The organism is Vitiosangium sp. GDMCC 1.1324, from assembly GCF_003044305.1.
In the GTDB taxonomy this organism is placed as follows: domain Bacteria; phylum Myxococcota; class Myxococcia; order Myxococcales; family Myxococcaceae; genus Archangium.
In genome coordinates, this window is the sequence record NZ_PZOX01000013.1 from 57069 (window position 1) to 114739 (window position 57671).

General features: G+C 68.8%; 46 protein-coding genes (2 of these 46 cut by a window edge). 29 read left to right on the forward strand and 17 right to left on the reverse strand.

The window, feature by feature from the left end; genetic code table 11:
• The 6 genes from DAT35_RS32360 to DAT35_RS32385 form a co-directional block, all read left to right on the forward strand.
• Window positions 1-521, forward strand: partial view of a phage tail protein gene (locus DAT35_RS32360; protein ID WP_108072299.1) — the 3' portion only. 13 nt of this gene lie to the left of the window's left edge; 521 of the gene's 534 nt are visible here — the last part of the coding sequence; its start codon lies beyond the left edge, outside the window; its stop codon occupies window positions 519-521.
• A 23-nt stretch (window positions 522-544) separates the two neighbouring features.
• Window positions 545-1276 carry a phage baseplate protein gene (locus DAT35_RS32365; protein ID WP_108072301.1) on the forward strand — a complete coding sequence of 244 codons (732 nt, stop codon included), beginning with the start codon at window positions 545-547 and terminating at the stop codon, window positions 1274-1276.
• Between the two features lie 4183 nt (window positions 1277-5459).
• Complete coding sequence (locus DAT35_RS32370; RefSeq protein WP_158501984.1) at window positions 5460-5978, forward strand: hypothetical protein; 519 nt, start codon at window positions 5460-5462, stop codon at window positions 5976-5978.
• On the forward strand, window positions 5975-6595 hold the full coding sequence (locus DAT35_RS32375) for a DUF4255 domain-containing protein (RefSeq protein ID WP_108072305.1): 621 nt from the start codon (window positions 5975-5977) through the stop codon (window positions 6593-6595). The genes DAT35_RS32370 and DAT35_RS32375 overlap by 4 nt, the downstream gene beginning before the upstream one ends.
• Window positions 6595-8613, forward strand: a complete 2019-nt coding sequence (locus tag DAT35_RS32380; protein WP_108072307.1) for an ATP-binding protein — start codon at window positions 6595-6597, stop codon at window positions 8611-8613. The genes DAT35_RS32375 and DAT35_RS32380 overlap by 1 nt, the downstream gene beginning before the upstream one ends.
• Window positions 8604-8885: a hypothetical protein gene (locus DAT35_RS32385; RefSeq protein WP_108072309.1), complete on the forward strand. Its 282-nt coding sequence runs from the start codon at window positions 8604-8606 to the stop codon at window positions 8883-8885. The genes DAT35_RS32380 and DAT35_RS32385 overlap by 10 nt, the downstream gene beginning before the upstream one ends.
• Before the next feature lie 35 nt (window positions 8886-8920).
• Here DAT35_RS32385 and DAT35_RS32390 read toward each other — a convergent pair whose 3' ends face one another.
• The 3 genes from DAT35_RS32390 to DAT35_RS61145 form a co-directional block, all read right to left on the reverse strand.
• Window positions 8921-9544: a pentapeptide repeat-containing protein gene (locus tag DAT35_RS32390; protein ID WP_108072311.1), complete on the reverse strand. Its 624-nt coding sequence runs from the start codon at window positions 9542-9544 to the stop codon at window positions 8921-8923.
• Window positions 9545-9646: 102 nt separating this feature from the next.
• Complete coding sequence (locus DAT35_RS32395) at window positions 9647-10270, reverse strand: hypothetical protein (RefSeq protein ID WP_108072313.1); 624 nt, start codon at window positions 10268-10270, stop codon at window positions 9647-9649.
• 10 nt (window positions 10271-10280) lie between these two features.
• Window positions 10281-11825 (reverse strand): hypothetical protein, encoded by a 1545-nt coding sequence (locus DAT35_RS61145; protein ID WP_233261858.1) that lies wholly within the window; start codon window positions 11823-11825, stop codon window positions 10281-10283.
• A gap of 223 nt (window positions 11826-12048) precedes the next feature.
• Here DAT35_RS61145 and DAT35_RS32405 point away from each other — a divergent pair, with 223 nt between their 5' ends.
• The 9 genes from DAT35_RS32405 to DAT35_RS32445 are packed head-to-tail and all read left to right on the forward strand — an operon-like array spanning window position 12049 to window position 28696.
• A complete protein-coding gene (locus DAT35_RS32405) occupies window positions 12049-12702 on the forward strand; it encodes a hypothetical protein (protein ID WP_108072315.1) in 654 nt (217 codons plus the stop codon).
• Window positions 12703-12717: 15 nt separating this feature from the next.
• A complete protein-coding gene (locus DAT35_RS32410; protein WP_108072317.1) occupies window positions 12718-13017 on the forward strand; it encodes a hypothetical protein in 300 nt (99 codons plus the stop codon).
• Entirely contained in the window at window positions 13014-14159 is a 1146-nt protein-coding gene (locus DAT35_RS32415) for a hypothetical protein (RefSeq protein ID WP_108072319.1), read from the forward strand. The genes DAT35_RS32410 and DAT35_RS32415 overlap by 4 nt, the downstream gene beginning before the upstream one ends.
• Window positions 14156-15073: a phage baseplate assembly protein V gene (locus tag DAT35_RS32420; RefSeq protein WP_108072322.1), complete on the forward strand. Its 918-nt coding sequence runs from the start codon at window positions 14156-14158 to the stop codon at window positions 15071-15073. The genes DAT35_RS32415 and DAT35_RS32420 overlap by 4 nt, the downstream gene beginning before the upstream one ends.
• Window positions 15070-15444 (forward strand): GPW/gp25 family protein, encoded by a 375-nt coding sequence (locus DAT35_RS32425; protein WP_108072324.1) that lies wholly within the window; start codon window positions 15070-15072, stop codon window positions 15442-15444. The genes DAT35_RS32420 and DAT35_RS32425 overlap by 4 nt, the downstream gene beginning before the upstream one ends.
• A complete protein-coding gene (locus DAT35_RS32430; protein ID WP_108072326.1) occupies window positions 15441-17840 on the forward strand; it encodes a putative baseplate assembly protein in 2400 nt (799 codons plus the stop codon). The genes DAT35_RS32425 and DAT35_RS32430 overlap by 4 nt, the downstream gene beginning before the upstream one ends.
• A complete protein-coding gene (locus tag DAT35_RS32435) occupies window positions 17837-21697 on the forward strand; it encodes a baseplate J/gp47 family protein (RefSeq protein ID WP_108072328.1) in 3861 nt (1286 codons plus the stop codon). The genes DAT35_RS32430 and DAT35_RS32435 overlap by 4 nt, the downstream gene beginning before the upstream one ends.
• Window positions 21694-24429: a hypothetical protein gene (locus tag DAT35_RS32440; RefSeq protein ID WP_108072330.1), complete on the forward strand. Its 2736-nt coding sequence runs from the start codon at window positions 21694-21696 to the stop codon at window positions 24427-24429. The genes DAT35_RS32435 and DAT35_RS32440 overlap by 4 nt, the downstream gene beginning before the upstream one ends.
• A 10-nt stretch (window positions 24430-24439) precedes the next feature.
• Window positions 24440-28696, forward strand: coding sequence for a DUF6519 domain-containing protein (locus tag DAT35_RS32445; RefSeq protein WP_108072332.1), 4257 nt, complete (start codon window positions 24440-24442; stop codon window positions 28694-28696).
• A gap of 135 nt (window positions 28697-28831) precedes the next feature.
• Here DAT35_RS32445 and DAT35_RS32450 read toward each other — a convergent pair whose 3' ends face one another.
• Window positions 28832-29287, reverse strand: a complete 456-nt coding sequence (locus DAT35_RS32450; RefSeq protein WP_108072337.1) for a MarR family winged helix-turn-helix transcriptional regulator — start codon at window positions 29285-29287, stop codon at window positions 28832-28834.
• Window positions 29288-29415: 128 nt separating this feature from the next.
• Between DAT35_RS32450 and DAT35_RS32455 the strand changes: the two genes are divergently transcribed.
• From DAT35_RS32455 to DAT35_RS32485, 7 genes are all read left to right on the forward strand, one after another.
• On the forward strand, window positions 29416-30291 hold the full coding sequence (locus tag DAT35_RS32455; protein WP_108072340.1) for an NAD(P)H-binding protein: 876 nt from the start codon (window positions 29416-29418) through the stop codon (window positions 30289-30291).
• A 405-nt stretch (window positions 30292-30696) separates the two neighbouring features.
• Entirely contained in the window at window positions 30697-31602 is a 906-nt protein-coding gene (locus DAT35_RS32460) for a hypothetical protein (RefSeq protein ID WP_108072344.1), read from the forward strand.
• Between the two features lie 48 nt (window positions 31603-31650).
• A complete protein-coding gene (locus tag DAT35_RS32465) occupies window positions 31651-31992 on the forward strand; it encodes a hypothetical protein (RefSeq protein ID WP_108072347.1) in 342 nt (113 codons plus the stop codon).
• Between the two features lie 779 nt (window positions 31993-32771).
• The gene (locus DAT35_RS32470) at window positions 32772-33119 is read left to right on the forward strand and encodes a hypothetical protein (protein WP_146209981.1); all 348 of its coding nucleotides are present in this window, start codon (window positions 32772-32774) and stop codon (window positions 33117-33119) included.
• Window positions 33120-33653: 534 nt separating this feature from the next.
• Complete coding sequence (locus DAT35_RS32475; protein WP_108072353.1) at window positions 33654-34118, forward strand: Imm26 family immunity protein; 465 nt, start codon at window positions 33654-33656, stop codon at window positions 34116-34118.
• Between the two features lie 23 nt (window positions 34119-34141).
• A complete protein-coding gene (locus DAT35_RS32480) occupies window positions 34142-34597 on the forward strand; it encodes an Imm26 family immunity protein (protein ID WP_108072356.1) in 456 nt (151 codons plus the stop codon).
• A 246-nt stretch (window positions 34598-34843) separates the two neighbouring features.
• Window positions 34844-37459: an ATP-binding protein gene (locus DAT35_RS32485; RefSeq protein WP_108072360.1), complete on the forward strand. Its 2616-nt coding sequence runs from the start codon at window positions 34844-34846 to the stop codon at window positions 37457-37459.
• Between the two features lie 18 nt (window positions 37460-37477).
• On the opposite strand, the gene DAT35_RS32490 is transcribed toward DAT35_RS32485, so the two are convergent.
• Window positions 37478-39358, reverse strand: a complete 1881-nt coding sequence (locus DAT35_RS32490; RefSeq protein WP_108072362.1) for a LodA/GoxA family CTQ-dependent oxidase — start codon at window positions 39356-39358, stop codon at window positions 37478-37480.
• Window positions 39359-39374: 16 nt separating this feature from the next.
• Entirely contained in the window at window positions 39375-41219 is a 1845-nt protein-coding gene (locus DAT35_RS32495) for a hypothetical protein (RefSeq protein WP_158501985.1), read from the reverse strand.
• Between the two features lie 548 nt (window positions 41220-41767).
• On the opposite strand from DAT35_RS32495, the gene DAT35_RS58370 reads away from it, so the two are divergent.
• Window positions 41768-42307 carry a hypothetical protein gene (locus DAT35_RS58370; RefSeq protein ID WP_146209983.1) on the forward strand — a complete coding sequence of 180 codons (540 nt, stop codon included), beginning with the start codon at window positions 41768-41770 and terminating at the stop codon, window positions 42305-42307.
• A 119-nt stretch (window positions 42308-42426) separates the two neighbouring features.
• On the opposite strand, the gene DAT35_RS32500 is transcribed toward DAT35_RS58370, so the two are convergent.
• The 6 genes from DAT35_RS32500 to DAT35_RS32530 form a co-directional block, all read right to left on the reverse strand.
• On the reverse strand, window positions 42427-42708 hold the full coding sequence (locus DAT35_RS32500; RefSeq protein WP_108072366.1) for a hypothetical protein: 282 nt from the start codon (window positions 42706-42708) through the stop codon (window positions 42427-42429).
• A gap of 176 nt (window positions 42709-42884) precedes the next feature.
• On the reverse strand, window positions 42885-44486 hold the full coding sequence (locus DAT35_RS32505) for a kelch repeat-containing protein (protein WP_108072368.1): 1602 nt from the start codon (window positions 44484-44486) through the stop codon (window positions 42885-42887).
• A gap of 340 nt (window positions 44487-44826) precedes the next feature.
• The gene (locus DAT35_RS32515) at window positions 44827-46281 is read right to left on the reverse strand and encodes a S9 family peptidase (protein ID WP_108072370.1); all 1455 of its coding nucleotides are present in this window, start codon (window positions 46279-46281) and stop codon (window positions 44827-44829) included.
• Window positions 46282-46379: 98 nt separating this feature from the next.
• Window positions 46380-47021 (reverse strand): YIP1 family protein, encoded by a 642-nt coding sequence (locus tag DAT35_RS32520; protein ID WP_108072372.1) that lies wholly within the window; start codon window positions 47019-47021, stop codon window positions 46380-46382.
• A complete protein-coding gene (locus DAT35_RS32525) occupies window positions 47018-47383 on the reverse strand; it encodes a DUF2089 domain-containing protein (protein ID WP_146209984.1) in 366 nt (121 codons plus the stop codon). The genes DAT35_RS32520 and DAT35_RS32525 overlap by 4 nt, the downstream gene beginning before the upstream one ends.
• Window positions 47384-47502: 119 nt before the next feature.
• Complete coding sequence (locus DAT35_RS32530) at window positions 47503-48039, reverse strand: GNAT family N-acetyltransferase (protein ID WP_108072376.1); 537 nt, start codon at window positions 48037-48039, stop codon at window positions 47503-47505.
• A 124-nt stretch (window positions 48040-48163) separates the two neighbouring features.
• Here DAT35_RS32530 and DAT35_RS32535 point away from each other — a divergent pair, with 124 nt between their 5' ends.
• A complete protein-coding gene (locus tag DAT35_RS32535; RefSeq protein WP_108072378.1) occupies window positions 48164-48538 on the forward strand; it encodes a hypothetical protein in 375 nt (124 codons plus the stop codon).
• Between the two features lie 63 nt (window positions 48539-48601).
• On the opposite strand, the gene DAT35_RS32540 is transcribed toward DAT35_RS32535, so the two are convergent.
• Genes DAT35_RS32540 through DAT35_RS32550 form a run of 3 tightly spaced genes read right to left on the reverse strand, consistent with a single transcriptional unit; the run spans window position 48602 to window position 51370 of the window.
• On the reverse strand, window positions 48602-49186 hold the full coding sequence (locus DAT35_RS32540) for an SRPBCC family protein (RefSeq protein ID WP_108072380.1): 585 nt from the start codon (window positions 49184-49186) through the stop codon (window positions 48602-48604).
• Window positions 49187-49207: 21 nt separating this feature from the next.
• Window positions 49208-50083, reverse strand: coding sequence for a biotin-dependent carboxyltransferase family protein (locus DAT35_RS32545; protein ID WP_108072382.1), 876 nt, complete (start codon window positions 50081-50083; stop codon window positions 49208-49210).
• Window positions 50084-51370, reverse strand: coding sequence for a LamB/YcsF family protein (locus tag DAT35_RS32550; protein WP_108072384.1), 1287 nt, complete (start codon window positions 51368-51370; stop codon window positions 50084-50086).
• 197 nt (window positions 51371-51567) lie between these two features.
• Here DAT35_RS32550 and DAT35_RS32555 point away from each other — a divergent pair, with 197 nt between their 5' ends.
• Window positions 51568-52179, forward strand: a complete 612-nt coding sequence (locus tag DAT35_RS32555; RefSeq protein ID WP_146209985.1) for a hypothetical protein — start codon at window positions 51568-51570, stop codon at window positions 52177-52179.
• 58 nt (window positions 52180-52237) lie between these two features.
• On the opposite strand, the gene DAT35_RS32560 is transcribed toward DAT35_RS32555, so the two are convergent.
• Window positions 52238-52852: a glutathione S-transferase family protein gene (locus DAT35_RS32560; RefSeq protein ID WP_158501987.1), complete on the reverse strand. Its 615-nt coding sequence runs from the start codon at window positions 52850-52852 to the stop codon at window positions 52238-52240.
• A gap of 121 nt (window positions 52853-52973) precedes the next feature.
• A complete protein-coding gene (locus DAT35_RS32565; RefSeq protein ID WP_146209986.1) occupies window positions 52974-54332 on the reverse strand; it encodes a hypothetical protein in 1359 nt (452 codons plus the stop codon).
• Window positions 54333-54363: 31 nt separating this feature from the next.
• Between DAT35_RS32565 and DAT35_RS32570 the strand changes: the two genes are divergently transcribed.
• The 4 genes from DAT35_RS32570 to DAT35_RS32585 form a co-directional block, all read left to right on the forward strand.
• A complete protein-coding gene (locus DAT35_RS32570) occupies window positions 54364-55260 on the forward strand; it encodes a hypothetical protein (RefSeq protein ID WP_108072391.1) in 897 nt (298 codons plus the stop codon).
• Window positions 55261-55353: 93 nt separating this feature from the next.
• Window positions 55354-56175: a type VI immunity family protein gene (locus tag DAT35_RS32575; protein WP_369946240.1), complete on the forward strand. Its 822-nt coding sequence runs from the start codon at window positions 55354-55356 to the stop codon at window positions 56173-56175.
• 126 nt (window positions 56176-56301) lie between these two features.
• Window positions 56302-57582, forward strand: a complete 1281-nt coding sequence (locus DAT35_RS32580; protein WP_108072396.1) for an AmpG family muropeptide MFS transporter — start codon at window positions 56302-56304, stop codon at window positions 57580-57582.
• Between the two features lie 67 nt (window positions 57583-57649).
• Window positions 57650-57671, forward strand: partial view of a hypothetical protein gene (locus DAT35_RS32585; protein ID WP_146209987.1) — the 5' portion only. 1031 nt of this gene lie beyond the right edge of the window; only the first 22 of its 1053 coding nucleotides appear in the window; the start codon lies at window positions 57650-57652; its stop codon lies off the right edge, out of view.

The following is a 57671-nucleotide window of genomic DNA, read 5'->3' on the forward strand; positions in this document are numbered from 1 at the left end:
CCAAGAACCCCAAGCGCGTCGACCCCTACAAGAACTACAAGTTCATCGTCTCCTGGGACGGCAAGGCTGTTGCCGGTGTCTCCAAGGTCAGCCCCCTCAAGCGCACCACCGAAGTGGTGAAGCACCGCGCTGGCAGCGACCCTTCCACCACTCGCAAGTCCATTGGCCAGACCGACTGGGATGCCATTACGCTCGAGCGCGGCGTCACCCATGACACCGCCTTCGAGCAGTGGGCCAATAAAGTCTGGGACTACGCCAACTCCTCTTCCCTCGGCCAGGAGGTTTCTCTCTCCGACTTCCGCAAGGACATCACCATCGACCTCTACAACGAGGCCGGTCAGAAGGTGATTTCCTACAAGTGCTACCGCTGCTGGCCCTCTGAGTTCGTCGCTCTCCCGGAGCTCGACGGCATGGGCAACGCCGTCGCCATTCAATCCCTCGTCCTCCAGACCGAGGGCTGGGAGCGCGACCAGAGCGTCCAGGAGCCCTCCGAGCCCTCCTTCAACGACCCCAACCAGTAACCGTGTCACCCCGAGCGTGAGCAATGCGGCAGCTCAACGCCCATGACGTCGTACGCATCTGCGAATGGGGCCGGGACAAGCACCCGTTGGATCGGGCGCTCGTCCTGCTCCGCGCCGCTTCTCCCAGTGTGGAGCCGATGGCCCTGGCCCGGCTCCCCATCGGCCGCCGCGACGCGCTGCTCCTCGAGCTGCGCTCGCGCACCTTCGGCCCCAAGCTCGAGGTGCTCGTCCCCTGCCCCAAGTGTGGCGAGCGGCTCGAGATGGAGCTCACCGCCGAGGAGCTCCGCGTTCCCCTTCCTGGAGACCCTCGTGGACTCCTGGAGCTGGAGGGCTGGGCGCTCGACTACCGGCTGCCCGACAGCAATGACCTGGCCGCGCTCGCCCACCTGAAGGACCCTCGCGTGGCTCGCGCCCGCCTCCTCCAGCGCTGCGTCCGCGAGGCCCGCTCAGACGGCCAGCCCACCTCCATCACCTCCGTCCCCGAGCACGTGCTCTCCGCCCTCGCCGCCCGCATGGCCGAGGAGGACCCCCAGGCCGACATCACCTTCCGCCTCGACTGTCCCGGCTGCGGCCACTCCTGGCGCGCCGCCTTCGACATCCTCTCCTTCTTCTGGACCGAGCTGGAGACCCAGGCCCGCCAACTCCAGCGCGAGGTGCATGAGCTCGCCCGGGTGTACGGGTGGACCGAGTCCACCATCCTCTCGATGAGCGCCGTCTCCCGGCAGCGCTACCTGGAGCTCGTCAGCAGTGGATGACTTCCTCTCGCGCCTGGCCGAGCGCGCCACCGGCACCGTCGCCCTCCTCCGGCCCGCCCTCCGCTCCCTCTTCGCCGGCACCCGCTCCCTCTTCGCCGAGCGCATCGACGACCCGCTCGCCCCTCGTCCCGATGCGCCTCCTCCCTCCCCCTTCGAGGATGAGCCGCTGCTCGTCAGCCTTCCCTCTGGCGCGGACTCCGCCTGGGGCGCCCTGCTCGGCAACGTGCTGCGCGCCGGGGCCCTCGAGGCCACGGGTGTTCCTTCCTCCAGTCAGGAGACCGATTTCGACGGCTCGGACCCGCTGGCGGACCCGTTCCTCGATCCGTTCGCCACGCCCACCTCGGCGCCCGAGCCTCCGAGGGACGCCCCGACCCGCCCGGCTTCCACTCCGGCTCCGTCCTCCTCGCCTACTGGGGCAACTGAGTCCGCGCCTCCGTCTTCCGAGGGCCGGAGCTCCTCCGAGGTGAGCCCGGCTCCTCCGCCGCTCGTCCCTCCCGTTCAGGGTGCCTCCGCGCCAGAGCCCTCCGCTGCGTCCGAACCGCTCGATGCGCGGACACGCACGTCCGAGGACACGGTCCTTTCACCGCTCACCTCGCCAGCCCGCACGCTCGAGCTGGAAGCTCCGCCGCTCGTGGCTCCCGCCTTCGATGATCCGGTGCAGCGGGACGCGCCTCCGGCACCGAGCGCGCCACTCGCCGCTCCCGCCCCCACTCACGCGCAACCGGCCCCTCCGTCTATCGGCACTCCAGCACCCCCTCTCGAGCACCCCGCTCCCCTGCCTCTCGTTGCTCCCGCTCCCGTGGGCTCCGTGCACCGTGAAGCCGTCTCCTCGGAGCAGGGTGAGTCCATCGCTGCTCGCGCGCCCGTGCCTGGGGGAGATGCTCCGGCGCTCGCGGCTCCCGCGCTGGCCACCGCGGCTCCGTCCTCCTCGCCCTCTCGGATGGGAGAGCCCGCTTCGCCGGCCTCGGCTCGAAGCCCGGAGATGAACGCGGGTCCTCTGCCCCTCGCCGCTCCCGCACCGCTCGCCTCCGTGCAGCAGCTCCCCACTGACTCGGCGCAGAGCACTTCCGAACAGCGTGAATCCCTCACCACTCGGGCTCGTACGTCCGAGGACACAGTTCCTCCACCACTCCTCTCGCGGGCTCGCCCAGTCGAACCTGAAGTCCCGCCGCTCGTGTCTCCTGCTCCGGACGCTCCGGTGCAGCGGGTAGCCGTTCCTCGGGATCAACTCGAGCCGCTCGACACCCAGGCCCCCGCTCACTCGCAACCGATTCCTTCACCCATTGCGACTCCCTCGATCGAGCAGCCCACACCCCTGCCGCTCGTTGTTCCCGCTCCGGCTGCTTCATTGCACGCCGAATCCGTGTCCTTGGAGCAGGGTGGTTCGATAGAGAAGCCCGCTTCCGCGCCGCTCGTTGCTCCTGCTTCGGACCCCCCGGTGCAGCGGAAAGCAGCTTCCTCGGAGCCACTCGGGCCGATCGCGACTCAGACGCCTCCTCTCGCGCAACCTTCGCCCGCCGCCTCCGCGGCTCGCTCGTCCGAGCATCCGGTTCCGCTGCCCCTCGTCACTCCCGCTCCAGTTGTCTCCGCGCAGCAGCCCTCCGCCACTGCTGAGCAGCTCGCCACGCCGCCCCTGACGTCCGCACTGCCGAGTCCTCCACCGGTCACCTCACGGGCTCGCATGCACGAGCCGGAGTCTCCGCCGCCCGCTGCTGCCGCTCCGGTTGCTCCGCCACGGCAGCCCTCCGCTCCTTCGGAGCGGCTCGAGCTTCGCGCCACGCAGGTTCCCGCTCACGCGCAACCGGATCCTTCACCTGTCGCTACGGATGCTCGCACGCTCGAGCACCCGGAGCCTCTGCCCCTCGTCGCTCCCGCTCCGATTGCCGCGCGCCATGGGCTCATCTCATCCGAGCAGCCCGAGTCGCTCGCCGCGCCCACGCCTGGGCTCGCGGGAGAGGGCCAGACGTTCACGACTCGTACACCATCCGCCACGCCTCGGGTCCCCGAGCCCGTCCCAACGGTCGAGCCCCATCCTCCGTCCGCGCTGAATCGCGACTCGCAGGCCAACACGGCCCCTCTCCCGCTGGTAGCTCCCGCCCAGGCTGCCTCCGCGCAGCAGACCTCCGCCGCTTCCGAGCAGCGTGAACTGCTCACGACGCACGCTTCCACGCCCGAGTCCCTGGCTCCCTCAGTGCACACCATGCGGGCCCACACGCACGAGCCCACGCCTCGGCTGCTCGTTGCTCCTGCTCCGGTTTTCCCAGCGCAGCACTCCTCCGCGCAGCCGGAGGAGCATGGGCCGCTCGCCGCGCTGGGCCCTACTCCCGAGCAACCGGCTCCTTCGCACGTCGCCCCTGCGTACCGCTCGCTCGAGCACCCGGCTCCGCTTCCCCTCGTTGCCCCTGCTCCGGTTGCTTCCTCGCATGCCGAATCCGCCTCTTCGGTGCAGAGCGAAGCATTCACCGCTCCTGCGCCTCCTCAGGCGCAACCAACTCCTTCGCCCAGTTCCTCCACGGCTCGCACGTTCGAGCATCCGGCTCCGCTGCCCCTCGTCGCCCCCGCTCCGGTTGATTCCTCGCGCGCCGAGTCCGTCTCTTCAGAGCAGGGCGAATCACTCGCCACTCCTGCATCTACTCGCGCACAACCGGCTCCTTCGCCCGTCGCCGCTGCGGCTCACACGTTCGAGCACCCGGCTCCGTTGCCTCTCGTTGCCCCCGCTCCGGTTGCTCCCTCGCGTGCCGAGTCCGTCTCTTCGGAGCAGGGCGAATCCCTCACCGCTTCCGCTTCCACCCGCACACAGCCAGAGCCCTCTCCCGAGCACCCGACTCCGCTGCCCCTCGTTGTCCCCGCTCCGGTTTCCTCCGCCCTGCGCGAATCTGTCTCCTCGGAGCAGAGCCAATCACTCGCAACTCGCGCGCCAACGCTCGTGGGTCCGGCACTCCCGGACCACTCATCTTCCGCCACACCTCGGACTCCCGCGTCCACGCAACCGATCGAGCCCGCTCCCGCACTGCTCGTCGCTTCTGCTTCGGTCTTCCCCGTGCAGCGGAACTCCGCTCCCTCGGAGGCACTCGAACCGCTCGCCACGCAGTCCGCCATCCACGCGCAATCTGTCACCTCCACGACTCGCGCTCTCGAGCACCCGGCCCCACTGCCCCTCATCGTCCCGGCTCCGGATTCCTCCGCGCACCTCGAATCCGTTGCTCCCGTGCAGGGCGGGCCGCTCGCCGCGCCGGCTCCCACGTCCGCACAGGCCCAGCGTCCCACCGCGTCGAGGGGTCACACTCACGCGTCCTCGCCCCAGCCGCCCGATGCTCCCACTCCGGCCGCCCCGGCCCGACGAGCCTCCGCCCCCTCGGAACAAGGCGAGTCTCCCGCGGGTCCGGCGACAACCCACGCGCAGCCGGCGCCTTCCTCCACTACCGCTCTAGCGTCCTCGCTCGGGCATCCGGCTGCGCTGCCCCTCATCTCTCCCGCAGCAGCCGCTCCCTCCGCTTCGGCACCCACTCACGCGCAACCGGCGTCTTCACCCGCTACCGTTCCGGCGTCCTCGCTTGAGCACCCGACTCCGCGCCCCCTCATCTCTCCCGCAGTGGCCGCTCCCTTCGCTTTGGCACCCACTCACGCGCAACTGGTGCCTTCACCCGGCACCCTTTCAGCGCCCTCACCCGAGCACCCGGCTCCGCTGCCTCTCATCTCTCCCGCGACCGCCGCGCCCTCCGTTCCGGCCTCCGCTCACGCGCCATCGGCGCCTTCATCTGGCATCCTTCCAGCGCCCTCACCTGAGCACTCGGCTCCGCTGCCTCTCATCTCTCCCGCGACCGCCGCGCCCTCCGTTGCCGTCCCCACTCATGCGCAACTAGCGCCTTCATCTGCTACCGCGCCGGCGTCTTCGCTCGAGCACCCGGTTCCGCTGCCCCTCATCTCTCCCGCGACCTCCGCCTCTTCGCATCGGGAATCCCTCCGCTCGGGGCTGAGCGAGCTCCCTTCCACCGAGACTCGTGCTCTCGAGCACTCCGCTACGAAGCTCGCCGCGTCCGCTCGCACATCCGCGCCCGACGAGGCACTTCCGCCTCCCATTCCGCCCGCGGCGATGTCTCCCGCGTCCCAGCCAACCCGCTCCGCGCGGAGCACTCCTTCCGCCACGTCGGCTCGCGCTCCCACCCTCCCGGTGACGGGAACCGTGCTCCCCGCCACCACCCCGCCTGCCCTCCCGGTGACGGGGACCGTGCTCCCCGCCGCCACCCCGTCTGCCCTCCGCGAGCGCTCCGGGAATCCCTCCGCGCCAGCTCACCCCGCCGAGCGCTCGGCTCATGGCCCGGAGACTCCACGGCGGCACGCCTCCGCGCCGGGCCTCGTCTCCGACGTCCAGGAGGCAGCCCTGCCGCTCGCGGCACCCGCTCGCGCCTCCATGTCGCGAGCCCACGAAGCCCGCCCGGTGGACCCTTCTCCCCTCATCCCCACGCTGGCTCCCTCTCCTCGCGAGCCACCGTGGCCCTCCGCCTCTCGTGAGCAGGAGCGCGCCGAGTCCCCTCCCGTCGTCCACGTCTCCATCGGCCGGCTCGAGCTGCGCCCCGCGCTCGATCCCTTCCCGCCCTTTGCGTCCTCCTCGCCGTCCGCCGCCGCCCCGGCTCCCGCTCCCTCGCGGCCCAGGGCCAGCCTCGGCCTCAACGACTACCTGGCCTCGCGCAAACCCAGATGAGCAACCACCTCGCCATCGCCACCGTCACCGCCGCGCTCAAGAACCTCGTGAGCCGCTACGCCCTCGAGGCCGTCCCCGGCGCCCACGTCACCACCGTGCCCCTGCGCTCGCTCGGCTCCGAGGGCCTCACCCGTGGCGTCAACATCTTCCTCTTCATGGCCTCGCCCAATCAGGCCTTCCGCAACGACCACGTCCCCACCCGCAGCCCCCAGGGCACCCTCATCGCCGTGCCCCGCGTCGCCCTCACCCTCCACTACCTCTTCACCTTCTACGGCGACGAGGTCCGGCTCGAGCCGCAGTTGCTGCTCGGCAGCGTCGTCACCACCTTCCAGCGGCAGCCCGTCTTGACGCCCTCCCTCATCAGGGAAACCATCCACTCCACCCCCCTGCCCGACCTGTCCGGCTCCAACCTGGACAAGCAGGAGCCCCACGTCCAGGTCACCCCCTACGCCCTCAACCTCGACGCCCTCCACAAGATGTGGTCCTCCCTCTACCAGGTCCCCTACTCGCTCTCGGTCGCGTATGAGTGCGCGCCGGTGCTCGTCGACGCCGACGTCGTCCCCACGCCCCCTCCGCCCGTCAAGCAGGTGGCCCCCAACACCACCCCCAAGCCCTGATGAGCTGGGAGACGCACAACCAGGCCTTCCTCGGCGCCAGCCTGCGCCGCCTGCGGCTCCTCCTGGAGCGGCACGCCGAGCCCTCGCTTCCCCAGGTGGAGGAGCCTCCCGCCGTGGACGCGGAAGGCTGGCCCCCCTGGCCCGAGGACGCCGGGGCTCCTCCCGCCCTGCGCGCGCTCTGTGAGACGTTCGGCCTCGGCCCCTTCGAGCGCGACGTGCTCCTGCTGTGCGCCGGCATGGAGCTGGACGCGCGCTTCCCCTCGCTGTGCGCCCGCGCCCAGGGAGAGGCGCAGCGCCCCTGGCCCACGTTCTCGCTCGCGCTCGCCGCGCTCCCCGGCGCCCACTGGGACGCGCTCGCGCCCCACGGCGCCCTGCGCTACTGGAACCTCGTCACTCCCGGCACCGGCCCCACGCTCGCCCAGGCCCCGCTGCGCGCCGACGAGCGCATCTGGCAATACCTCGTGGGCATCGACGCGCTCGACGAGCGGCTCGTCCGCTACGTGCAGGACGTGTCCGTCTCCGACACCCTGGTGCCCTCGCACGAGGCGCTCGCCCGGCAGGTGGCCGCCACGCTCGCCGCCGCCTCGCGCGAGCGCGAGCTGCCCGTCCTCCAGCTGTGCGGCAAGAGCCGGCTGGACCAGGCCGCCATCGCCGCACGCGCCGCGGAGCTGCTCGAGTACGAGGTCCAACGTCTGCCCGCCGAGGGACTCCCCAGCTCGCGCGAGGAGGTGGAGCGGCTGGCCCGGCTGTGGAACCGCGAGGCACGGCTCGGCACCCAGGCGCTGCTGCTGGACTGCCATGACCTCGAGTCCGGGGACACCGAGCGCGCCGCCGCCGTGGCCCGCCTGGTGGCCACCGTGCAAGGCCCGGTAATGCTCGCCGCGCCCGAGCGCCGCCCCACCGGCGCCCGCCGCACCGCCCTCTTCGACATCCCCCTGCCCCGCCCGCTCGAGCAGCGAGAGCTCTGGCTCGACGCGCTCACCCGCCGCCTGCCCGCCGAGTCCGTGAAGGACTGGGAGCTGCCCGAGGCCTCGCGGACCCTGGTGGGCCAGTTCGACCTGGACCGGACCTCCATCGAGTCCGCCGTCACCCAGGCGCTCGGCCAGCTGCTGCTGGCGGAGAAGCCCGGCCCCTCACAGGCGCGCGAGGCCCTGTGGAACAGTGCCCGAGCCCAGTCGCGCAGCCGCCTGGAGACGCTCGCCCAGCGCCTGGAGGTGCGCGCCACCTGGGAGGACCTGCGGCTGTCCGACGCCCAGTTCCAGCAACTCTCCGAGGTGGAGATGCACGTGCGCCGCCGGCTGCTGGTGCACGAGGACTGGGGATTCTCGTCCGGGGGCTGGCGAGGCACCGGCACCACGGTGCTCTTCTCCGGCCCCAGTGGCACGGGCAAGACGCTGGCCGCCGAGGTGCTCGCCCACCGTCTGGGATTGGACCTGTACCGCATCGACTTGAGTGGCGTGGTGAGCAAGTACATTGGCGAGACGGAGAAGAACCTGCGCAAGGTGTTCGACGCGGCCGAGTCCGGCGGCGCCGTGCTGCTGTTCGACGAGGCGGATGCCCTCTTCGGCAAGCGCAGCGAGGTGAAGGACAGCCACGACCGCTACGCCAACCTCGAGGTGAGCTATCTGTTGCAGCGGATGGAGTCCTTCCACGGGCTGGCCATCCTCACCACCAACCTCAAGGCGGGGCTGGACGCGGCCTTCGTGCGGCGGCTGCGCTTCATCGTGGACTTCAGCTTCCCGGACCGGAAGCAGCGCGAGGCCCTCTGGCGCCGCGCGTTCCCGGCTGGCACGCCCACGCATGGGATGGACCCGGCGCGACTGGCGGCGCTCAACGTGTCCGGCGCGGTCATCCGAAGCATCGCCCTGCACGCGGCCTTCCTCGCCGCCGAGGACGCCTCGCGGGGAGAGACACCGCCCGGAGTGAGGCCCCGCCACGTGCTCGCCGCCGCCCGCCGCGAGTTCGAGAAGCTCCAGCAACCCTTCCCGCACCTCAAGGAGTTCGAGGGATGGGAGTGAGAGCGCCGCGGCTGCATCTGGAGATTGGAACGCTCGTGCTGCCCGAGGGGCTCGTCCCCCACCCCGAGGCCTTCCGCGAGGCCCTCGCGGCCCAGCTCACCCGGTTGTTCACGGAGCGCGGGCTGGAGGGGATGGGGTTCGGTCCCGAGTCCACGCTGAGGCTGGAGTCCGCGACGCTCTCCCTGCCTGCCGGGCTCGGCACCGAGGCCGCCGCGGCTCATGTCGCCGAGCAACTCCTCTCACAGCTCACGGGCGGGCCGGAGTTGAAGTAGCGGCACGAGACTGGTCGTGCTGATCGCGACGCTCCTCAGTAGACAATACAGTCGAATTTCTCGATGACAGCCTTGAGCGCTTCAGCGGTGGTCCCACTTCTCTTGGCAAAATCCGGAGCAAACCAGGTCAGTGCAACTGTAGAAGGCGGATATCTGGCGAGGTCCTCAATCACAACGGGACCAATGCTCCCGGGCCATTCCACGGTGGCCAACTCGCGGCTTCTACCGACGGGGTCCAAGAAGGTGAAGCAGGGCCACTTGGGAAACCGCAGGGTACGAACATCGCAACCGTGGAAGCGGCAGCCATCGAGGCGGGCTTCGGTAAAATCGCAGTCCTCGATGGAACCGTGCTCCCATCCCTCCGAATAGCCGGGCCAGCGGCCGAAATCGCATCCTGACAGGCGCCCCTTGAACCGACACCCCTTGAGGGAGGCGAACACCCATTGTTGATGGTTTTTCAACTCCTGCTTCACCTCGAAGGTGCAGTCGATGAAACGTACTGCGTCGAAGAACAGGTTCCTGGCGGACACCTTCAGCACGAGGGTGCAGTTGCGCAGTGTCAGGTTATGGCCCAGGAAATAGAGCGACTTCTTGTCCGTCAGTTCCAGCCGCTCGTTTTCGATTTCCTTGTCCTCGTAGAAGACCTTGGTGAAGAACATCCGCCGCCCTTTCAGAAGGTGAGCATCCGGAAGAACTCGCCTGCCATCCGCCTGCCATGCCGCGCCAGGTTCGACTCCGTTCCCGAGAGAATCTCGTCCGTGTCAGTAGAGGATGCAGTCGAATTTCTCGATGACAGCCCTGAGTGCATCAGCGGTGGTCTCATGCCGCTTGGCCATGGCGGGGGCGAATAACGTCACGGCCACGGTGGACGGTGGCTCGGTGTGCAGATTCTCCACGGTGACATCGCCAAAACTGCCCGGCCACTTGACGGAGCGTAGCGCAGGGGCACTACGGATGGGGTCGAGGATGGTGAAGCAAGGCCACTGGGGAAACTTGAGGGTGCGCGGATCACAGCCGTGGAAGCGACAGCCGTCCAGGCGGGCCTCGGTGAAATCGCAATCCTCGATGGCCGCGTGCTCCCACGCCCCCGGGTAGCTGGGCCAGCGGCCAAAATCGCACCCATACAGGCGTCCCTTGAACCGGCAGCCCTTCAGGGAGGCGAATACCCATTGCTGATAGTTTTTCAGCTCCTGCTTCACCTCGAAGGTGCAGTCGATGAAACGGACTTCGCGGATGAGCAGGTTCCTGGCGGGCACCTTCAGGACGAGGGTGCAGTTCCTCAGCGTCAGGTTACGACCCAGGAAATAGAGCGAGCCCTTGTCCGTCAGCTCCAACCGCTCGTTTTTGATTTCCCTGTCCTCGTAGAAGACCTTGGTGAAAAGCATCGCCGCCCTTTCAGAAGGTGAGCATCCGGAAGAACTCGCCCGCCATGCGCCTGCCATGCCTCGCCAGGTTCGACTCCGTTCCGGAGAGAATCTCGTACTTGCGGCCCGTCGCCGGGTCAATCACATCGATGCCCTTATTCAGGTTGAAGTCGTAGAGATGGTCGAACTGGTTTTTCACCTTGACTTGCACATAGCGACCCCGGGCCTCGCGTTCCAACAGCCGTGCCAGCCAGTACTCACCTTTTTTCAGAGCCTTGTTGATGGCGTCTCTCTCAGCGAAGGAAAGGTGCTCTGGCCCCCATTCATTGGCGGCCCGGGTGACCGCTTCCTGGAGCATGTCCCCCACCTTGTCCTCCCCGGGGATGTCCTGGAGTGACTTGCCACGTGGCAGGTGCCAGCGTTCCCCATTGGCGAGTTCCACTTGCTGGTTGCCACCCCGGTGGCGCATGACGGTGGCAGGCCAGCCGCCCCGAGGGGCCGCACCCGGTCCTCCGCCCGCGCCCTTCTTGAGCATCACCACCGAGAGCGAACCCTGCGGAGAAGCCACCACCGTCTCCACCGCCGACACCGCCCGGGCGAGCGCGCGCTCCTGGGTCAGCACAGTCTCCGCCGCTACTTCGGGCGCCAGGGCCACGGCCCCGCCCTGCGCCTCCCACTGCGCCCCCGCCAGGCTGTACCCCGGCAATGACTTCACCCGTGCCGCTACTTCGCCCAGCGTGCGGCCCGCCAACGCGCTCACCGCCAGAATCAGCGCCCTCGCCGCGTCCGTCCCCAGCACCTTGGCGAAGTCGGCTCCCGCCTCGCGCAGTTCCTCGAAGGTGGTGGCCTCGTGCGCCCGAGTCGCAAGCCTCGCCCACCCGTCCATCAGCCCCCACAGCGTGTCCACGCCCAGCCATGCCACCAGAATCACTGTCACCGCTCCGGCCAGTGCCTTCGTGGTCGGCTCCGGCACCAGCCATGACGCGAGATACAAGCTCACGGCCCACACGCACATGGTGACCAGCGCGCGTGGGTTCACCTCCCGCCCCAGCGCCTCGCGCGTCTCGTCCAGCACCGAGCCCATCGCCAGCGCGAGCGCCAGCGTGCGTCTGTCATCCGCGCGCAGATAGGGCCCGTCGTCGAACAGGCCCAGGCAATCTCCTCCGCCCTGCCTCTCGCACAGCCCCAGGTACTTGCCTCGCAACGCGGCCTCCGCCTCGGGCGTCAGTGGACTCTTGTCCTCCACGGGCACCAGCGTGAGGACACGGTCCCGGGACACCTCGGCCAGCCACTCCCCCTCCAACTCCATCGGGGCCTTCAGCAACTCGTGGGCCGCCTCCTTCGGCGTCCCCTTCACCCGCATGTCACGGGCCAGCCGCGCGATGGCTCGCTGGAATTCTCCCTTATCGATGTGCACGGGCCGGGTGGAGACCGTCCCCGGTTCGAGCTCCACCACGTCGTACAGCCTGGTGCCGGGACTGGCTCCCGGCTCCGAGCCTTGGGGCACCAAGCGATTCGTACTGGCGCAGGCCATCAACAACACCAACAACAAGGTCCCTACTTGACGCAGTGCCATGGCTCACCTTCCGGCAGCGAGGTCAACCCGTCAGGGTAGAGGAACCTCTCGCGCTCGGGGAACGATGCACGCGGTTGCTCCTCCGCCCCTTGTTCCGAGGTCAAGCCCCAGCGCCCTCTCATCCGGGCCCCTCGCTTCCCATGGCAAGGGACTGGACACCCAGGCCCGCCCCGCGCACGCTCCCACCCGGCTCCTCGTCGTGCACCCCCGCCGGAGGTCGTCCATGAGTCTCGACGTCTATCGCAAGACGCTGATGGGCTCGCTCGTCATCATCCCCCCCACCGGAGGCAGTCGGCACGTCGTCGTCTTCCAGCTCAACCCCGCCTCGCTGCGCCGCCGTCTCCAGCCCCAGCTCGCCGGTGGTGACAGGGAAGGCCGCAGCGGTCCCATCCAGTTCGCCGCCGCCCCCACCGAGACCATCGACGTGGAGCTGGAGATCGACGCCACGCTCCAGCTTCCCTCCACTCCCGGTCAGCCCGCCGCCTCGGACATCCGCCCGCAGCTGGCCGCGCTCGAGTCGCTGCTCTACCCCAGCTCCCTCCAGGTCCAGACGCAGCAGGCGCTGCTCCAGAGCGGGACGCTCGAGATTGGTCCCTACCTCTCCCCCACCGTCGTCTTCACCTGGGGCAGCTCGCGCGCCGTGCCCGTCAAGGTGGTGGGCTACAGCGTCACCGAGGAAGCCTTCCTCCCATCGCTCGCTCCCGTCCGCGCCCGCGTCTCGTTGAGCATGCAGGTGCTCAGCTACTCGGACGTCATGCCGCAGGACCCCGCCTGGTCCCTCTTCATGGCCTACCAGTCCACCAAGGAGCAGCAGGCCTCCAGTGGCTACTCCTCCGCGAGCCAGGACGTGCTCGGCGTCAACCCCACCACCCTCTGAGCCGGAGTCCTCGCCGTGTTCAGCCCCACCAGCCGCTACGCCTCCATCCCCGACGCCACGTACACCTCGCCCGACGGCACCGTCATCTCCTACAAGCAGCGGCGCTTCCCCTCCGTGCCTCGCGGCACCCCGGTGGGGCTCACGACGGTGCGCCCCGGCGAGCGCCTGGATGTGCTCACCGCCCGCACGCTCAGGGACCCCCTCCAGTTCTGGCGGCTGTGTGACCTCAACGCGGTCATGGACCCCTTCGAGCTGGTGGACGAGCCCGGCCGCAAGGTGCTGGTGCCTCTGGCAGTCGTGCCCGAGACGCGATGAGCTTCACCACGCCCAAGCTGACGCTGATGGTGGGTCGCATGGTGGCCGCTCCGGCGCCCGCCTCGCTGATGTCCGCCCTGCGCCGCGCCCAGGTGACGAATACCGACTCGGGCCCTTCGGGCTTCCAGCTCGAGTTCCAGGTGACCCGTGGCTCCAGCCCGCTCGACTACAGCGTGATGACGCAGGGCCTGCTGGCGCCCTTCAACCGCATCGTGTTGATGGTCACCCTCTCCACCTTGCCCACCGTCATCATGGACGGCCTCATCACCCGCATCGAGCTGCACCCGCGCCAGGGCAACCAGCCGGACATGATGGTCGTCACGGGCGAGGACATCAGCGTCGCCATGGACCTGATGGAGAAGACGATGCCCTTCCCGGCGATGAGCGATTGGATGATCGCCGACCTCATCATGGCTGAGTACGCGGCCTACGGCATCATCCCCATGGCCCTGCCCACGGCGGTGAGCCTGAGCATGATGCCGTTGGACTACACCATCCAGCAGGGGGGAATGACGGACCGGGCCTTCCTCAACAAGCTGGCCAGGCGCAATGGCTATGTCTTTCAAATCATCCCCGGCCCCGCGCCCATGACCAACACCGGGTACTTCGGCCCGCCCCGGCGTCTGGGCGTGCCGCAGGCGGCGCTCACCATCAACGAGCTGCCCCTGAGCAATGTGAACGCGCTGAGCTTCTCCTATGACGCGCTGGCGCCCACCACGGTGACGGGGCTCGTCCAGGACACGCTGGAGACGGACATGGACATCCCCATCGAGGCCCTGCTGCCCGTGCGCGTGCCACCCCTGGCCGCCATGCCCGCTATCCTCGCCAACGTGCCCAACATCCGGGTGACGCTGCTCGACCCCGAGGGCATGGACCCCATGCAGGCCGAGGTGGTGGCCCAGTCGATGGTGGACCGCTCCACCGACAACGTGATGACGGCCTCGGGCGAGCTGGACGTGCTCCGCTATGGCTCCGTGCTGAGCGCGCCCGGACTGGTGGGAGTCCGCGGCGCGGGCTACGGCCACGATGGGCTGTACTACGTGCAGCAGGTCACCCACGACATCAAGCCCGAGTCCTACACGCAGCAGTTCACCCTCACGCGCGAGGGCTGGGGCAGCACGGTTCCCGGGGTACTTCCATGATGGGTCCGGCAAGTCAGGACAGGCGCTATTACGGCAAGTACCGCGGCAAGGTGTTGGAGAACATCGACCCGATGGAGCTGGGCCGCATCCTGGTGGAGGTGCCGGCGCTCGTGGGGCTGGAGTCGAGTTGGGCGCTGCCGTGCGTGCCGTACGCGGGCATGCAGGTGGGCTTCGTGATGATTCCGCCCATTGGCGCCAATGTCTGGGTGGAGTTCGAGGGAGGGGACCCCACCCACCCCATCTGGGCCGGGTGCTTCTGGGGCGAGGCCGAGAAGCCCGTGCTCGCCGAGACGCCCTACCAGAAGGTCATCAAGACGGACTCCTTCACCCTGCTCATCAATGACATCCCCGGCGCGGGGGAGATGATGTTGGAGTTCGGGCCTCCCGCGGTGGAGGTCCCCGTCATCATCACCATCGACGCCGCGGGCATCCAGATAGAGACCGCCGAGGCGCTGGTGTCGATGAGCCCGGAGGAGATCACCGCCACCCTGCCGCCCACCGCCGTCACCATCACCGAGGCAAGCGTCACCGTGGAGACGGAGGGCGTCGTCACCGTCACCGCCGAGGACGTCAACGTCACCGCCAACGTGGACGTCACCGGCCCCGTGGAGGTGACAGGCGACGTGGAGATCACCGGCGCCGTGGAGGTGACGGGCGACGTGGAGATCACCGGCGCCGTGGAGGTGACGGGCGACGTGGAGATCGCCGGCGCCGTGGAGGTGACGGGCAACGTGGAGATCGCTGGCGCGGTGGAGATTGAAGGCAACGTGGACGTGGTGGGCGCCGTGGAGATTGAAGGAGACACCGCGGTGGTCGGCGCGTTCGAGGTGGTGGGAGACCAGGCGGTGGCGGGCGCGGTGGAAGTCGCGGGTCCGCTGGTGGCCGCCACGCTGACCGGAGTGCCCATTCCATGAAGCGGCTCGTCAACCGGGTCGACGTGGCGTTCCCCTATGCCGTGGACGTGCGCGGCCAGACGGCCACCGCGGCCAGCTACGACGCGCACGTGCGCCACCTCATCGAGCAGGTGCTCTTCACCTCGCCCGGCGAGCGCGTCAACCACCCGGACTTCGGCAGCGGGCTGTTGCAGCTCGTCTTCGCCCCCGCGAGCGATGAGCTGCTCGCCTCCACCCGGCTGCTGCTGCAGAGCAACCTGCAGCGCTGGCTCGCGGACGTCATCACCGTGGAGGCGCTGGACGTGACGCTCCAGGAGTCCACCGTGAGCGTCGTGCTGCGCTACGTCGTGCTGGCCACCGGACAGCGTCGGCAGGACCGGTTCACCCGATGAAGCCCGGCGTTCCGCTCGAGCTGCTGCGTGCCTCGCCCTCGCGCTCCGACCGCAAGCGCGCCGTGGCCTCCAGGGCCGGTCACCATGGCCTGGACTGGGTCGAGGTGCGCCAGGTACGGGGCCTCGACTGGGTGCTGCGTCTGCACTTCATCCGCCACTCGGCCGAGGCGGGCGGCTCCGACATTCCCCCGGGACTGGAGCCGCTCCACCTGCGCGTGCTCGACGAGGACGGACAGCCCGTGCCCGCGACGGCGCGTGCCCTCGAGCCCGTCGACGCGCACTCGGTGGAGGCCCTCCTCGTCCTGGAGCGGGGCTCGTCGGCCGTGCTGACGCACCGCCCCCTCACGCTCGTCCTCGAGGGGCTCGACTCGGTGGACCCCGTCTTCCGCCAGGCCCCCTTCCAGCTCACCCTGGAGCACGACGAGCCCGCGCCCTCCGCTCCGGCCCCGGGCCCTCGAGACACCGCGGCGCTCGCACCCGCCTCCTACCAGGCCAAGGACTACGAAAGCTTCTCCCGGCTGCTGCTGGACCGGATGCGTCTCACCGTCCCCGCCTGGCAGGAGCGGCACGTGGCGGACGTCGGGGTAATGCTCGTGGAGCTGCTGTCCCACGTGGGCGACACCCTCAGCTACTACCAGGACGCCGTGGCCGCCGAGGCCTACCTGGGCACCGCCCGGCGCCGGGCCTCGCTGCGCCGCCATGCCCGGCTGCTCGACTACACCGTGCACGAGGGCTGCACCCCTCGCGTCTGGGTGCACGTAGCGCTGCCCGAGACGCAGCTCGAGCTGGAGCTGCCCGCGGGAACTCTCTTCGTCACCGAGCCTCCCGCCGCTCCCCGGAGCGCCTGGGACGTGCACCCGCCTCAGCACCACTCGTGCTTCGAGAGCCTCGACCCCGCCCGGCTGTACGTGGAGCACAACGCCTTCCACCCCTACACCTGGGGCGCCCGCGTCGCCGAGCTGCCCCAGGGCACCGCCTCCGTCACCCTGCGCGGGCACTACCCGCGGCTGCGCGCCGGAGACGTCCTCCTGCTCGAGGAGCTGCGCTCCTCCACCACCGGGCTCCGGGAGGACGCGGACCCCGAGCACCGGCACGCCGTGCGGCTGAACGCGAAACCCGTGCTCGATGAGGACCCGCTCGACTCCACGCCCCTCACCCACGTCTCCTGGTTCCCCGAGGACGCCCTGCCCTTCGCCCTCTCCGCGGGCACCACACCCGATGGGCTGAACCTGATGCAGGTGCTCGGCAACGTGGTGCTCGCCGACCACGGGGCGACGCAGCCGGAGGTGGAGGCGGTGGTGCAGGCCGACGGCACCGCGCACGTGGACCTGGGCAACCTGCGCGTGGTGAGCTCCGAGCGCTACACCGCGCCCGTCCTGCGCACCCGCCCCGCCTCGGAGATGCTCACCCAGCAGCCTCGGCGCGCGCTCCCCTGGGTGCAGGTGCTCGAGCGGCGCCCGGGCCGAGACGTGGAGTGGAGCATCCGGCACGAGCTGCTCTCCAGCGGCCGCCACGAGCGCCACTTCGTCGCCGAGGTGAATGACGGCGACGAGCTGGTGCTGCGCTTCGGCGATGGCCACTACGGACGGCGCCTGCCTCCCGGGACGCGGCTGCGGGTGAGGTACCGCACCGGCATCGAGCTGATGGCCAACGTGGGAGCGGATCGGCTCGTGCGGATGGACGCGCGCTTCGCCCCGTTCGTGGAGTCGGTGCGCAACCCCCTGCCGGCCCAGGGAGGCGTGACCCCCGAGGACGCCGAGCGCGTACGCCGAGACGCCCCCCTGTCCTTCCGCACCCAGGAGCGCTGCGTCACCGACGAGGACTATGTGACGCTCGCCCGGCGCGTGCCCGGTGTGCGCGCGGCGGCCCTGCACCTCGCGTGGAACGGAAGCTGGCACGTCGCCCGGGTGCATGTGCTGCCCCAGGATGGCCGCACTCCCACTCCGCGCCTGCTGGAGCGCGTCCGGCGCTACCTCGCCCACCACCGCCTCACCGGCATCGAGGTGGAGACGCGGCCTCCGGAGTTCGTCCCGCTCGACATCGCCCTGGAGGTGGGTGTGAAGCCCGGCCACTCGTCCGGCTCCGTGCGGCGCACGCTGGAGCAGGAATTGGGCGGCGGCACGCTGGAGGACGGACGCCCCGCCTTCTTCCACCCGAGCGCCTTCAGCTTCGGCCAGCCGGTGTACCTGGCCCCGCTCATCGCCCGCGCGGCCTCGGTGCACGGCGTGGCCTGGGTGAAGGCCTTCCGCTTCGAGCGCTGGGGCCAGGACGAGTCCAGTGAGCTGGAGAGCGGCCGCATCCTCCCGGGCCCCACCGAGGTCGTCCAGGTGGAGGGCAGGCCCGGCCGGCCCGACCTGGGGCTCGTCGACATCCACGTGACTGGAGGTGGCCGATGACGGACCGGCCCTACAACCCGCCCGGCCGCGCCCAGTTGGAGGGACGGCTGGGGACGCGGGCCACGTTCCTGGAGCGCATGCGGCAGCGGCTCGCGCGGGTGAGCGCCAGCGCCCACTTCGGCGACTCCGAAGACGGCTCCGAAGACGGCTCCGACCTCCCGGTGCACGGAATACCCCTGACTCAGGTGCCGGTGCCGCCTCCGCCCAAGGGCTCGGGGGAGGAGCCCCTGCTGGTGCCGAGCAACGACTTCACCCACGGGCTGCTCGACGGGTGGGCCACGCTCGCCGACATCCTCTGTTTCTACCAGGAGCGCATCCTCAACGAGGGCTACCTGCGCACCGCCACCGAGGACTTCTCGGTGCGGGAGCTGGTGGAGACGCTGGGTGTGCAGCCGCAACCCCCGGTGTCGGCCCGGGTGGACCTGTGCTTCACCGTGTCCGACAAGCCCGGCGCGCCGGAGTCGCTGACGCTGCCCAGGGGGCTGGCCGTGCAGAGCATCCCCGGCCCGGAGGAAAAGCCCCAGATTTTCGAGACCTCCGCCCCGCTGTTGGTGCGCGCCGAGTGGAATGAGCTGAAGCCGTGGCAACCCTCCGCGCCCCAGAGCCCCGCTCCACTGCGCGCCGACGCCCACGCCGTGCTGCTCGAGAAGGGCACCCAGGACGTGCGCCCCGGGGACCTGCTGCTGTTGCGGACGAAGCGCTCCGATGGCTCCGTCTGGGCGGCCCTCAAGACGGTGCGGCGCGTGGGCCGCTCGCGCCGCCGCGGGTGCTCGCTGCTGGCCTGGGACGAGCCGCTCGACGCGACGCTCGGGACACAGCTGCTCTCCGACGTGGAGGTGTGGACCACCCGCACTCCCGAGCCCCTCCTCGGCACCGGCGCGAAGCCCTGGGCCGAGCTGCCCTTGAAGGACCGCCTGCGCCTGGGCACGCCGTGGGGCGGAGTGCAGCGCATGGACGCGCCCTGGAGCACGTGGAAGAACGTCCAGCGCGGACTGCCGGAGGGCACGGTGCTGTGCCTGGGCGCGCACGAGGGAAACCTCCTCGCGAGCGTGGAGGACAAGGGCCTGCTGCGCTCCAAGGACGCGGGCGAGACGTGGGAGACTCTCGCCCTGCCCACCGCGCACGTGGACGTGCTCTGCCTCGGGCATGACAGCCAGGGCCGGTTGATGGCCGGCACGCGCAGGCACGGCGTCATCCGCAGCGCGGACGGCGGCGGCTCGTGGGAGCTGCTCAAAGGCCAGGTGGTGGTGGAGATGTCGCTGGTCGGCCGCAACCCGCGCAAGGACCTGCGCCTGCCTCCCTCGCCCGTGCGCTCCGTGGCCGCCTTCGTGTCCGGCGAGGACAACTCCGCCGCCGCCTTCCTCGTCGCGGGCACGGACGAGGGCGTCTTCTCCTGGGAGGAGGCAACCGCCACCTGGCGCCCCTTCAACGAGGGCCTGCCCATGGGCAAGGCGGACGACTCGCGCGTGCCCGTCTCCGTGTGGGCCGTGGTGACGGATGCCACGCGCGCCACCTTCCTCATCGCCACCAGCCACGGCGTCTTCACCACCAAACGGCTGGGCGACAAGTGGGAGCGCAAGGACCCGGGCCGGGCCGGACAGGCCTCCGTGGCGGCGCTCGTGGACGAGCAGGGCCGGCTCTTCGTCGCGCTGGAGGACGGCGCGCTGTACCGCTCCACCGACAACGGGAAGACATACGCGACGGTGACGCCCTCGGGAGCCCTCGTGCGCTCGCTGTCGCTCGGCGTCCCGGCTCGCGGCAGCCCCGCGCCCCTGCTGGCCGCCACCTCGCGGGGCATCTTCGTCTCCCATGACGGCGGCACCTCCTGGGTACAGCCGCCCGCGCTGGACCCCGTGGAGTCCACCGCCGTCGTCGAGCTCGCGCCCTTCCAGCTCGTCGCCGCCACGCCGCTGCTGGGCGTGAAGGAGCGGCAGTGGCCGGGCTGGAGCCTGGAGCCGGGTCAGTTGGATGTGTCTCGCGTGCTGCCGCGCCTCTCGGCGGACCAGCCGCTGGTGCTGGACCAGGCGGCCGGGGACGGGACACCCGCGCGCCGAGCCTTCCTCTCCATCACCGGAGTGGAGACGGTGCAGGTGAAGGACTTCGAGCTGCGAGGGCTCGTCTCGCGAGTGCACGTGACGCCCGAGGCGGTGGTAACGGACTTCGACCGGGGCCAGGCCCGAGTCCACGCCGTGGGCCTCCGCCTGAAGCTGCTGTCCTCACAGGTGCGCGACAACCGCCCCCTGGAGGCCGGCACGCCGGACGCGGTGCTGGACGCGGACACCTCCTTCGAGGCGCTGGTGCGCGAGCCCCAGGACGCGCCGTCCGACTCGGGGGACAGGCTCCTGGTGGACGGAGCCATCCCGGACCCGACCGGGCGCCTGGTGCTGGTGGAAGGGCGGCGGATGCGCGTCCGGATGCCCATGCCATTCGCGGGAACCGATCTGCCGGAGCTCGTGTCGGAGGACGGGCTGGAGCGTCAGGCCCTGAAGGCCGGCGAGGTGCTGGAAGTCATGGCCCGGCCGAACCTCACGCGCCTGGACGCGCAGGGCCGGGTGACGTGGCTGCTGTGCACCGAGCGCGGCTTCACCGGCACGGCGGCCTTCAAGCCCGGAGCGCTCCAACTGCTGCCCTCGTCGGATGACGGAGAGACCGCCGTGGAGCGCCGCCAGGTGGCGAGCATCACCGGCGAGTCCGGCGCCACCCTGCTGATATGGGACAAGGCGCTGGAGGGGCTGATGGATCCGGCCACGCTCATCGTCCACGCCAACGTGGCCGAGGGCACCCACGGCGGCACCATTCCGCTCACCGAGGTGCTGGGCAGCGGCAATGCCACGCAGAGCTTCCAGTCGTTCCGCCTCAAGCGCTCGCCGCTGGCGTGGGTGGCCACGGCGGACGGGCCCGAGCCCCAAATCGAGGTACGGGTGGACCAGCGGCGCTGGCACCGGGTGGAGGACTGGAGCGGGCAGGGCCCGGACAGCTACGTCTACGTGCTGAGGCAGGAGGCGGACGGCAGGACGTCGGTCGTCTTCGGGGATGGCCTGCGAGGGGCGAGGCTGCCCACGGGCCAGGAGAACGTCACCGCGCTCTACCGGGTGGGAAGCGGGCCGGAGGGCAACGTGGGGGCGCGCCGCATCCGCATGCTGCGCAACCGCCCGCTGGGGCTCGACAGCGTGGACAACCCCCTGGCCGCGAGCGGGGGCAGCGCCACCGAGCCCTCCTCCTCGCTGCGCACGAGCGCGCCCCTCCGGGTGCGCACGCTGGACCGAATCGTCTCGCCGCGCGACTTCGAGGACTTCGTGCGCACGTACCCGGGCGTGGCGCGAGTCCGGGCGCGGCAGGTGTGGAACGGCCACGAGCACGTCCTCTTCCTCACGGTGGCCACGGACGAGGAAGCCTCACAGCACCAGCTCCTGCCGGGCTCGGCGCTCGACGTGGCCCTGCGCCAGGCCCTGGAGCAGTTCCGCCCGTCCACCCATACGGTGGACCTCGGCTCCTACGTGCCCCGCCACTTCGAGCTGGCGGTGACGCTGACGGTGGACCCGGACTTCGAGCCCGGGCCGGTAAAGGACGCCGCCCAGCAGGTGCTCGGGGACGCATACGCCTTCGAGCGTCGCGAGCTGGCGCAGTCGGTGGCGGCCTCGGACATCCTCCGCGAGCTGAGCGCCGTGAAGGGCGTGCTCAACGCGCGCATCACCACCCTGCGCCCCTTCGGCTCCACCGACACCCGCCCCGCGCCCGCGCTGCTGCCGGCCGGTGACATCCACTGGGATGCGCAACTGGGACGCGTGGAGCCCGCGGAGATGCTGCTGCTCGATGTGAAGACGGGGCTCACCCTCACCACGGAGACAGGCCCGTGAGTACCTCCGGCCCCCAGCGGCTCTACGAGCTGCTCCCCCTCATCCACCGCGCGCTCGACGAGGCGCAGGGCGGCCCGCTGCGCGTGGTGCTCGGCGTCATCGGCGAGGAGTACGACCGGCTGCGCGCGGACATCGGCCAGCTCTACGACGACTGGTTCATCGAGACGTGCGAGGAGCAGTTGGTGCCCTACATCGGCGAGCTGGTGGGGGTGCCGGTGGAGGAGAACACCGGGGCGCCGGCGTGGCTGCTGCGAGCCCGGGTGGCCAACGCGCTCCGCCACCGCCGCCGCAAGGGGCTGCCGTCCACGCTGGAGCAGGTCATCTGGGAGACGTGCGGGTGGAACGCGGTGGTGCTCGAGGCCTTCCAGCACCTGGCGGCGACCCAGCACGTGGAGTACGTGCACCTGGAGCACGGGCGAGCGGTGGACGTGCGCCGGGGAGCGGCGTCGCTGCTGGCCCAGGGCGTGCCGCGCACCGGACACCTGGCGGACGTGCGGGGCGGAGCGGACACCATGGGCCCGCGAGGCCTCTTCAACACCTTCCACGTGGGCCTGCTGCTCAGCCGCATGCAGGTGTACCCGGTGGAGCGCTCCGAGCCCGCCCGCGTGGCCGAGGGCCATTACACCTTCCACGCGCTCGGCCTGGACACGCGCCTCTTCACCCAACGGCGGCGCGAGGAGTGGCCCGATCTGCCGCCCTCGCAGGAGATGCCGCTGCCCCTCACGCCCGGACGGCTGGAGGCGGAGCTCACGCTGGCGCGCGAGCGGCTGACGCGGCCCGGGGACCTCACGCCCGCCGAGCGCCTGAAGCCCCTGGCCGAGCCCCCCTTCACGGTGGAGTGGAACGACACCCCCATGCCCCTGGCGGACATGGAGTCGCGAGGCCTGGAGCACTGGCAGCGCCCGGGCCCGTCGCTGGTGGGCCTGCGCTCGGGCCGCCCGAGGGTGGAGGCACTCGCGCACCACATGAAGCTGGAGGCGTGGATGGGCGGCGAGGGCCCCCACCTGATGCACCTGCGCGTCCACGACACCGAATCCCTGCCCGCGCTCGCCACCGCCCTGGAGGAAGCCCTGCGCCGGGCCAGCACTCAGCCCGCCTTCGCGCAGGCCCGCGTCCTCCTCTGGGACGAGCACCTGCTGGTGGTGCCGGGAGTGCCGCTCGGAGGCCACCACCCGGTGCGCTTCGCCCCCGCACCGGAGGACCCGGAGAGCGCGCACGCACTGGGACTGACGCCCGAACATGCCCGGCGCATCGCGATGCTCCTCTCGCACGAGCTGCCTCCCGCCACGGGCGAATCCACCCAGGGCCGGCTGCGGCTGAGGCTGGGCGACGGCGAGCCCGTGACACTCGCCGTGCCGCTGGAGGAGTCGCCGGAGGAGATGGCGCGGGCGCTGAGACATCAGCTCAAGAACCACGAGGGCTGGCACGCCCTGGCGCACGAAGCCGTGCTGCTGGTGCTCGCCGAGGCGCCCCAGGCCTCGCAATACCTGCGCGCGGAGGAGGACCCCGAGGACCCCGTCACGGCGAGGAGGCTGGGCCTGAGCCCGCGAGTGGCGGTGGACGTGAGGAGGGGGCGGCTGGCGTTCTCGCTCGGGGAGGAGACCGAGGGGAGGAAGCTCCGGGTGGGCTGGGCCTTTGGCCGGGCCGAGGACCTGGGAGCGGGGCCCTACCTCCGGGAGACGCCGGACACGGAGGACTCGGAGGACGAGGACGAACCCACGTGGCGGGCCGAGGTCTGCGCGGACGCGCCAAGCGCCTGGGTGAGCGAGCCAGGGACGACGCGCTTCCGAGACCTGGCCGAAGCGCTGGCGGCGTGGGAGCGGCAGGACACTTCCGACACCAGCACGCCTGGCACGGGCACGCGGGGACACATCCTCCTTCTCGACAGCTCCACCTATACGCCCGGCGCGGACGCGGCCTCCTTCCAGGTGCGCGTGGAGAAGGGAAGCCACCTGAGGGTGGAGGCGGCCGACGGCGAGCTGCCCACGCTCGACGGAGCGTTGGTGGCGTACGGCACCGGGGAGGAGGCGCGGCTCATCCTGGACGGGCTGCAACTGCGAGGCCTGGAAGCGAGAGGCACCCTGCGACTGACCGTCTCACACGCGACGGTGCTCGGCCCCCTGCACGCCCCGCGAGACACCTCCGGGGCCTACCTGCAGGTGGAGCTGCGCGGCAGCCTGGCCGGCCCGGTGCGCCTGCCCGCGGACAGCACCCGCCTCGAGGTCTCCGACTGCATCCTGCGAGGGGACGAGGGACACCCGGCCGTGGCCGGCGAGCACGCCCACGCGCCCGGTCCCGCCACGTGGATGACACGCACCACGGTGCTCGACACCGTGAATGTGGAGTCCCTGCCTCTGGCCGAGGACTGCCTCTTCGCCCGGAACGTGGAGGTGCACCACGTGCAGGGCAGCCTGCTACGCACATGTGCGCTGCCGTGGGCGTCGAGACACCTGCCCCGGCACCGCTGTCTGCTCTTCTCCGCGCCGCTGGAAGCAGCCGAGGAAGCGGCCATCGCCTCCGGCCCCGAGTTCGTGTCACGCTCTCCGGGTGAGCCCGGTTACGCGCGGCTCGCGGACACCAGTCCCAGGGAACTGAGGACGGGTGCTCGGGACGGGGGGGAGTTCGGCGTGTACCAACCGCTCCAGGAGGAGCGGAGACTCGCCGCGCTCAGGGGAGTGCTCGAGGAATACCTGCCCGCCGGACTGAGCGCCGGCGTCTTCTTCATCGACTGAGCCCAATCACATGACGAGCGACTACTCCCGCTCCACCTTCAATCCCCGGAAGCACTACAGCGGTGTCCGAATGCAGCAGGGCCGCGTGCAGCTGGACGCGGACTGGAACGAGCAGGTGGACATCGCCGCGCACCAGTTGCGCCAGCGCACGAAGGACCTGCTGGGCCCGAACGGGGCGCCGGTGGACGAAGCGGGCTTCGCGCTGGAGGTGGTGGAGGGGCGGCTGCACATCGGGGCGGGCCGGTACTACGTGAACGGGGTGCTGTGCGAGAACGAGGCGCGAGTGGCGCTGGACGCACAGCCGGACGACCCGGGGCAGCCACAGCCGGAAGAACCCGGAGTGTACCTGGCGCTGCTGGACCTCTGGGAGCGGACGCTGGGGGCGAACGAGGACCCGAGCATCCGCGAGGTAGCACTGGGAGGGCCGGACACGGCGGTGCGCACGAAGACGGTGTGGCAGGTGCGCACGCTGCGAGTGGACGGAGACCCGGACGCGCCGGACCGGGGCCGGGAGGACCGGGCCTGGAAGCACTACCTGTCGAGGCACGCGCACGGGGGCGGGCTGAAGGCGTGGCGGGAGAAGGACGAGGCCACGGAGCTGCCGGGCAACCAGCTCTACCGGGTGGAGGTGCACGACGAGGGGGAACGGGCGGGGATGCCGGAAGAGGCGCACGGAGCCTGGCCCCGGCCGAGGGTGGAGAGTGCCGCGGACGACCGTCAACTGCTGCGCCTGCACGAGGAAGAGCCGTGGGACGCGAGGCTGTGGCGCGAGGGGCGCCCGGTGGAGGTGCTGACGGAGAACGGGCGGCACCTGACGCGGCTGCTGTCGGTGGACGCGGAGACGAAGGAACTGCGGCTGGCGGCGCCGGTGCCCGAGGAGCAGGGCGAACCGAGACGAATCAAACCCATCGCGGGCTACAAGTGGTCGCGCAACAACGGCATCGACGCGCTGCCGGTGGCGCTGGTGCGGAGGGAAGAACAGCACGTGGTGGTGCGGCTGGCCTCGCCGGTGGGAACGCGAGGGGTGGAGCTGCGAGTAGGGGACGTGGTGGAGGCGGTGGACGAGCGCACGGTGCTGCGGGGAGAGCCCGCGCCTTTGCGCCGAGTGGTGCGCATCTCACAGGACCGGCGGGAGGTGACGCTGGACGGGGACGTGCCCACGAACTTCGCTGCCACGCCGGAGAAGACGAAGCCGCTGCTGCGGAGGTGGGACCGGACGCCGGCCACGCGCGAGCCGGGGAGCCTGCCGGTGGTGGACGGCAAGCTGGAGCTGGAGCACGGCGTCCACGTGGAGTTCACGGGACTGGGGGGCTACCGGGCGGGGGACAGCTGGCTGATTCCGGCGAGGACGCGGACGGGGACAGTGGAGTGGCCCACGGACGAGCACGGCCAGCCGCGAGCACAGCACCCCCACGAGGGAAACCACCACTACACGCTGCTGGCGGTGGTGCGGGTGGAGGCCGAGGGGGTGGTGCGGGTGGAGGATCGCCGGGTGCTCTTCGCGCCGCTGACGCGAGCGGGCCAGGGCCCGGGCCATGAAGGGCCCACGACGCTGCGAGGGAACCTGCACGTCATCGGCTCGGCGATCATCGACGGGACGCTGGATGCGGGAAGCATCCAGGGCCAGCTGGCGCACGAGACGGTGGGCACGCACCAGCTGAAGGAGAAGGCCGTCACCTCGCGAAAACTGGCGGACGCGAGCGTGCACCCGGTGCACCTGGCGCCCGAGGTGGGGCTGGTGCCGGTGGGCTTCTCCATCCTGGGAGAGTCGCCACAACCTCCCGCGGGCTACGAGTCCAGCCACCTCTCGGTGGAGGTGTTCAACCACCGGGCGCGGTGGGTGACGAGGACGCCGGTGCCGGTGGGAGCGACGGCGCGGGTGGTGCTGGTCACACTGGAGGGAGTGCCGCACGCGCTGCTGGACGGCGGGCAGGTGCTGAGGCTGGAGGAGAAGGACGCGACGTGGAAGCAGGTGACGCAGCTGCCGGTGCCGCAGACGGGCTTCGGAGCGGCGGTGCTGGAAGGCCGCCTGCATGTCATCGGAGGCAAGGACGAGAACGGCCGTCCACTGGCGCACCACGTGGCGTGGGACGCGAAGGCGGACCGGTGGACGACGCTGAGCCCGATGCCGACGGCGCGAACCGAGCCGGGGGTGGTGAGCGCGGACGGCTGGCTCTTCGTACTGGGAGGACTCGAGTGCTGGCCGCTGCCGTGGTGGACGGGCGAGTCGAAACTGCCGAGGCCCGCGCTGCTCAGCCGGCTGCAGCACAGCAGCGCCGAGGCGGCCGTCTACGACACCAGGAAGGACACATGGCTGCAGGCGAGCGACCTGACGTCGCGCCGCAGCCGCTTCGGAGTGGCGGTGGTGCGCGGACGCATCCACGTGGTGGGAGGCGAGCGCAAACGCCTGCTGCTGCCGGCGAGGCCGGTGGCGAAGCACGAGCAATTCGACCCCAACCACAACCGCTGGTCCTCGCTGGCACCATTGAGGAGGGAGAGGGCGGAGGCGGCGGTGGCGGCGGTGGACGAGCGCCTCTACGTGGTGGGAGGCAAGGACGGAGACGACTTGCTGGCGGACGTGGAGCGCTACAGCTTCACGAGTGACGCGTGGCTGCCGCAGGAGGAGCTGGCGACGCCGGTGAAGGGAGCCGGGGCGACGGTGGCGGGAGGAGAGCTGCTCGTCACGGGAGGAACGGGCCCGACGGGGCCGCTGGCCACGAGCCAGGGGTTGGAGGTGGCGTCACTGCTGTACGTGCACCGCAAGCGGGCCGCGAGGGCCGCCGAGCAGCCAGCACAACCCACCCAGCCCACATCCCAGCCAGGGACCACGTCCACGACGGAGCCCACGTCCACGACGGGGTCCACGCCCACGACGGAGCCCACCACCCAGCCGGTGCCCATGCCGGTGCCGCCGATCGCGGCGAGGACGAACGAGCACCGCCCGCGCTTCCGCCCGCCGCGCTTCGAGCCGGCGCCGACGGTGGCACAGCGCGTGGTGAAGCTGGCCCTGCCGGTGGCGGGGCTGGCGGCGATCCTCGTCGCGGTGGGCGCGCTGTGGCCCAAGTCTTCGCAACCCTCGCAGCCGTCCCAGCCGACCCAACCGCAGAAGCCGCCCTCCCCCGCCGAGGCGGTGATGGGGCTGGACGTCTCGCATTACCAGGGCCAGGTGGACTGGAGCGCGGTGCTGAAGGAGGGGGCGGTGGACTTCGCCTTCGTGAAGGCGACGGAGGGGCTCGGGTTGGTGGATCCGCAGTTCACGCACAACCGGACCACGCTGGAGGGCACGCCGCTGAGATGGAGCGCCTACCACTACTACCGGCCGGAGCACTCGGCGAAGGAGCAGGCGGAGTTCTTCCTGAACACGGTGGGAGTGGACAAGCTGAAGAACCACCGGTTGCCGCCGGTGCTGGACGTGGAGGAATGGTCGGAGGTGAGCACGCAGGGGCTCATCAACGGAGTGCAGACGTGGCTGGACACGGTGGAGGCGGCCATTGGCCGCAAGCCCATCGTGTACACGTACCACGAGTTCTGGACGAAGCACCTCAACCGGGGCTTCCAGAGCTATCCGCTGTGGCTCAGTGGACCGCTCGACGAGGCGGTGGAGTGGTCGTTCTGGCAGGTGGGTGACCAGGGAAAGGTGGCGGGAGTCACGGGCTGCGTGGACCAGGACATGTTCCGGGGCACGGTGGAGGAACTGGACGCGTTCGTGACGACGGGGGCCGTGCCTGCGACGGCCATGCATCCGCCCATGACGAGCGCCCAATGCACGGTGCCCGCGGCCGACGCGGGGACGCACGACGCGGGGACGCATGACGCGGGCAGGCCCGATGCGGGCAAACCCGACGCGGGCAAGCCCTCGAGCAAGCCGGATGCGGGGACACGGGATGCGGGGACACCGGATGCGGGGACGCCCGACACGGGAGAGTCCGGGCCGAGGGAGTTCCAAACGTGGATGAAGCCAAACCCCGCGCGGAGGCGCTCGGGCCCATCACTGGTCATCCCGCCGTTGGCGACGCGAGTGGGCGTGTGGGGAAACACGACGGTGCGGTGCACCCTCCAGAAAACGGGGACGTTGAAGGACTGCATCATCATCCAGCCGCTGGGGCCGTCGTCGCAGCAGGTGTACAGGGAAGTGGACGAGGCGGTGCTCGACATGCTGAACGCCAGCAAATACGAGCCCGAGACGGCCAACGGAGAGGTCGTGGATGTGTATTACGACTTCAAGCTCTCCATCGACGCACGGTCGGGAACCTGGAGCATCCTCTAGTGGAGTCCCCACGAAGTTTTTGGACGCCCATTCCCCCACTTCGGCGGTCACTTCCGCGCCGCCGCGAGTCAGGGCTCGGTGGGCCTCCACTCACGTGGCCGCCCTGCCGCTTCATCACCGTCAGGCTCGGGAGCCTCAGGGGATGTCCGAGTCGACGGAGTCGATAGGCCCGCTCAGCAGGGCGCTCGCCGACCGGTGGATCTTTGCCAGCGCGCTCATGAGGTGTTCACGCTCGGCCTCGGTGAGGTCCGCGGTAATCTTCTCCTCGATGAGCCGTCGTTCCGCCTCGATGGGCTCCTGCAGTGCCCGCCCCGCGTCGGTGAGCCAGAGCCGGACGAGACGGTTGTCCTGATCGTCGCGGCGCCGGGTGAGGAGCCCGGTCGCGGCCATCCGCGTAGCCATCTTGACGACGGTGGGCGTGGTGACGTTCAGCGTGGAGGCGATCTCTCCGGGCGTTCTACCGTCTCGTTCCCACAACACCGCGAGCAGGTGGTTCTGCCCGAGGTGCAACCCGTGGCGCCGCATGGCCGCGTCGACCAGGGCCCGGAGCACCTTCGTGGTCTTGCTGTGCAGGTCCAGGAACTTGGGCATCGCGGCCTCTCAGTGTGCTGCAAAATCGGCCACTTGGGCCGCCGAAAGATCGATTGACGGCTAATCATTTGCCGGCTAGTAGTTATCCCACCCCAATCACTAGACGGCTAACGATTGGAGGGAGCCCCATGAAACTGGTCACCGGAGCCACCGGAAACATCGGCCGCGAGCTCGCCCACGAGCTCGACAAGAGGGACGCCAGGTTCCGCGTCCTCGTCCGCAACCTCGAGCGCGCCGCGGGACTGCCCGAACGGGCCGAGCGCGTCATCGGAGACCTGGGCGCTCCCGGGACGCTGACGGCCGCCTTCGACGGCGTCGACAAGCTGTTCCTGCTCACGCCAGGTATCGGCACCGACTTCACCGCCCACGCCGTCGCCGCCGCCAAGGCCGCCGGGGTGCGCCACATCGTGCACCTGTCCTCTTTCAACGTCCTTGGCGACCCGATGCCCGCCATGGGCCGCTGGCACCACGAGCGCGAGGAAATCATCCGCGCCTCCGGCATCCCCGCCACGTTCCTGCGGCCCGGCGGATTCATGACCAATGCCCTCGACTGGGTGTCCACCATCCGCGATGGAGGTTTCGTCCTCGACCCGGTCGGCCCGGGCCGCTACGCGCCGATCGACCCCGCGGACATCGCCGCCGTCGCCGCCCTCGCCCTGCTCGAGGACGGCCACCAAGGCAAGGAGTACGTCCTCACCGGCGACGAGGCGTTCACCGTCACCGAGCTGGTCCGGCTCATCGCTGAGACGATCGGCCACGACATCGAGGTCCGCGAGGCAACCACACAGGCGGAGGCCGTCGGGTCCCGGTTCCCCAACGGTGCGCCCAAGGCGCTCGCCGACGCCATCACGGAGGGCTTCACGCGCATGCGCGCCGACACCGTCGGGTTGCGTACCGACACCGTGGAGCGGCTGCTCGGACGCAAGCCACGGACTTTCGCGGACTGGTGCGAGCGCAACGCCAACGCATTCCAGCGGCCAGCACCCCCTGACCGGGCGCATTGAGCTGGCATTGACGCCCAGGGTCCGGGCCCGATGACAACAGTCACCACCTTGGCCTGGGGCCTGGTGACAGCAGTCACCATTTTGCCTGTCAAAGGGGCGGCCCCCAGAGGGAGCGCGGTCGCCCCCAGGCCTGGCACATCCGGTGCAATCAGGGTTCGCAGGCACCCTCCTCCGGAAGCTCACATGTTCAAAGCCAGGTTTCCATCCTTCAAGTCTCCGTCCGTATCGACGCGCTCGCCTTCCGCCGATAGCCCTCAGCGGCCCGGAGCGTCCGCACCTCCCGTGCAGAGCAGGACCCCGACGGCACCTTCGCGGAGTCCCCACCTCCAGGATTCCTTTGGCCAGCAGCCCCGGGCATTGCCGAGAGGGGTCCCGAGCCCCGCCAATCCGTCCTTGTGGTCCAGGATGTCTCCAGGGAACCTGTTCACATCCCCCACGAAGCAGCAGATCAAGCAGGATGTCACCACCCTGCACAACACGCCGGGTGGCTTCCCCGCCTCCAACTCCCTCTACCACGCCACCTCGTCGGCCGCGTGGGATGGAATGAGCAAGACGGGAGGACTGGCTCCCCCCACGATGCTCAACCAGCAGGGCATCGTGCGCAAGACGGGCGAGGGAGACCAGTACAGCGCGCAGGCGGGCGAGAAGAACTTCATCAGCTTTGGCCAGGGAGCACAGGGCCTGGGCACGTCCCGCGCCTATTTCCAGCAGACGGCGAACTCGGCCAGCTACAGCCCCCACCTCTACTCGGATACTCAGCTCAAGACCGAGATCGATCAGTCGAAGAAGCTGCTCGCCAACTGGAACGCCCCCGAGGGCAAGGCGTATGGCGACCTGGTGGACAGGCCTCGAGTGGAGGCGCGCCTGCGGCATCTGGAGGCGGAACAGAGCCTGCGCACGAACCTGCCCGGGCGGGAGACGCCCTACCCCATGATGTTCGACTTCAATGGCGACAAGTTGAGCGCAAAGCCCATGGGCATGGGGCCGGGAGAGGTCGCCGTGCACGGTCCCGCCATGTTCCAGGACAACCTCCAGCGAGTGTTCGTCCCGGCGAACAAGGTCTCGGACATGCAGTCCCGCCTGAACACGACGTTGGGCGCCAACCACCCGGTGCAGGTGCTCTCCTTCGAGGGCCAGACGAAGTTCCTCGAGCAGCAGCGGCAGTCCCTGGGACGCACGTCCAACAATCCGGCCCACCTCGCCCTGCGGGCGGATGAGACCGTCTCGAGCAACCTCAACGCCAATGAGGTCAAGCGCAACTATTTCTACAACATGGCCGGGAACGACATGGGCGTGCCGACCATTTCGTAGTGCCCCCCGCTGCACGCCTTCCTCTTTCCTTCGCTAGGAGACTTCTCCATGTCCACCCTTCTCGCCATTCCCAAAGCCAGTGAATCCTACCCCCGGGGCGCGCCCTCGGAGATCAGCGTGGCGCCAGGCGGCACGCTCGAGGTGAAGTGCGACGACGACGTCCTCTATGACTGGGTGACGACCCTGCTGGCCGAGCGCCTGTTCGTGCAGGGCCTGGGGTTTGGCAGGTTGAAGCGCGACGCCAGGGGCCAGCTCACCCGGGACCCGGAAACGCACAAGTTCCAGGTCGAGGGCTACGTGGACCTGGCCCAACCCGCTCGGGAAATCCTCGGGGCCATCCGAGACAACCTGGAGGCGACCGAGCAGTTCGAGCTGTCTTGGAAGGATTGACCGCACGGCCTGTCCGTCCAATGTGTGCGGCGGACAGGCCGTTCCCCAAACAGGTGCGGAGAAGGCGAGCATGGCGTCCCAGGCAGCGGCCAGCAAGGAGCCGATGCAGGAGCGGACGCCGCGAGTGGACCAGGTAGAGCTGCTGAAGAGAACGTTCGACTTCAGTTCCCTGGGCTTCGACATCCCCTGAGGGATGAACTCCATGCAGTTCCTCGCCCCGGTACTGGCGCGTTCGCTGTCCCTTGGTTGACTCGGCCGCACGGCCTCCCTGTAATCCCGCGTGGGCTCCTCGCGAGCGGAGCCCATGCCAGGAGGTGCTGGGTGCCACGAGGGGTAGCTCTGCTGACATGCATGTTGCTTGTGGGATGTAGCAGCGCCCCCCGGAACGTTCGCCCTACCACTGGACAGACAAGGTACTGCGTCTACGCCCCGAGCAGCGACTTTGAGCAGGCAGAACAAGGTGGAGCATCCGCCGCCGTGCCTGCGCCGGGGGCGTGTGTCTGCTGGAGATGAATCGCTTCTCCGCCGGCCCGGCGTGCGCCTCATGGGGTACCCGTCAGCGGTCCTCACCTCCCGCTCTGCTCCTGCACGCTACCCCCAACAGGGCTCCTGTCCTTCCTATACGTACGAGTAGCATGAATCCACACCCCGCCACGGCTTGTTGATCTCCCTCTCGACACGAGCACGACGGCGGCGTATCAACACACACTCTCACCGTCGGCTCCGGCGAAAAAGATTTGCCGGGACGTGCTCCAGACGATGGGGTTCATCTCGTTGGCATGAACTTCGAAAAGATTGGCGACGGAATTCAGGTCCTTGAACATCCTCGCGGGGGATTTGTGCTTCGAGTGCGCACTGAGGCGATGCTCGAGCTGATGCCCGTGTTTGAGGCGGAACAGTCTTACAGCAACGGTCCAGCGTGGGGCGCTCTGATAGAGTACATCATTTCAAGCGACCCGCGAATGTCGAACTACGAGATGGACGCTGAAGGTCTCGCGTGGAGCGAAACTCGCAATCCACTGGACCGACTCCGCTCAATCCTGCTTGAGGCAGCCGTGGACCCGCAGAAGCTCCGGAGACTCATCCGAGACGGCCGCGCTGCTGGATTCGGCTCTGGCGATCTCTAACAAAGAGACCGGGACACAGTGCTCCCGCCCAAACGAAGTCACGCGGGGAATGGTCCAGACGATGGGGTCCACCTCATAGAGTCGAGCCCTCTGTGGATAGGAGCAATGCCATGAGGTACTGCGTGTCATGCAAGGTGGCTCTCCTGCTCTGCATGTTTCTTGTGGGGTGTAGTGGCGCTACCCAGAGCGTCCGTCACGCCACGGACCAGCAAGATCGCTGTGTTTATGTCCCGCGCCGTTACTTTGCGCCGGGGGCGCTGGCTGAAGCGCTTCACTCAGCTCGCAGTGGCCTGAAAGTAGTGCCCGTGGCGGCAACGCTGGGGGCCTCGCCTGCGGCGCCGCTGGCTCCATCCTCGTCAGCTCCGCTTGAGGGGCTTTCTGGCGAGGGCTTGGGTGATGGCATACCCCGTGGCGTGCTCCGGGTCGTGCAATGCCATCCGCGGTGTGGCGAAAGACAATCCGTGGGGCAGGCGGTTTCACGACGCCGCCACGGGGCGCTGGGGTCAGCGTTATCCTTACACGGGACATTAGGAAATGAAGAAAAAAGCATATATATATAAACCGGGGATGTTTCTGAGATTTCGCCTCGCCGACGGTTCCTTCGGCTATGGGAGGATGCTTGAGCCTCCAATTGATGCCTTCTACGAGTACAGGACAGAAAGGCCTGACGCGGATCTTGACCGGATCGCATCCAAGCCCATCCTCTTCAAGATAGGTGTCCGCCATTTGGACTTGGATTCGTGGGAGATCATCGGGTGGAGAGAGCTTGAGGAGCCGCTGACTCAACCGATTGTCGCATTCAGGCAGGACATATTGGACTTTCGTCGCTGCACGCTCTTCGACTCGGCCGGTAATTCGAGGAGTGCCGAGCCCCACGAGTGTATCGGGCTGGAGCGAATGGCTGTTTGGGAGCAGCATGCAGTCGAGGAACGCCTGCTCGACACTTTCATGGGGCGGCCCAATGACACGGTGGAGCACCTGAAAGTACGCCTGAAATAGGCGGGGCATTCGAAATGACGCGAATGCCGAGATTTTGTAAGCCAGGGACGTTCTTGAGAATTCCCCTCGTCGACGGTTCCTTCGGCTACGGGAGGGTTCTTGAGCTTCCATTTGATGCCTTCTACGAGTACAGGACCGAGAGTCCTGATTCAGACCTTGATCGGATTGCATCCAAGCCCATCCTTTTCAGGATTGCTGTCCGTCACTTGGAGCCGAACTCGTGGGAGAGCATCGGGCGGAGAGAGATTGAAGAACGTCTGACTCAACCCATCATTCAATTCCACATGGAGGTGGGACCGTTCCGCCGCTGCACGATCTTCGACAGCATTGGCAATGAAAGAGAGGCGTCCCCCCAAGAATGCATTGGGCTTGAGCCATCGGCTGTTTGGGAGTCTCACGGTGTCGAGGAACGTCTGCTCGATGCCTTCATGGGGCGGCCCAACGACAGTTTAGTGCGCATGTGGAAGGAATTGGAGTAGCAGAGTGCCTCGCGACAATCTCCTCGAGTGAAGGAGCTGACACGTCAAGCGGAGCCATCGACACAGTCCCGTGCGAACGCGGGGAATCTCGGTGTAGCTGCGGAGCATCAACCGCACCGTCCCCTCCGCCACGGAAGACTCCGATGACCCCCCTTGCGGAGGGGAGGAGCAGGGGTCTGCTTGAATCGGGGCACAGGACGGGCGGGCGGAGTGTTATCCCCTGGAGAGGAATTCTCTCCCGTGCCGATGCGCGAACGCCCAGTCGCGGATTCTTCCCCGGCCTGGTTGCCTGAGGCCAGGATTGGTCTGTCGTATCCGTTGCAAGCCAGGCTGGAAGACAGGCCCTCGCGCCTCTGGCTCGTCGCCGTCTCTCCCATCGGCCGCTATGGGCTCGCCGTCCTGAGCACGCTGGCGGCGGCGGTCGTCCAGTCCATCCTCGAAAGCCACATCTACCCCACTCCCTTCCTCATGTTCTTCGGGGCGGTGATGCTGTCGGGCTGGTGGGGTGGTTGGGGACCTGCCCTGCTCTCCATCGCGATATCGTCGGCGGGTTCCGCCTTCATCTCCCTGCCTCCCATCGGGTCGCTCGAGGTCCGGCATGGCAACGTGTTGTCTCTCGCCATCTTCGTCGTGATCTGCCTGTGTGTGACCCGGTTGAACGTCATGCTGCGGCGGACGAGCGCCGAGCGGGCCGCTCTCCTGCAGCGTGAGCGAGCGGCACGGAGAGCGGCAGAGGCGGAACGGGCTCGCCTGCATGACCTGTTCATGCATGCGCCCGCGTTCATCTCCCTGTTCCAGGGCCCGGACCACGTCTTCATCCTGTCCAACCCCCCGAACAGCGTGGCCCTGGGCCATCGCGAATTGCTGGGCAGACCCTTCCGCGAGGCCGTTCCCGAAGCGGAGCGCCAGGGGCTCGTTGCTCTCCTCGATCGCGTCTACACCACCGGTGAGGCCGTCGTCGCCAACGAGTTTCCCTTGACGCTCACCCAGGCAGATGGCTCGGAACGAGCGTTCTTCTTCAACATCGTCTACCAGCCCACCCGGGACACCACTGGGAAGATAGACGGCATCGTCACGTTCGGTTTCGACGTCACGGACCTCGTTCATGCACGTGAGCAGCAGGCGGCGCTGGCCGCCGAGCTCAAGCGAGGAGAGGAGCGTTACCGCGCCTTCGTCAGCCAGAGCACCGAGGGCATCTTCCGCGCCGAGATGGCTCGACCCCTCCCCATCCACCTGCCTCGGGACCAGCAGGTCGAGCGCCTGCTCCACTCGGCGTCCATCGCGGAGAGCAACGATGCCATGGCGCGGATGTACGGCTTCACCCGCGCCGAGGAGCTCACGGGCACCGGACTGGAGCGGCTGCTCGTGCGCGAGGCGGCGTGCAACACCGAGCTCCTGCGGGCCTTCGTCCAGAGTGGATATCGGCTGGAAAACGCGGAGTCCCAGCAGCTCGACCGCCATGGCCATCCCAAGCTGTTCCTCCACAACCTCGTCGGCATCGTCGAGGCGAAGCGCCTCATCAGTATCTGGGGCACCCAGCGAGACGTGACGGAGCAGCGGCGTACCGAGGAGGAGCTCAAACACACGGAGGCGAACGCGCGCTTCCTCGCCGAGGCGAGCGCCATGCTGGTTTCTTCCCTGGACGACGAAGAGGCCACCCTGCGGAACGTGGCGCGGCTCGCCGTCCCCACGCTCGCGGACTGGACCCTGGTGGACGTGGCCCGAGCGGATGGAACGTTCAAGCGGATGGAGGTGGCCTTCGCGGCTCCCGAGGACGCCGAAGTCGCTCGGGAGTTGCGGCGCTTCGGGCTTGCGCCGGAAGGCAACCCGGAGCACCCGGCCACCCGCGCGCTGCTCCGCAGGGAGCCAGTCCTCATCGAGAACCTCACCCCCGAAATCATCCGGACGCGCGCCCACTCCGAGGAGCACGCGTGGGTGATGCTCGCGACCCATGCCCACTCCCTCCTCTCCGTGCCCCTGGTGGCGAGGGAGCGTGTCTTCGGGGTGATCAGCTTCCTGAGGTCCCGCCCCGGACAACACTACACGGCGACGGAACTTTCCCTCCTGGAGGAGCTCGCGCGCCGCATCGCGCTCTCTTTGGAGAACGCGAGGCTCTACCAGGAGGCCCGGGCGGCCATCCACCTGCGAGACGAGTTCCTCTCCGTCGCCAGCCATGAGCTGAAGACGCCTCTCACTCCGCTGAACCTGAAGCTGCAGATGCTCGCGCGTGAGGCGCGGCGGCAGCCGGAGTCGCCCTGCCGGCGCATCGTGGAGGACTACGTCGCCATCGGCTCGAAGCAGGTGAAGAAGCTGTCCGAGCTGGTGAGTGACCTGCTCGACGTGTCCCGGATCGCCGGGGGACGGCTCCGGGTGGAGTTCGAGGAGGTGGACCTGGGCCCACTCATCCGGGAGGTCGTCGCACGCCATGAACCCGAGGCGGCGCGGGTGGGTTCATCCCTCGTGCTCGAGGCCGAGGAGTCCCTGGTGGGATGCTGGGACCGGCTCCGTCTGGAGCAGGTCATCACCAACCTCGTCGACAACGCCATCAAGTACGGAGCGGGGACGCCCGTCCACGTCCACCTGTATGCGAACGCCGGCCAGGTGCACCTGGACGTGAGGGACGAGGGCATTGGCATCGCGCCAGAGTACCAGTCGAGAATCTTCGACCGCTTCGGGCGCGCCGTGTCCGAGCGTCACTATGGCGGACTGGGACTGGGGCTCTACATCACGCGCACCATCGTCGAGGCGATGAGCGGGAGCATCCGGGTCGAGAGCATGCCCGGCCAGGGCGCCACCTTCAGGGTGGTGCTCCCCCTTCGGCCGCTGGAGGTGGCTTCGAGTCCGCATTGCGGGCTCTCGTGACAGCGATTCAAGCGATGGCTAGGAGGCCTTGGCGGTCCCGGTCCCCGCGGAGGCAACCGCTGTCGGGGCGCTGCGCTCCTGGGTCTCGAAATAGGCGGCGCCCTCGTTGATGACGAAGCCCAGCTGCCACCAGTTCTTTTGCATCTGGATGTACATGGCCATCTCGACGGCGCTGGTGCCTTCGGGCGCGCTGTTCTTGATCTCCGGCTTCTTCGCATCGACCTCGGCGACCGCATCCAGGGAGCGCGTCCAGGGAACCATCTGGAGGTCTCCCTTCTTCGCGTAGACGTCATCCGGACGGTGCGCGGCCCACCACATGTGGTACATGCCATCGCCCTGGAAGCTGTCCTTCTTGAAGGACTTGGGGTCGAAGAACTGCTTCTTGCACTGGTAGAAGTCCGCCTGCCAGGGCAGCGCCATCTGCTGGGAGAAGAACCCCGGGCCAATGGCGAGCTTCGCCGCGGTGGGGAACACCGTGCCCGAGTGCTTGATGCGGAAGGGCACCGCGTACAGCTCGGGCTGGCGCACCAGCCAGCTGCAATCGATGCCAGGGAAGAAGGGGCCACCCACGCTGTTCTCCAGCGCAGCCCGATCCAGCCCTCCCGGGCTGATGTCCGGGTCGATGGCACGGGCCTTCGCCGCGTCCCAGTCCTCCTCGAACTGGCCCTCGGACCAGCGCTTGAGCAGCGCGTACTGCACCCGCGTGAGGGTCATGAAGTAGCCCTTCTGCATGCCTACGTCGGGAGCCTCGTCCCTGTAGCCATCGCCCAGCCCCTTGGGCATCAGCAGGGGCTCGAGGGTGGCGCTGAACGGATCCCTCAGGTAGTTGAAGATCGTCTTGCGCAGGCGCTGTCCCTTGACCGAGGCCACCGAGCCGAGATCCTGCTCCACGCCCGCGAGGGTGGCATGGAAGGCCTTGGAGGCCTCGGGGTTGTGGACATGGCGGTGCCCCAGGGCCCGCTCGAGGATGGGAAACACTTCCAACCGGAAGGAGGGCTTGTACGTCTGGAAGGAATGGGTCGCCGTGTTCCAGTCCGCGCGCTGCTGCTTGAGCCGGACAAACAAGCCCTTGTCAAAGAAACCATCGCTGGCGGGAAGCGGCACCTCCTTGGAGCGCACCGCCACGTCCCACATGGTATCGAACAGGCGCACGACGTTGCCCACCGCGGGCCCGAAATCCGGCGGCGCCACCAGCAGCCAGGCCCCCTCGGAGCCCTCCAGCTTCGCCGTCAGGGTCTTGCCGCCCTCCGTGTAGGTGATCTCCGCGCTCACGGGTCCGTCCGACATGTCGTCGAACCAGTGATCATTGTTCACGTAGTCGTCGATGAGCTTGCCCTGCGCGGTCTTGCTGGCCTGACCGAGCCCGCCCAGCACGAGCAGGCGGCCCTTCTCATCCGTGCGCAGCTCGCCCAGGGTGGAGATGGGGATGTTGGTATTGGGGTTGGTGAGGGGCACGGACGGCTTGCTCTGGCCCGAGATGGACTTGAGCCCGGGGTCGATGACGAGCAGCCGCTCGCGCTCGGCCGCGCCCTGGACCTGCGCGTTGCGCGTCCCCTTCCAAACGCCGTTCGCGCCATCCTGTCCATCGAACTTGAAGAAGGCGGCCTTGCGGTTGGCCAGATGGACATTCCATTTGATGCCGGTGACGTCGAAGCTGCCCGCGGTGACTTCCCGCAGAGGGGACTTCACGCCGTTCTGCACCGTGTATTCGAAGATGCGGAAGCGCGCCGCCTGCCGCTTGACGCGGCCCTGGCTGTCCTTGAAGGGCAGGAACTTCTTCTGGGCGAGGTCGAAGTTGGGCGGCTGGTTGGGGTGCTCCGGACCGATGAAGAACTCGTCCGGGGAATTGCCGACGCGGGCAATGCCTACGGCGGGGTGGATGCGAAAGAAACGGGCCATGGTATGTACCTCGGAGTCAGTGGGTCTGCGTGTACAGCTTCTCGATGAGTTCGATCATCCGCTTCTTGTCATTGGCACTCATCTCCCGGTCCACGGGCATCTTGAAGCCAATGATTTTCGCCTGCGTGGGATTGGGCTCGAGCCGGTCGAGGATGGGGCTGCTCTGATCCGCGACCATGTCCTTGCTGAAGATGTCGTAGCGGACGGCGCCGTGGCAGCGGTAGCAATACTTGTTCATCAGGCCGAGCAGCTCCTTGTCGTCGGCGCTCGATGTCCAGTTCAGGGGAGCCGAGGTGGGCTTGCGGTCCTTCTTGAGTGGATGGCCCGTGTTGAAGAAGGTGATGGCGCGCTTGACGAGGTCCGGCTGCGGCGCCACCGAGGTCTTGTGGATGTCCAACCACTTGTTGGTCGCGACGAGGTGGAACCCCTTGGGGTTCACGCGCTTCTGCATGTCCGCGACCTCCTGGTTGAGCTGGCGCAGCACGCCGAAGGCCTCGGCGTACCGGGCCGACGTGACGTCCTTGCCCGCGTCGAAGAGCGCGGGAGGCGCATCGGACTTGTTCAGGGCGGGGAAGTCGCCATCCTTGAGGCGATCCAACCAATGGTCGGTGTCGAGGTGGTTGAGCACGGCCTGGCCGCGCAGCGAGCCATGGCAGGTGTCACACCCGTTGGGGACGAAGTAGGGAGCGGCGCCCGGGAGCGAGCCGGCATCGAAGAAGGCGTCGAGCTTGTAGGAGAGCTTGTAGCCGTCGTCCGAACGCCCGAAGTCCATCCAGTAGATGCTGTTGAGCTCCGCGTTCAGGCATGCCTTCTGACCGGCCTCGCATTGGGTGAGCAGGGCCACCTGCGTGTTGGCGGAGCCATTCTTCGCCGACAGGGGCACGTTGGTGCCACCAAAGGGGCTGTGGACGGGCGGACTGGTAAAGTGGTTGAAGAGGATCCACGCGCTCTCCACGAAGTGCTTCCGCGCCTCGGAACCGGGGCGGGACTTCAGGCGCACCAGCCGGCGCCAGCCGACCTTGCGCTGCGCGGGAGCGACGCTGAAATCGACAATCTTGGGCGCGAAGAAGCGGGAGACGAGGATGTCTCCACTCGAAATGCCATTCTGCACGACGACGGTCCACTGGGCCGCGGGAGATTTCCGGGCGTCGACGACATGGAACCCGGCCGTGTCGGGATTCTTGGAGGTGGGCGAGCAGTCCCTGCACCGGGCCAGGTACTTGCCCGTGTCCGCCTTGAAGGCGACCTTCCCGTTGGGAAGGAGCTCCGGGGTGAACTGAGCGGGAATGGGGGGTGCGGTACCCGTATCAGAGATGGTCGCGAAGTCCGTGATAGTGGCTTGCGCGATGCATCCGTTGCACCGGGTCATGTACTTGCCCGTGTCCGCCTTGAGGGCGATCTTGCCATTGCCCGCGTTCACCACCTCGAAGAGGGTGAAGGACCCGGCATTCGCGCTCGTGGCGTGGACGGTCACGGTGTCCGCCAGGGGTGGGGTCGTCACGGTTTGCTGGCAGCCCGAGCAGCGAGCCAGGAACGAGCCCGTGTCCGCCTTGAGCGCGACCTTGCTGCCCACGGGCAGCGCCTGCGCGAGGGTCGCCGCCCCCTCCATCAACGACTCGGGCGTGGCGAATTCAACATCTTCGGGGGTGAGCTCCTTGTACCCGAGGTAGCTCAACAGGTCCTTGAAGGTCGCCTGCGTCTCGATCGTCGCGGGCGTGAGGACTCCGAGCTTCTTGGAGAGCTCCTTGTAGTACCTGGACGCCTCCTCCGGGCTGCCATTGTTGAGGGCGCTCGCCTGTGGATCGGGGGTGGCGGGGAGGGCGGACTGGGGGGCGGTGCTCTGGGCGAAGCCGGGCAACACCTGCAGTGCCCCCCACAAGACGCCGAAGGCAAGAAGGGAACGTCGACGGGAACGCGAGAAAGGGACCGCGAACATGTTCACCCTGGGTTGGTTCCTGCTTGTGCAAACACGACCCGGGGAACCCCATCTCCTTCGAACCGACAGGACGCAGCCGGACACGGTGCGCGGCCCCCCGGTGCGATGGTTCAGCAACAACCATGCCTTTCACGGGATGCGCCCCATGGGCCTGCGGCCAACGGCTTCGACACATCCACCCGCGCCGTTGACGCGTCAGCCCGTCCTTTTGATGTGTCAGACAACGCGGCTGACACGTCAGGAACCGCCGCGGCGGACCCCAGACAGGCGGGTTTGCTCGGAACAACTCGACCCCGCCGACCGGGTCCATGCGCCCGGCCCAATCCACTGGCGACGTCGGTTCATTCGTCGCTCGGCCTCCCTGCACCAGCCCGCCGCCCACCCAGAGGGCTCCCATTCGCTGCTTGATGGGCTGTGTTCTCCATGTCATATGGGAGCCACGGGCACTGCCCTCGACACAAGGAATCCACACCATGAAAACCATTCAGCATGCATTTGTAGGCACGCTTCTTTGTTTCACGTTCATTGCATCCGGTTGTGGGGTTTCGTCTGACGCGAAGCCCGAGCTCACGACCACGCAGGAGAGCCTGGACTCCTGCACGTGCATCAATGGATTCATGCCGGGCGACCCCTGTGTGACTGGTACCGATTGCATGTCTGGCTATTGCGCCTCCAATCACGTCTGTGGCATCCCGATTGATCCGGCGGATACCTATTGCGGCTTCACGGCCACGGGCACCGATTTCAATAAGTACACCTGCTGCCCCAGCGGCTGGGTCCTGGGAACCAGCTGCGAGCAGCCCACCACCTGTATGTGCACGGGCGGTTTCACGCCGGGCCAGCCCTGCGCGATTGGTTCCGATTGCGCGTCTGGCTATTGCGCCCCCACCCACGTCTGTGGCGTCCCGGTTGATCCGGCGGATACCCATTGCGGCTTCACGGCCACGGGCACCGATTTCAACGCGTACACCTGCTGCTCCAGCGGTTGGGTCCCGGGAACCACCTGCCCGTGAGCGGGCGTTCCGAACGCCATCGCTAGCGGAAGCGGGTTCGCGAACCCGCTTCCGCTCCCAGGTCCGAGTGGTCGCTCAAGCAGCGGGAGGCTTGCCACTCGGGTTGTACAGGCGGGGGACTACGGCCATTGCACTCGCACGGGAGTGGAGCGGTCGCCAATGGTGCCGTCGCCCAGCTGGCCCTCGGAGTTGTGACCCCAGGCCCAGAGGGCGCCGTCCTGGGTGAGTGCCAGCGAGTGATGGTAGCCCGCCGCCAGGGCCGAGACCTGGGTGAGCACCTGCACGAGCGTGGGACGGGAGGTGGTGGAGCCATCCCCCAACGCTCCGTAGAAGTTGCTGCCCCACGCCCAGAGCGTGCCGTCCTGCTTGAGCGCCAGCGTGTGGTAGTAGCCCACCGCCACGAGGGTGCGGCACGGCCGTCTCCCATATCTCAGGATACCGCACTCCGCTATCGCCGGAGTCTCGCGACTGCGCGTGCAGCTCCGCCAATGCCTGACGCCTGCGCTGGACGGAGCTGAACAAAGACAGGCGGGGCCTGGGAGCGGCTGTGCCGCCTCGGAGCGGAGGCCCGTCTGACTCAGCGCACGTAGCGCTGCGCGATGGAGATGGCGGATCCGTTCGAGGAGCCGCCCGTCACCAGCACGTCGCCCGAGTCCAGCAGCGTCGCGGCATGGGCGCTCAGCCCGGTCGACATCGTCCCCGCGGACTGCCACGTGTTCGTCGACGGGTCATACAGCGCCGCCTGCCCGTTGAAGAGCGTCACCAGCACCTCGCCCGAGTAGAGCAGCGTCGCGCTGACGGCTGAGTAGCCATTGTCGAGCGAGGGGCCCGCGAACCAGCGGTTGTTGTACGGGTCATAGATGTCCACGGAGTCGCGGCCGCCGCCGACCACCATCACGTTGCCCGAGTAGAGCCGGATGGCGAGGTGGCCGGTGCGCGCGCCCGGCATGGCCGGCACCTGCGTCCAGGTGTTCGTGGCCGGGTCATACACCTGCGCGTCCATGAGCTCGCCCACGGAGGAGTACCTGCCGCCCGTCACCAGCACCTTGCCCGAGTAGAGCAGTGTGGCGGCATGGCGGGCGCGAGCCCCCGCGGTGCCCGCGCTGCTCCACGCGTTGGTGGCCGGGTCGTACAGCTCCGCGGTGCCTGTCTCCTTATTGGAGCCCGTCTCGAAATTCGTGGAGTCGCCCCCCACCACCAGCACCTTGCCCGAGTCGAGCAGGGTCGCCGTGTGGTTGCCTCGCGGCGTGGTCATGAAGTCCGTCGCGGTCCACGTGCCCGTGGCCGGGTCGAACACCTCCGCGGAGTGGCGCCAGTAAAGCGGCTCCGTGCCAATCCACCCGCCGGCCACCAGCACCTTGCCCGAGGAAAGCCGGGTCGCGGTGTGCCGGATGCGCGGGTAGATGGGAGCTCCCGTGGCCTGCGACGTTTTGCCGTAGGGGTTGAACACCTCGGCCGTGGAGTCACTCACCACCAGCACCTCGCCCGAGTTGAGCAGGGTCGCGGTGTGGCTGGAGCGCGCCGTGAGCAGGTTGCCATTCGAAACCCAGGTGCCCACCACCTGCGGCGGCGTCGCCGAGGCGGTGATGGTGGGCGCCGTGGTGCTGGTGAAGAAGTTCGAGTAGGTCGCGACGTAGTACTCGCCGCTGCCCGTCTCCCCGGGGAAGTAGCCCTGCTTCCGGCCCTGCACCTTCAAGGGGAGGCCATTGCCCAGCAGAGACACCTCACCGCTGTAGACGTTGCTGGAGGTGTAGCCGTCGTTCGTCGACACGAGCTCCGTGGAGCGCACCACCGCCAGGGTGGCCGGCGCCAGACCGATCAGCGTCACCCGCGTGGTGGACGAGCCGCTGGGCGACCACCTGTTCGTGTAGCCCACGGCGACCCCGAGGTCGTTCGCGGCGAGCGACAGGGTGGGGTTGGCGTACGTCATGGGGAGGTCCACGCTCGCGGCGCCCCACGCGCAGGTGGACGAGGCCTGCCGGGTGACGAAGGGCACGAACCCGTGGGTGGGGGTGAAGACCTCCCGGTACGAGGCGGTGAAGGTGCACCCGCGCGAGACTCCAGACGTCAGCGCGGCGGCGCTCGTGGCGAGCTGGGATGGGACCTCGGCGGTGGGGTTGCCGCAGGCCTGCGTCAACAGGGCGGCGGCGAGGGATGCGGCGAGCTTCACGGTTCGCATGTGTTCTGACTCCGTGTCTGGGGTATGGCAACGATTGCTGCGCAAGGCCCCGCCATATTTCGCGGCTCGGAACGCCTCCGTCTATTCCTATTTGCTCCGGGAGATGTCTCCCTTTTCCCCTCAGCCGCCTCTGAAGTGGCCTGGCGTCATCCTCATAAGGGATACCCCGGATGGAGCGGGTCGCGTATGCGCCGGCCGTTCAATGGCTGCACCGGGTGAAAATTGTGTCCGGGGAAAAGCTTGCGGAACGCATATAGATGGGCAGTCAAAATGGCGAGTGGCTGCTTGAACACGCGCCATTCCACGCCCTCGGTGCATGGGGGCGGACTGACCCGAGGCCTCAGCGCGCCGCGGGGAGCGCGTGCAGCCAGGCGCCGATCCGCCGCGCCACCGCGGGCTCGAGCGTCTTGGGCAGCGTGGCGTACTCGGAGACGGCGCCGGTCTTGGCGGCCTGGAGCACGTGGTTCATCCTGGGAATCTCCTCCACCGCGACGCTGGGGTTCTTCGCCTCGGCGAGCGCGCGCCGGAGCAGCGGGAGGTTGAGGTCGGAGGGCACCTGCGTGTCCAGGTTCCCGCCCAGCGCGAGCACCGGGCAGCGCACCTTGCGCAGCGTGGGCTGCGGGTCGTAGGCGGAGAGGAAGCGGAACCAGGGCGTCTCCATCTGCCAGCGCTCCGACTTCACGAAGGCGGCGGTGGCCTCGCGGGTGGTGCAGCGCTCGCCGCAGAGCGAGCCCAGCGCGCCCTCGAGGGTGGAGAGGTCCTTGCCTTGGCGGAGCAGCGCCAACGCCTGGGAGGTCACCTCCTGCTCGCGGCGGGTCTGCTCGGCGGGGTGGCCCTCGGCGCGGCCGATGCGGTCGATCTGCGAGAGGAGGAGCGCGTCCATCGGCTGCCCCGGCCCGGCGAGGAGGACGATGAAGGCGACGCTCGGATTGCGGACCGCGACCATGGGAGCGATCAGCCCGCCCTCGCTGTGGCCAATCAGCCCGAGCCGCGTGGGGTCGACGTCGGTGCGGGTCTGGAGGAAGCGGATGGCCGCCTCGACGTCGGTGGCGAAGTCGGCGGTGGTGGCGGCGAGGAAGTCGCCGGTGGACTGGCCGACGCCGCGGTCGTCGAAGCGCAAGGTGGCGATGCCGTCGCGGGCCAGCGCCTGGGCGAGCAGCTCGAAGACGCGCAGCCCGAACACCTCCTCGTTGCGGTCCTGCGGCCCGGAGCCGGTGATCAGGATCGCCACCGGCGGGCGCGCGGCGGCGGGCGAGGGAATCGTGAGCGTGCCGGCCAGGTGGATGGCGCCGTTCTCGAAGGAGACCTCGAGGTCCTCGTAGCCGTCGCCGCGGGTCGGGCGCGCCTCGACCACGCGCTCGCCGCGGGCGAGCGAAAAGGGCAGCTTCGCCTGGCCCTGCTGAAAGGTGCCGGTGATGCGGTCGGGGGCCAGCGTGCCCTCGAAGCGGATCGCCTGGCCGGTGGGCAGCGCGGACTGGAGCGTCACGCCCTGCGCGTCGGCGCGAAGCACCTCGAGCGGCAGGCCGCGCAGCCCCTGTTGCCGCACGTCCAGCGCGCCCTGCACCGCGCCGTTCGCCTCGGTGAACACCACGTCGATGAGGAGCTTCTGCTCGCGCACCTCGATCGCGCCGTGCCATGGCCCACGCAGCTCGGAGGCGCGCGAGCCGCTCGCGTTCGCCACGGACGACTCGGGAGTGGACGCCGCGGCGCTCGGGGGCGCGGTGCTCGAGGACGGGGTCGCGCAGGCGACCAGGCACAGCAGGACCAGGGACGACGACCAGATGGGACGGTGCATACACCTCTCCTCTGCGCGGCCCGCGGGAATGCGGGTCGCGTGAAACGTCCGCCTCGAGAGCGGATTCACTCTGCGGATGGCTCCGCGCTGCGGGCGGTTCAGCCCAGCCGGTACAGGACGACCTTCGAGAGCACCTCGGCAACGATCAGCGCCACCAGGAAGCCGCTCACCCAGCGCGCGCCCTTGAGGCCGGTGGCGGTGCGGAAGCCGAGCACCAGCGCCGCGATCGACCAGCCGATCAACGGCAGGCTGAGAATGGCGAGGGCGATCACCTGGGGCGACAGCTCGCGGGGGCTCTCGGCAGGCGCCAGCACCGCCACCACCACGCCGGAGAGCACCAGCGGCACTCGCGCCAGACCCACCGCGCCGAGCACGTCCACCCAGCGCGCGGTCCGGCGCCCGAGCAGGCGCGCCACCGCCCAGAACACCGCCGCGGTCACCGGCCACACCAGCGCCACCTCCGCCAGCGCGACGGGCCATGAGAGCACACCCGCGTTGGCGTGGACGTCGAGCGCGCCGTCGAAGCGCAGCCCCAGCCGCGTCAGTCCCAGCGAGACCGCCGCGAACGCCGCCGACACCGCCAGCGCCATCCGGGTGCGCAGGCAGGAGAGCGGATCGAACATCCACCGCCACACCGACGGACGAGGCTGGCCGATCGACGCGAGGAGTTGATCTCCCTCCGCGGCGGTGAGCTTGCCGCTCGCCACCATCTCCAGGATCTGCTCGCGCGGCGAGCTCATGACCCCAGCTCCTTCAGCTTCTTGCTCGCGTCCTTCACGCTCAGCTCGCCCTTGGAGAGCGCGTCGAGGATCTTCTTCCGCTGCGCGTCCAGCGTGTCGTGATTGGCGGAGAGCCGCTCGATCACCGCGTCCAGCCGCGCGCGCACCGTGGGGTAGCTCTGCCCGCGCAGCTTGCCCACGTCCTTCAGGCTCCCCGAGCAGCGCAGGAAGTCGACGATGAACTCCACGTCGTCGCTCGGCAGGCGGAGCAGGAGCGGCAGCTCGAACCGCCCCTCGAGCTGCATCGCGCAGCCGGGACAGCTCAGCCGGGTGACGTCCAGCGCCTGCGAGCAGGACGGACATTCGGTGGGGAACTTCGACATCTCGACCTCCGTGCGAGTGTTCTGCACGTCCGTCGAAATAAAGTCAATTTCGGACTCAATAAAATTGAATCTCTCCTAAATTTTATTACAGGTGCTCGAGTCGGCCACCGAGGCCCCGGTCACGCGGAGCGCCTCCCTTCCCACTCGGAGCGCAAGAGGCCCCAGACCTGCTGATCCTTGCGCTGGCCCTCGATGAGGTAGTGCTCGCGCATCACGCCTTCCAGCGTGAAGCCGAGCTTCCTCGCGAGCGCCTGTGAAGCGAGGTTGTCCGCCGCCGTGGTGAGCCAGACCCGGTGGAGGAAGGGCCACTGGAAGAGCCGCTCCAGCACCATGGACACCGCGCGCGTGCCGAGACCCCGGCCGTGGTACGCACTGGAGAGCATGTAGCCAATCTCGATCCGCCCCTGGAATCGAGACAGCTCCCGCGCGGCCACCGTGCCGATGATTCGTCCCTCGAGCTCCACCATCCACCGGAAGCTCGTCGCCTTCGGGTCGGACAGGTCGTCGGTGGACTCCTGGAGGCGCTTGAGGAGCGACTCGCGGGTGGCCGGCTCCAGGGGCATCCGCGTGCGGGAGACGGGCTCGTCTCGCATCGCCATCCACACATCCACGTGCTCCGGCAGGGCACGGACCAGTCGGATATCCGATGTCGTCATGGCCCGGCACTGTACTCCACGCCCTCCCGCCCAGCGGGCTGACAGCCGGGCCCCCGCTGCACGTTGGGGAGGCAAGCCTCAGCTTCCCGGCCGCAGCAACACAGTCACAGGGAGGGAGGGCAACGTGACGAAGACGAAGCTTCTGCTGGCGAGCGTCCTCGCTGGGGCGGTGGCATATGGGGCCGCCTGCAAGACGGACAAGACCGCCGCCAATGCCAATATCGAAAAAGCGGAGGAGACGGTCGACACGATTCCGGATGCGGGCGACGGCACCGGTGTCGGCAAGCCTCCGAACAGCGGTGGCTCGGGCTACGACCCGCTGCCCGCGGAGGGCGAGCGCGAGAGTGAGCCCGGCGTGCACCAGAGCGCGCCCCCCGATGAGCCCGGCACGGGCGGCTCGGGCCTGGAGCCGGAGCCCCTCGACAAGAGCGACGATCTCAACGAGCCCATGGACCCGGTCGATCCCAGCGACGAGCCCGCGCCCGAGCCTCAGCACTAGAGCTCATCACCCACGAGGCAGAGAGCGGCCCACGAGCGGGAGGCTCGTGGGCCGGCGCGTCTCTCACGGCGCCGCGGGAGCGGCCTGATGCGCCTGCTCCAGCGCCTGCATCCGGCGCTTCTCCACCTCGGCCTTGAGGTTCGTCAGACCCTGCTGGAAGTTGTCGCCGAGCATGGTGTTGATCATCCCCACGAAGTAGCCGCCCACGACCGGGGGCAGCGTGCCCTCGTCCGACCAGGTCACCTTCGTCCCGCCGCCCTCCTGCGTCCAGGTGAGCGAGCCGTGCGCGTTGACCTCCGAGTCCGTCTCGATCATCTCGTCGATCCACACGCCCGAGTCCGGGTCGCTCCGGGTGATGGTCATCTTCCCGTGCCCCATCTTCGGGCCGTTCCACGACCACCACGCGCCCACGCCGGAGACGGTGGGGCCGTACTCGTGCTTCACCTCGGGGTCCATGGCCTTGGTCCACACGGCCCACGACTGCCAGGCCGGTAGCTCGTTCACGAGCGGGTAGATCTGCTGGGGCGTGGCGTTGATGACCACGGAGCGCTGCACGCGCCACTGCCTCGGCAGGAACAGGCCCACCGCCACCAACACCAACACGAGCGCCACGAGCCCCAGGCCCACGCGCTTCAGGACGCGCTTCATGAGTTCCCCACTGCCACCAGGTTATGGATTTGGCGCGGCACTATAAGCCGAGACATGTTGGCGCCAGAGCTCGCGCGCCTCGTCCACGCTGACCGCACGAAAGCGCACGGTAGCTCCTGGCCGACGAGCGGCCAGACACCCCCAGTCCGCACGGATGACCACCGCGAGGACGGGGTAGCCGCCAAGGGTGGGATGGTCCGGCCCGAGCACGATGGGCTCTCCCGATGAAGGCACCTGCATGGCGCCGCGCACCATGGGACCGGACAGCCCCGAGCCCTCATCGGCTTGCGGCAGGGAAGGCCCTCGCAGCCGCATCCCCACGCGGTCGCTCGTGGGCGACACGGTGAAGGGGCGCTCCAACAACAGCTCCACCGCATCCGCGCCGAAGCGCGCCAGGTCCGGGCCCAGCACCACCCGCACCTCGGCCTCCAGCGACAGCGCCGCGCCCGCCTCCACCCGAGCCCCTCCACCCGCCCCGAGCGGCAGCACATCCCCGCGCCGCAACATCCGGCCCTCGAGCCCTCCGAACCGCGCCACCGGCAGCGTGCCCCGCCCGCCGAGCAGCGCGGGCACCTCGAGCCCACCCTCGACGGCCACGTAGCGCACCACGCCCTCCTCTGGCGCGGGCACGGAGAAGCGCCCGCCGTCCTCCACCCGGAAGGCGCGGCCATCCACGGACACCCACGCGTCGCGCCCGCGCAACCGCAACTCCAAGCGCCCGTAACACTCGAGCGCCGCCGCGCTCCACCCGTTGCCCACGGCGCGGTTGGCCGCGGCCAGCCACTCCGGCACCAGCGCGCCGCCCGGGGGCACACCGTGGTGCATGTGGCCCGAGCGCCCTCCGTCCTGCACCAGCACCGGCCCACCGGCCTCGAGCACCTCCACGGTCGCGTTCATTCAGTCCACCCGCTCGAAGCGCACCCGGTCCCCGAGCTTCAGCACCGCGCCGGAGTCGGGACGGAAGGCGGTGAAGTCCACGGCGGTGGCGATGAGGTTCCACCCGCCCGGCGAGGCGAACGGGTAGATGCCGGTGCGGCGCCCGGCGAGCCCCACCGCGAGTGCGGGCACACGGGGCCTCGGAGTGGACAGCCGGGGCACGGCGATGCGCGCGTCCACCTCGCCGAGGTAGGCGAAGCCGGGGAGGAAGCCCACGGTGCGCACCGTGTACTCGCGCGAGGCGTGCAGCAACGCCACGTCATCCACCGAGAGGCCCACGCGCTCGGCCACGAGCGGCAGGTCCGGTCCGTCGTAGCGCACGTGCACGGTGACGAGCGCCGGCTCCTCGAGCGCTCGCGTGGCCACCGACAACCGGCCCAGCACGCGCCGGGGGTCCTCGGGAGGCGCCGCCGGGTCGAAGTACACGCAGGCGTGCTCCTCGCCCACCACCACGTCCACCACCCCGGGCCAGGCCTTCAGGGACTCCAGCACGCCGCGCCGCTCCAACCGCTCGGGCAGGACGAGCCGCAGCGCGCCTTCACCCAGGGACTCGGTGCGCAGCGACAGCACGTCCAACACGCCGCGCACCTCGCGCGCCATCTCCACCGCTCCCGGTGAATCCCCATGCACGCACAGCGTGTCCACCGTCCCGCCCAGGGCCAGGCGCAGCGCGTTCTCCCGCGCCACCACCGGGTCCGTCAGCACCGCGCCCGGCTGCCCTCGCGGAATGAGCGAGCCATCCGGCCGGGTGCCACGGTCCGCGAAGCCCTCGCACGCATAGTCCAGCCCCGCGGCCCGCGCCGCCTCACGCAGCGCACCCGAGCCCGGACCGATGAACGTGATTCCCGAGCCCAGGGACTCGACGACGCCGTCCAGCACCGCCCGTGCGAGCGCGGGCTCACGGTTGGCCGCGTGGTACAGCGCGCCGTGCGGCTTGGCGTAGCGCACGGGCACGCCCACGTCGGTGGAGAGCGCCATCAACCGCGCACACTGGGCGGCCACCTGGGCACGAAGCACCTCCGGGGCCACCTGCAGCTCCTGACGCCCGAAGTGCGCGCGGTCCTCATACGAGGGGTGTGCCCCGGCCCGCGTCCCATGGCGCGCGCACGCCTCGAGCGCCCGGCGCATGGAGTGCTCGTCACCCGCGTGCCCGCCACAGGCGATGTTCGCCACCTGCGCGTAGGTGTAGAGCCGCTCGTCCTCGTCTGGCAGCTCGCCCAGGTCGATGTTGAGGAGACACTCCGCCATGGCGTGCCCACCCTAGTCGACCCTCGCGCCCATGCGCAGCCCGAAGGCGCCGAAGCACCCACTGACGAACACCGGGGCCCGTCTGCACGGCAGCCCCCCGGCCTTCGGAGCCCGTGGGAGCCGCGAATAAATCCCGCGAGCCCCCGTCATGAGCGGCACCAGTCAGAACCCAACCTGAACCACCGAGGATGAACACCATGAGCCGCATCTCTTCCGCCTTCATCGCCACCGTCCTTCTCTCCGCGGGAGTTGCCAACGCCCAGTGGGGTAACGGGGGCGAGCGCGCACAGGATCGCCGGGAGATCCGCCAGGACAAGCGCGAGCTCCGCGACGACAAGCGCGACGTGGCCGACCTGGAGGACGTGCTGGCGCGCTTTGACCGGGCGTGGACGCGGCAGAACGAGCGCGAGATGACCTCGGTGGAGAACCGGCTGCGCGAGTTGATGCAGCGGGAGTTCGCCGAGAGCCGTTCCGAGCTGCAGAGGGACCGGGCCGAGGTGCGGCGCAGTGACCGGGAGGTGCGCCGGGATGGCTGGGGCCGGCCGGGGATGGACGACCGCCGCGACCGGCGGGACGACCAGCGGGATGTGCGCGTCGAGGTGGCCACGCTCCAGACGCGGATGGCCATCACGCGGGAGCTGAACATGGTGATGGGCAGCCGGAACCAGTGGGACCTGCAGCGCCAGCGCAACCTCATCACGCAGCTCATCCAGGTCGCCCGGCAGGAGGTGCACCAGACGAAGCAGGAGATGCGCGAGGACCGGCGCGAGATGCGCGAGGATCGGCGCGACGATCGGCGCCGCTACTAGGTGAAGCGGTGAAACACCGGGGTGGGGCACTGTGCTCCCACCCCGGAGCCCCGGGTGACTACATCGGGGGCAGGGACTTGCGGACGCTCTCGCGAGCCTCCATGCGAGCGACCCAGGCCTTCACGTGGGGGAAGGCCTCGAGGTCCACGCCCATGAGGGCGCGCAGCTGCAGGCAGGAGACGAGCGAGAAGTCGGCGAGGGAGAGCTTGCCGCAGAGGAACTCCTTGCCGGCGAGCGACTTCTCCAGGACGGCGAGGTCGCGGCGGACCTTCTCCATGCCGGCGGCGTACTTCGCCTCATCCTTCGTGCGGCCCATCATCTTGGCGTAGACGGTCTCCATCATCACCTCGGTGGTGGAGGGGCCGAAGGTGGTGGCCTGCCACTGGAGCCACTGCTGCACCAGGGCCATGCCCTTGGGGTCGGCGGGCATCAGCCCGCTCTCGGGCTTGTGGGCGGCCAGGTAACAGAGGATGGCGTTGGACTCGTAGAGACAGAAGCCGTTGTCCTCGAGGGTGGGGACCTTGCCGTTGGGGTTCTTGGCGAGGAACTCGGGGGACTTGTGCTCGCCCTTCGGCATGTCGACGGTGACGGAGGTGACGGGCAGACCGAGCTCGTGGATGACGGCACGGACCTTCATTGCGGCGCTGGAGAACGGGTTCTCGTAGAGCTTCATGGTGCTCCTCAGTGGGGTAGGGGCCCGAAAGGGCGGCGCACCATACGCCGAGCCCGGGGACGACCCCAGCGGGATGCCACGAGCCCTCCGCCCGGATTGAGGGGTGGGCAGATGACAGACTTCAGGGCAACTCATTCTTGCCCGCGAAGGCTTGCATCCAAACGAGCTCGTTCCGGGCCCGGGGCTCGCAAGACTCCTCCTGCAGTGAGGCCAAGGGCCACCGTTTGAAGGCCGCCATCTTCACCGCATCCTCCCACCGGCCCAGCTCCATCCAGGCGGCGATGCTCGTCTCCTTGGAGGGGACGTGCTCCGTCAGCTCCGAACCGCGCATCTGGAGCCGCAGCCCCATGTCCAGCTCGAGGTCCGAGGGCTGTTGGCGCAGCCGCGTCCCCATGTCCCACAACAGCCGGCCCATCCACCGCCGCTCGTCCTCGGAGAGAAGCTCCTGGCTGGCCTTGGCGCGCTGCATGAGCCACATGCCGAGAAACACCCCCTGCGCCTTCGAGACCACCGACCAGGCATGATGGCCAGGAGCGGCCAGCAACCCCTCGAAGAGCGCGCGCATCTCCAGGAAGAACTGCTCGCTCGAGGGCTGCTTCCACTCGGGCAGCGCGCTGAGTTTGTCGAGCGCCTCCAGGTCATGACGGGTGAGGGGAGCCTTGAGTGCGCTGCCGGCCAGGAAGGAGATGAGTGCGAGCTGGAGGGTTCGAGGAGAAGGCCCGGCGAGCTGCCCGAGCCGATCCACCACAGCGGGCAGCAGGCGCTGGCGCAACGGCACCTGGGCCCCGAAGCTGAGGAGCGCCTCGTGCAGCGCCAGGAGAAGAGGGAGGGAGGAGCTGGCGCGCACCTGCTCGAGCACCCACTCCTGACGCGACTCCGCCATGCGGGGATACAGCACCACGAGCGCAAAGCGCTGGGCCTCGTTGGCGTCCTTCCACGCGGCCTCGGTGTCCGCGAGCACGATGTTCCACTCCAGGGGCGGAGGCAGCAGGGTGCTCTTACGGAAGTCTGGCTTTCCGAGCTCCCGCCAGACAGCGAAGAAGGCGTGGCGCCAATTGCTGGCACGAGGCTGGCGCTCGGCGAGCGCCAGCAACAAGCGCGCCTCCGGAGTGCCTGCCACGCCAGGGAACGCGAGGTGCCACTGCACCTCTTTCCACGAGCCGGTCTCCATGGACAGACACGCGCGCAGCAATCGTGCGGGACCGTTGGGAGTGGGCGAGTCGAGCAGCCGGTCCAGCGCAAAGGCCGCGCGCTGCTCGCCCGCGAAACAGAGCCAGGCGATCACCTCGAGTTGCGGATCGGCCCAGGGGTCACCCTCGGATCGCCCCTTCGCACTCCGTCGGCCGAGCCACTCGAAGGCGGCCCACCCTCCGCCCGCCGCAGCGGGAACCAGACCCAGGGCCCACCCCAATAGGCGTCGGCGCGGCCACCGTCGCGACGCTCCGCCGCCCTCCACTCCATCCCCGCTCGATGTGCTCATATGACTCAATAACCTACGCAAGGGTGACTTCATGAGTCATATCGCGAAACCCGCGCCCACGGGGCTGCTGATTCTCCTGGCCGTACTCCAGGCAGGCTGCCTGTTGGAGTCCGACTCCATCAAGGTGGTGGGGGAGTGTGGTCCACGAGACCTGACCCCCGAGTGCTGCCTCAAGGAGAACCCCGACCAGTGGGAGCGCTGCACCGGCTCGACCGAGATGGCGGAGGCCGTGAAGGAGGCGGAGGCTGCAGGGCGGACCCCCTCTCTGACGACGAAGCTGATCGCCGCCGGTGTGGCCGTGGCCGTGGCGTTGCAGCCCCAGATCAACTCCGCCGAGAGCCGGGGCACGGAACTGGCCGCGGACCTCCTCGCGAAGGTCGAGAAGGCCATCGTGCAGTGTGTACGCAAGGCGGATCGCGAGGTGAACGACTACCACTTCAAGGGCAAGAGCCCGACCTGGGAGATCTGCCAGGAGGTCAAGGTCGGCGAACAGACGACGTGGGCCGCGTACCTGGGGCTCTTCAAGCACGAGCAATCCTGGCCGTGCCTGCAGAAGGCCCTGGACAAACTGCTACCGAAGGATCGCTACCTGCTCCGCCCCCGCTTCCGGCTCAACGAACAGACCGGCAAGTGGGAGTACCTGAATGAGAACGAGGTGCGCCAGATCGTAACGGAGCAGGGCTGGAAGGGCCTGAAGGGCACCATCGAGCCGGACATCATCCTCATGGACGAGAAGGGCTTCATCGTCCACTTGTACGATCTCAAGTTCCCATGCCCGGAGACCAACCCCGCTGTCTGGCGCTGGTACAAAAACGAGCCCTGGGAGGGACGCAACCAAGGTGCCCTCTATAAAGAAGCCCTCCAACTCCGGGTAACACCCAAGCTCGTTTCCCCACGGCTGGGAGTGGAACCGAAGAACATGAAATAGAACGAGGGGTCCACCATGCGCTACCCGCAGTTACGACACCACGACCAAGACGGCTGGCTGGGCGCAAGCGATGCCCTGCTCATGAGCTTCTACATGCAGCATTCCAATGAGCGGATCGCACCTGCCGTCATTCGAGCCCTGGAACTCTTCCGGGAACGGATACGACCCTACCAGCTCGCCTGGAACGACACGGGTGAGGGGCAAGCCGAGCCGCTCGATGACGCTTCCTGGGAGAGAACCCGCCGGAGAACGCTAGAGCCCGGGCCCAACACGGGCGCAATTATTCAAATGTGGGATGACCCCAGCGGGGTCGGTGAGCTCCACGTGGACTACCGGGGGTTGTCCGTCGTCCCCCTCCCGTATCCCTTCCGGAAGGACGACGTGAGCGTCTTGTACCTGCGCCTGCCCACCAAGTACCTGGAAGAGCGCGGCCCGAACCAGGTCCGAGCGCTCGCCCTGGAGGTGGCGGCAGAGCTCCCCTTCAACTCAGGCTATGTGGACTTCGTCCTCTCATGCGGTGGAGATGTTGACGAGGCCCTCAAGCTCATCCAGCCGCGCTACCCAGGGGTGCACTTCTCATGGAGCGCGGCGAACCTCTCCATGAACACCTGGGTGGATGGGGTGCACTGGATGAACTTCCTCGGGCAGCCGGTGCTCGGCAAGCTCGGCGGGATGGCCGGTCTGCGCGAGCACTTGTCTCTACCGGGCATCTCCCTCCAGGAGATGAGCGGCGACCGGGTCCTCATCACCCTCGGAGACCGGCCGGAGGTCGGAGACGTCGAGGCGGGCCAGACGCTCCCCCTGCACCGCACGCTCGCCCGGCTCCTCGAGCCCCACCTCTATCACTGGAAACCCCCATTCGGCGGCCCGCCCTCCGAGGCACTCGCCCTCTGGGAGCGCCGCTTCCTGGACTGACGGGCCCGAGCGCCCGGCAGAGGACACCCGCGGGCTCGCACAGCAGCCGGGCGGACATTGTGCCGCTCGCGCCCTCGATGTACTGGATGGATTCCCCTGGCGGACCTGTATTCTGTGCCCCTCCCTATGTCCGCCAAGCCCACCCTCCGCCAGGTCCTCTCCAATCCGAAAACGTGGCCGTTGCTCGCGCTCGGCTTCTCCTCGGGTCTCCCCCTGCTGCTGGTGGGCGGCACCCTCAGCATCTGGATGAAGAACCAGGGGCTCAACATCAAGACCATCACCGCCTTCGGTCTGGTCTCCGCCCCCTACTCCTTCAAGTTCGTCTGGGCGCCCCTGCTCGACCGCTACGCCCTGCCCTTCCTCGGCCGGCGCCGCGGCTGGATGCTCTTCTCCCAGGTGCTCCTGCTCGGCGCCATCGCCGCCCTGAGCTTCATCGACCCCAAGGAATCCACGCTCCTCATGGCGGGCGTCGCCACGCTCGTGGCCTTCCTCTCCGCCAGCCAGGATGTCGTCGCCGACGCCCTGCGCACCGACCTCTACACCGAGGAGACCGAGCGCGGCCTGGCCTACGCCGTCTTCGTCACCGGCTACCGGCTCGGCATCCTCGCGGCCAGCCCCGTTGCCCTCACCCTGTCGGACACCATCGGCTGGCAGCGCACCTACTGGGTCATGGCCTCGCTCATGGTCGTGGGCATGGGCGCCACCTTCTTCCTCCCCGAGCCCCACGGCCGCCCCCCGCGCAACCTCGTCGACGCCGTCGTCAACCCCTTCGTCGACTACTTCCGCCGCAACGGCGCCGTCGCCGTCCTCGTCTTCCTCTTCCTCTACAAGCTGGGCGAGGCCTTCGTCGGCCCGGGCATCGTCGGGCCCTTCTTCGTCGAACTGGGCTTCACCAACACCGAGATTGGGTGGATCAGCAAGGTCCCCAACCTCATCGCCTCCATCGTCGGAGGACTGCTCGGGGGCGTGCTGATGATCCGCATGGGCATGCGCCGCAGCCTCTACGTCTTCGGCGTGCTCCAGGCCATCACCAACCTGCTCTACCTGGGGCTCGCGGTGATCGGAAAGAGCTACTGGGCGCTCGCCTCCGCCATCATCGTGGACAACCTGTGTGGCGGCATGGCCACCACCGCGTCCGGGGCCTTCATGATGGCCCTGTGCAACAAGCGCTTCAGCGCCACCCAGTTCGCGCTGCTCTCGTCCCTGGCGAACCTCGGCGGACGGCTCCTGGCGCCCTTCGCGGGCATCTGCATCGAGCGCATGGGCTGGCCCATGTACTTCTGCTTCACCGTGGCCATCTCCTTCCCCTCGCTCGCGCTGCTCGCCTTCCTGCGGCCCAATGCCGGCGTCGTGCCTCCGGAGGAGCCCGCGTCAGAGCCAGCACCCACCCCCGCCGTCGCGCGCTGAACGTCAAGGGGTTCCCCACGCGGCTCCGGTCTGCCAAGGTTCCGGGTTCCCACCACCCGGAGCACCCATGCGCCGACCTGGTACGCCAA

Bases quoted from the DNA above. Each gene is read 5' to 3' on its own strand.
- DAT35_RS32365 (WP_108072301.1), top strand. From the start codon at position 545: ATGCGGCAGCTCAACGCCCATGACGTCGTACGCATCTGCGAATGGGGC.
- DAT35_RS32375 (WP_108072305.1), top strand. From the start codon at position 5,975: ATGAGCAACCACCTCGCCATCGCCACCGTCACCGCCGCGCTCAAGAAC.
- DAT35_RS32380 (WP_108072307.1), top strand. From the start codon at position 6,595: ATGAGCTGGGAGACGCACAACCAGGCCTTCCTCGGCGCCAGCCTGCGC.
- DAT35_RS32385 (WP_108072309.1), top strand. From the start codon at position 8,604: ATGGGAGTGAGAGCGCCGCGGCTGCATCTGGAGATTGGAACGCTCGTG.
- DAT35_RS32390 (WP_108072311.1), bottom strand. From the start codon at position 9,544: ATGTTCTTCACCAAGGTCTTCTACGAGGACAAGGAAATCGAAAACGAG.
- DAT35_RS32395 (WP_108072313.1), bottom strand. From the start codon at position 10,270: ATGCTTTTCACCAAGGTCTTCTACGAGGACAGGGAAATCAAAAACGAG.
- DAT35_RS61145 (WP_233261858.1), bottom strand. From the start codon at position 11,825: ATGGCACTGCGTCAAGTAGGGACCTTGTTGTTGGTGTTGTTGATGGCC.
- DAT35_RS32405 (WP_108072315.1), top strand. From the start codon at position 12,049: ATGAGTCTCGACGTCTATCGCAAGACGCTGATGGGCTCGCTCGTCATC.
- DAT35_RS32415 (WP_108072319.1), top strand. From the start codon at position 13,014: ATGAGCTTCACCACGCCCAAGCTGACGCTGATGGTGGGTCGCATGGTG.
- DAT35_RS32420 (WP_108072322.1), top strand. From the start codon at position 14,156: ATGATGGGTCCGGCAAGTCAGGACAGGCGCTATTACGGCAAGTACCGC.
- DAT35_RS32425 (WP_108072324.1), top strand. From the start codon at position 15,070: ATGAAGCGGCTCGTCAACCGGGTCGACGTGGCGTTCCCCTATGCCGTG.
- DAT35_RS32430 (WP_108072326.1), top strand. From the start codon at position 15,441: ATGAAGCCCGGCGTTCCGCTCGAGCTGCTGCGTGCCTCGCCCTCGCGC.
- DAT35_RS32435 (WP_108072328.1), top strand. From the start codon at position 17,837: ATGACGGACCGGCCCTACAACCCGCCCGGCCGCGCCCAGTTGGAGGGA.
- DAT35_RS32445 (WP_108072332.1), top strand. From the start codon at position 24,440: ATGACGAGCGACTACTCCCGCTCCACCTTCAATCCCCGGAAGCACTAC.
- DAT35_RS32450 (WP_108072337.1), bottom strand. From the start codon at position 29,287: ATGCCCAAGTTCCTGGACCTGCACAGCAAGACCACGAAGGTGCTCCGG.
- DAT35_RS32455 (WP_108072340.1), top strand. From the start codon at position 29,416: ATGAAACTGGTCACCGGAGCCACCGGAAACATCGGCCGCGAGCTCGCC.
- DAT35_RS32460 (WP_108072344.1), top strand. From the start codon at position 30,697: ATGTCTCCAGGGAACCTGTTCACATCCCCCACGAAGCAGCAGATCAAG.
- DAT35_RS32465 (WP_108072347.1), top strand. From the start codon at position 31,651: ATGTCCACCCTTCTCGCCATTCCCAAAGCCAGTGAATCCTACCCCCGG.
- DAT35_RS32470 (WP_146209981.1), top strand. From the start codon at position 32,772: ATGAACTTCGAAAAGATTGGCGACGGAATTCAGGTCCTTGAACATCCT.
- DAT35_RS32475 (WP_108072353.1), top strand. From the start codon at position 33,654: ATGAAGAAAAAAGCATATATATATAAACCGGGGATGTTTCTGAGATTT.
- DAT35_RS32480 (WP_108072356.1), top strand. From the start codon at position 34,142: ATGCCGAGATTTTGTAAGCCAGGGACGTTCTTGAGAATTCCCCTCGTC.
- DAT35_RS32485 (WP_108072360.1), top strand. From the start codon at position 34,844: ATGCGCGAACGCCCAGTCGCGGATTCTTCCCCGGCCTGGTTGCCTGAG.
- DAT35_RS32490 (WP_108072362.1), bottom strand. From the start codon at position 39,358: ATGGCCCGTTTCTTTCGCATCCACCCCGCCGTAGGCATTGCCCGCGTC.
- DAT35_RS58370 (WP_146209983.1), top strand. From the start codon at position 41,768: ATGAAAACCATTCAGCATGCATTTGTAGGCACGCTTCTTTGTTTCACG.
- DAT35_RS32505 (WP_108072368.1), bottom strand. From the start codon at position 44,486: ATGCGAACCGTGAAGCTCGCCGCATCCCTCGCCGCCGCCCTGTTGACG.
- DAT35_RS32515 (WP_108072370.1), bottom strand. From the start codon at position 46,281: ATGCACCGTCCCATCTGGTCGTCGTCCCTGGTCCTGCTGTGCCTGGTC.
- DAT35_RS32520 (WP_108072372.1), bottom strand. From the start codon at position 47,021: ATGAGCTCGCCGCGCGAGCAGATCCTGGAGATGGTGGCGAGCGGCAAG.
- DAT35_RS32525 (WP_146209984.1), bottom strand. From the start codon at position 47,383: ATGTCGAAGTTCCCCACCGAATGTCCGTCCTGCTCGCAGGCGCTGGAC.
- DAT35_RS32530 (WP_108072376.1), bottom strand. From the start codon at position 48,039: ATGACGACATCGGATATCCGACTGGTCCGTGCCCTGCCGGAGCACGTG.
- DAT35_RS32540 (WP_108072380.1), bottom strand. From the start codon at position 49,186: ATGAAGCGCGTCCTGAAGCGCGTGGGCCTGGGGCTCGTGGCGCTCGTG.
- DAT35_RS32545 (WP_108072382.1), bottom strand. From the start codon at position 50,083: ATGAACGCGACCGTGGAGGTGCTCGAGGCCGGTGGGCCGGTGCTGGTG.
- DAT35_RS32550 (WP_108072384.1), bottom strand. From the start codon at position 51,370: ATGGCGGAGTGTCTCCTCAACATCGACCTGGGCGAGCTGCCAGACGAG.
- DAT35_RS32555 (WP_146209985.1), top strand. From the start codon at position 51,568: ATGAGCCGCATCTCTTCCGCCTTCATCGCCACCGTCCTTCTCTCCGCG.
- DAT35_RS32560 (WP_158501987.1), bottom strand. From the start codon at position 52,852: ATGAAGCTCTACGAGAACCCGTTCTCCAGCGCCGCAATGAAGGTCCGT.
- DAT35_RS32565 (WP_146209986.1), bottom strand. From the start codon at position 54,332: ATGAGCACATCGAGCGGGGATGGAGTGGAGGGCGGCGGAGCGTCGCGA.
- DAT35_RS32570 (WP_108072391.1), top strand. From the start codon at position 54,364: ATGAGTCATATCGCGAAACCCGCGCCCACGGGGCTGCTGATTCTCCTG.
- DAT35_RS32575 (WP_369946240.1), top strand. From the start codon at position 55,354: ATGCAGCATTCCAATGAGCGGATCGCACCTGCCGTCATTCGAGCCCTG.
- DAT35_RS32580 (WP_108072396.1), top strand. From the start codon at position 56,302: ATGTCCGCCAAGCCCACCCTCCGCCAGGTCCTCTCCAATCCGAAAACG.